Source organism: Micromonospora sp. NPDC093243 (assembly GCF_044753725.1).
Taxonomy (GTDB): domain Bacteria; phylum Actinomycetota; class Actinomycetes; order Mycobacteriales; family Micromonosporaceae; genus Micromonospora.
In genome coordinates, this window is record NZ_JBIVNT010000004.1 from 167353 (window position 1) to 225023 (window position 57671).

The 57671-nt window shown below is 72.5% G+C and carries 48 protein-coding genes and 1 pseudogene (2 of these 49 only partly in view); 14 read left to right on the forward strand and 35 right to left on the reverse strand.

What is annotated here, in order from left to right:
- A protein-coding gene (locus tag ACIP9D_RS14540) for a hypothetical protein (RefSeq protein WP_350871858.1) crosses the window boundary here: on the forward strand, positions 1-2254 show its 3' portion. It extends 23 nt beyond the left edge of the window; only the last 2254 of its 2277 coding nucleotides appear in the window; its start codon lies off the left edge, out of view; the stop codon is at positions 2252-2254.
- A 391-nt stretch (positions 2255-2645) separates the two neighbouring features.
- Positions 2646-3758, forward strand: coding sequence for an AI-2E family transporter (locus ACIP9D_RS14545; protein WP_350872152.1), 1113 nt, complete (start codon positions 2646-2648; stop codon positions 3756-3758).
- Between the two features lie 5 nt (positions 3759-3763).
- On the opposite strand, the gene ACIP9D_RS14550 is transcribed toward ACIP9D_RS14545, so the two are convergent.
- The 5 genes from ACIP9D_RS14550 to ACIP9D_RS14570 form a co-directional block, all read right to left on the reverse strand.
- A complete protein-coding gene (locus ACIP9D_RS14550; RefSeq protein WP_350871856.1) occupies positions 3764-4573 on the reverse strand; it encodes an alpha/beta hydrolase in 810 nt (269 codons plus the stop codon).
- Positions 4574-4640: 67 nt separating this feature from the next.
- Positions 4641-4967 carry a hypothetical protein gene (locus ACIP9D_RS14555; protein WP_350871854.1) on the reverse strand — a complete coding sequence of 109 codons (327 nt, stop codon included), beginning with the start codon at positions 4965-4967 and terminating at the stop codon, positions 4641-4643.
- A 91-nt stretch (positions 4968-5058) separates the two neighbouring features.
- On the reverse strand, positions 5059-6849 hold the full coding sequence (locus tag ACIP9D_RS14560) for a 3-hydroxybutyryl-CoA dehydrogenase (protein WP_350871852.1): 1791 nt from the start codon (positions 6847-6849) through the stop codon (positions 5059-5061).
- 207 nt (positions 6850-7056) lie between these two features.
- Complete coding sequence (locus ACIP9D_RS14565; RefSeq protein ID WP_400449980.1) at positions 7057-8127, reverse strand: alpha/beta fold hydrolase; 1071 nt, start codon at positions 8125-8127, stop codon at positions 7057-7059.
- 89 nt (positions 8128-8216) lie between these two features.
- Complete coding sequence (locus ACIP9D_RS14570; RefSeq protein WP_350871849.1) at positions 8217-8633, reverse strand: FHA domain-containing protein; 417 nt, start codon at positions 8631-8633, stop codon at positions 8217-8219.
- 256 nt (positions 8634-8889) lie between these two features.
- On the opposite strand from ACIP9D_RS14570, the gene ACIP9D_RS14575 reads away from it, so the two are divergent.
- Entirely contained in the window at positions 8890-10386 is a 1497-nt protein-coding gene (locus ACIP9D_RS14575; protein WP_350871847.1) for an aldehyde dehydrogenase family protein, read from the forward strand.
- Between the two features lie 15 nt (positions 10387-10401).
- Here ACIP9D_RS14575 and nucS read toward each other — a convergent pair whose 3' ends face one another.
- Positions 10402-11061, reverse strand: a complete 660-nt coding sequence (gene nucS / locus ACIP9D_RS14580) for an endonuclease NucS (protein WP_350871845.1) — start codon at positions 11059-11061, stop codon at positions 10402-10404.
- A 71-nt stretch (positions 11062-11132) separates the two neighbouring features.
- Here nucS and ACIP9D_RS14585 point away from each other — a divergent pair, with 71 nt between their 5' ends.
- Positions 11133-11750 carry a DUF4126 domain-containing protein gene (locus ACIP9D_RS14585; protein WP_350871844.1) on the forward strand — a complete coding sequence of 206 codons (618 nt, stop codon included), beginning with the start codon at positions 11133-11135 and terminating at the stop codon, positions 11748-11750.
- 106 nt (positions 11751-11856) lie between these two features.
- On the opposite strand, the gene ACIP9D_RS14590 is transcribed toward ACIP9D_RS14585, so the two are convergent.
- Complete coding sequence (locus ACIP9D_RS14590) at positions 11857-12447, reverse strand: hypothetical protein (protein WP_350871843.1); 591 nt, start codon at positions 12445-12447, stop codon at positions 11857-11859.
- A gap of 633 nt (positions 12448-13080) precedes the next feature.
- On the opposite strand from ACIP9D_RS14590, the gene ACIP9D_RS14595 reads away from it, so the two are divergent.
- Both ACIP9D_RS14595 and ACIP9D_RS14600 read left to right on the forward strand, forming a co-directional pair.
- Positions 13081-14067 (forward strand): polysaccharide deacetylase family protein, encoded by a 987-nt coding sequence (locus ACIP9D_RS14595; protein WP_350871841.1) that lies wholly within the window; start codon positions 13081-13083, stop codon positions 14065-14067.
- 91 nt (positions 14068-14158) lie between these two features.
- Positions 14159-14455, forward strand: a complete 297-nt coding sequence (locus ACIP9D_RS14600) for a DUF1540 domain-containing protein (RefSeq protein ID WP_350871840.1) — start codon at positions 14159-14161, stop codon at positions 14453-14455.
- A gap of 30 nt (positions 14456-14485) precedes the next feature.
- On the opposite strand, the gene ACIP9D_RS14605 is transcribed toward ACIP9D_RS14600, so the two are convergent.
- Positions 14486-16492, reverse strand: a complete 2007-nt coding sequence (locus tag ACIP9D_RS14605; RefSeq protein WP_350871838.1) for a protein meaA — start codon at positions 16490-16492, stop codon at positions 14486-14488.
- A gap of 150 nt (positions 16493-16642) precedes the next feature.
- On the opposite strand from ACIP9D_RS14605, the gene ACIP9D_RS14610 reads away from it, so the two are divergent.
- On the forward strand, positions 16643-17491 hold the full coding sequence (locus ACIP9D_RS14610) for an ABC transporter ATP-binding protein (RefSeq protein ID WP_350871836.1): 849 nt from the start codon (positions 16643-16645) through the stop codon (positions 17489-17491).
- Complete coding sequence (locus ACIP9D_RS14615; protein ID WP_350871834.1) at positions 17488-18333, forward strand: ABC transporter permease; 846 nt, start codon at positions 17488-17490, stop codon at positions 18331-18333. Before ACIP9D_RS14610 ends, ACIP9D_RS14615 begins: the two co-directional genes overlap by 4 nt.
- Before the next feature lie 28 nt (positions 18334-18361).
- Here the strand turns inward: ACIP9D_RS14615 and ACIP9D_RS14620 are convergent, their stop codons facing one another.
- On the reverse strand, positions 18362-19315 hold the full coding sequence (locus tag ACIP9D_RS14620; RefSeq protein WP_350871832.1) for a helix-turn-helix domain-containing protein: 954 nt from the start codon (positions 19313-19315) through the stop codon (positions 18362-18364).
- 57 nt (positions 19316-19372) lie between these two features.
- On the opposite strand from ACIP9D_RS14620, the gene ACIP9D_RS14625 reads away from it, so the two are divergent.
- Positions 19373-20569 (forward strand): MFS transporter, encoded by a 1197-nt coding sequence (locus ACIP9D_RS14625; RefSeq protein WP_350871830.1) that lies wholly within the window; start codon positions 19373-19375, stop codon positions 20567-20569.
- A gap of 74 nt (positions 20570-20643) precedes the next feature.
- On the opposite strand, the gene ACIP9D_RS14630 is transcribed toward ACIP9D_RS14625, so the two are convergent.
- A complete protein-coding gene (locus ACIP9D_RS14630; RefSeq protein ID WP_350871828.1) occupies positions 20644-21492 on the reverse strand; it encodes a 3-hydroxyacyl-CoA dehydrogenase family protein in 849 nt (282 codons plus the stop codon).
- 79 nt (positions 21493-21571) lie between these two features.
- A complete protein-coding gene (gene murA / locus ACIP9D_RS14635) occupies positions 21572-23014 on the reverse strand; it encodes a UDP-N-acetylglucosamine 1-carboxyvinyltransferase (RefSeq protein ID WP_350871826.1) in 1443 nt (480 codons plus the stop codon).
- On the opposite strand from murA, the gene ACIP9D_RS14640 reads away from it, so the two are divergent.
- Positions 23013-23585 (forward strand): cob(I)yrinic acid a,c-diamide adenosyltransferase, encoded by a 573-nt coding sequence (locus ACIP9D_RS14640; RefSeq protein ID WP_350871824.1) that lies wholly within the window; start codon positions 23013-23015, stop codon positions 23583-23585. The two genes, murA and ACIP9D_RS14640, sit on opposite strands and share 2 nt — an antisense overlap.
- On the forward strand, positions 23561-23974 hold the full coding sequence (locus ACIP9D_RS14645) for a VOC family protein (RefSeq protein WP_350871822.1): 414 nt from the start codon (positions 23561-23563) through the stop codon (positions 23972-23974). The genes ACIP9D_RS14640 and ACIP9D_RS14645 overlap by 25 nt, the downstream gene beginning before the upstream one ends.
- Before the next feature lie 102 nt (positions 23975-24076).
- On the opposite strand, the gene ACIP9D_RS14650 is transcribed toward ACIP9D_RS14645, so the two are convergent.
- The 13 genes from ACIP9D_RS14650 to glyA all read right to left on the reverse strand — a co-directional run bounded on the left by ACIP9D_RS14650 (position 24077) and on the right by glyA (position 35032).
- The gene (locus tag ACIP9D_RS14650; RefSeq protein WP_350871820.1) at positions 24077-24532 is read right to left on the reverse strand and encodes a DUF2550 domain-containing protein; all 456 of its coding nucleotides are present in this window, start codon (positions 24530-24532) and stop codon (positions 24077-24079) included.
- Positions 24533-24544: 12 nt separating this feature from the next.
- Complete coding sequence (locus tag ACIP9D_RS14655; RefSeq protein ID WP_350871818.1) at positions 24545-24829, reverse strand: F0F1 ATP synthase subunit epsilon; 285 nt, start codon at positions 24827-24829, stop codon at positions 24545-24547.
- A 90-nt stretch (positions 24830-24919) separates the two neighbouring features.
- Complete coding sequence (locus ACIP9D_RS14660) at positions 24920-26062, reverse strand: LCP family protein (protein ID WP_350871816.1); 1143 nt, start codon at positions 26060-26062, stop codon at positions 24920-24922.
- A gap of 206 nt (positions 26063-26268) precedes the next feature.
- A complete protein-coding gene (gene atpD / locus ACIP9D_RS14665) occupies positions 26269-27705 on the reverse strand; it encodes a F0F1 ATP synthase subunit beta (protein ID WP_350871814.1) in 1437 nt (478 codons plus the stop codon).
- Positions 27705-28634 (reverse strand): F0F1 ATP synthase subunit gamma, encoded by a 930-nt coding sequence (locus tag ACIP9D_RS14670; RefSeq protein WP_350871812.1) that lies wholly within the window; start codon positions 28632-28634, stop codon positions 27705-27707. Before ACIP9D_RS14670 ends, atpD begins: the two co-directional genes overlap by 1 nt.
- A 4-nt stretch (positions 28635-28638) precedes the next feature.
- Positions 28639-30291, reverse strand: a complete 1653-nt coding sequence (gene atpA, locus ACIP9D_RS14675) for a F0F1 ATP synthase subunit alpha (RefSeq protein ID WP_350871810.1) — start codon at positions 30289-30291, stop codon at positions 28639-28641.
- A gap of 93 nt (positions 30292-30384) precedes the next feature.
- On the reverse strand, positions 30385-31206 hold the full coding sequence (locus ACIP9D_RS14680; protein WP_350871808.1) for a F0F1 ATP synthase subunit delta: 822 nt from the start codon (positions 31204-31206) through the stop codon (positions 30385-30387).
- Positions 31206-31745 (reverse strand): F0F1 ATP synthase subunit B, encoded by a 540-nt coding sequence (locus ACIP9D_RS14685; protein WP_350871806.1) that lies wholly within the window; start codon positions 31743-31745, stop codon positions 31206-31208. The genes ACIP9D_RS14680 and ACIP9D_RS14685 overlap by 1 nt, the downstream gene beginning before the upstream one ends.
- 28 nt (positions 31746-31773) lie before the next feature.
- Complete coding sequence (locus ACIP9D_RS14690; protein WP_091595532.1) at positions 31774-32010, reverse strand: ATP synthase F0 subunit C; 237 nt, start codon at positions 32008-32010, stop codon at positions 31774-31776.
- 68 nt (positions 32011-32078) lie between these two features.
- Entirely contained in the window at positions 32079-32876 is a 798-nt protein-coding gene (gene atpB, locus ACIP9D_RS14695) for a F0F1 ATP synthase subunit A (protein WP_350871804.1), read from the reverse strand.
- 11 nt (positions 32877-32887) lie between these two features.
- Positions 32888-33124, reverse strand: a complete 237-nt coding sequence (locus ACIP9D_RS14700) for an AtpZ/AtpI family protein (RefSeq protein WP_350871802.1) — start codon at positions 33122-33124, stop codon at positions 32888-32890.
- 194 nt (positions 33125-33318) lie between these two features.
- Positions 33319-33750, reverse strand: a complete 432-nt coding sequence (locus tag ACIP9D_RS14705) for a hypothetical protein (protein ID WP_350871800.1) — start codon at positions 33748-33750, stop codon at positions 33319-33321.
- Positions 33743-35032, reverse strand: a complete 1290-nt coding sequence (gene glyA, locus ACIP9D_RS14710; RefSeq protein WP_350871798.1) for a serine hydroxymethyltransferase — start codon at positions 35030-35032, stop codon at positions 33743-33745. Before glyA ends, ACIP9D_RS14705 begins: the two co-directional genes overlap by 8 nt.
- Positions 35033-35067: 35 nt before the next feature.
- Here glyA and ACIP9D_RS14715 point away from each other — a divergent pair.
- A pseudogene (locus tag ACIP9D_RS14715) lies at positions 35068-36559 on the forward strand (SDR family oxidoreductase).
- On the opposite strand, the gene ACIP9D_RS14720 reads toward ACIP9D_RS14715, so the two are convergent.
- From ACIP9D_RS14720 to prmC, 4 genes are all read right to left on the reverse strand, one after another.
- A complete protein-coding gene (locus ACIP9D_RS14720; RefSeq protein ID WP_350871796.1) occupies positions 36534-38645 on the reverse strand; it encodes a transglycosylase domain-containing protein in 2112 nt (703 codons plus the stop codon). The pseudogene ACIP9D_RS14715 and the gene ACIP9D_RS14720 overlap by 26 nt on opposite strands.
- A 110-nt stretch (positions 38646-38755) precedes the next feature.
- Positions 38756-39367 carry a phosphotyrosine protein phosphatase gene (locus tag ACIP9D_RS14725; protein ID WP_350871794.1) on the reverse strand — a complete coding sequence of 204 codons (612 nt, stop codon included), beginning with the start codon at positions 39365-39367 and terminating at the stop codon, positions 38756-38758.
- Positions 39367-40008, reverse strand: a complete 642-nt coding sequence (locus tag ACIP9D_RS14730) for an L-threonylcarbamoyladenylate synthase (protein WP_350872150.1) — start codon at positions 40006-40008, stop codon at positions 39367-39369. The genes ACIP9D_RS14725 and ACIP9D_RS14730 overlap by 1 nt, the downstream gene beginning before the upstream one ends.
- On the reverse strand, positions 40008-40967 hold the full coding sequence (gene prmC / locus ACIP9D_RS14735) for a peptide chain release factor N(5)-glutamine methyltransferase (protein ID WP_350871792.1): 960 nt from the start codon (positions 40965-40967) through the stop codon (positions 40008-40010). The genes ACIP9D_RS14730 and prmC overlap by 1 nt, the downstream gene beginning before the upstream one ends.
- A gap of 73 nt (positions 40968-41040) precedes the next feature.
- Here prmC and ACIP9D_RS14740 point away from each other — a divergent pair, with 73 nt between their 5' ends.
- Positions 41041-42591 (forward strand): GGDEF domain-containing protein, encoded by a 1551-nt coding sequence (locus ACIP9D_RS14740; RefSeq protein WP_350871790.1) that lies wholly within the window; start codon positions 41041-41043, stop codon positions 42589-42591.
- A gap of 18 nt (positions 42592-42609) precedes the next feature.
- On the opposite strand, the gene prfA is transcribed toward ACIP9D_RS14740, so the two are convergent.
- Together prfA and rpmE are read right to left on the reverse strand one after the other, a co-directional pair.
- Positions 42610-43698, reverse strand: coding sequence for a peptide chain release factor 1 (gene prfA / locus ACIP9D_RS14745; protein ID WP_350871788.1), 1089 nt, complete (start codon positions 43696-43698; stop codon positions 42610-42612).
- 109 nt (positions 43699-43807) lie between these two features.
- Positions 43808-44032, reverse strand: coding sequence for a 50S ribosomal protein L31 (rpmE, locus tag ACIP9D_RS14750; protein ID WP_013288272.1), 225 nt, complete (start codon positions 44030-44032; stop codon positions 43808-43810).
- A 293-nt stretch (positions 44033-44325) separates the two neighbouring features.
- Between rpmE and ACIP9D_RS14755 the strand changes: the two genes are divergently transcribed.
- Positions 44326-45222, forward strand: a complete 897-nt coding sequence (locus ACIP9D_RS14755; protein ID WP_350871786.1) for an AAA family ATPase — start codon at positions 44326-44328, stop codon at positions 45220-45222.
- 72 nt (positions 45223-45294) lie between these two features.
- Here the strand turns inward: ACIP9D_RS14755 and ACIP9D_RS14760 are convergent, their stop codons facing one another.
- The 5 genes from ACIP9D_RS14760 to ACIP9D_RS14780 all read right to left on the reverse strand — a co-directional run.
- Positions 45295-48744, reverse strand: coding sequence for a phosphodiester glycosidase family protein (locus ACIP9D_RS14760; RefSeq protein ID WP_350871784.1), 3450 nt, complete (start codon positions 48742-48744; stop codon positions 45295-45297).
- 967 nt (positions 48745-49711) lie between these two features.
- Complete coding sequence (gene rho, locus ACIP9D_RS14765; RefSeq protein WP_350871782.1) at positions 49712-51790, reverse strand: transcription termination factor Rho; 2079 nt, start codon at positions 51788-51790, stop codon at positions 49712-49714.
- A 294-nt stretch (positions 51791-52084) separates the two neighbouring features.
- Positions 52085-53029, reverse strand: a complete 945-nt coding sequence (thrB, locus tag ACIP9D_RS14770; protein ID WP_350871780.1) for a homoserine kinase — start codon at positions 53027-53029, stop codon at positions 52085-52087.
- A 58-nt stretch (positions 53030-53087) separates the two neighbouring features.
- Positions 53088-54317 (reverse strand): MFS transporter, encoded by a 1230-nt coding sequence (locus tag ACIP9D_RS14775; protein ID WP_350871778.1) that lies wholly within the window; start codon positions 54315-54317, stop codon positions 53088-53090.
- 124 nt (positions 54318-54441) lie between these two features.
- Positions 54442-57671: the 3' portion of an efflux RND transporter permease subunit gene (locus tag ACIP9D_RS14780; RefSeq protein ID WP_350871776.1), read on the reverse strand. Its footprint extends 67 nt past the window's final position; 3230 of the gene's 3297 nt are visible here — the last part of the coding sequence; its start codon lies beyond the right edge, outside the window; the stop codon is at positions 54442-54444.

Sequence of the window (57671 nt, forward strand, 5' to 3'; positions counted from 1 at the left end):
CGCACTCGGCGGGGACGTGGCAACGGAGCCCAGCTTCGAGTCCGCTCTGCGGGGATACGAGAAGAAGCAGGTCGACCGCTACGTCGCCCGCGCGGAGCACGAGATCACGACCCTCGCGGCGGAACGGGAACAGGCGTACACACAGATCCACAAGCTGGCCGGCCAGGTCGAGGTGCTCCAGCGGGATCTCGCCCAGGTGCGCAAGCAGATCGGGGTGGTGGACCGCGCTTCGTTCCGGCACCTCGGCCCCCGGGTCGAGCAGATCCTCACGATGGCCGAGGAGCAGGCCGACGAGATCGTCAGCGCCGCCAACCAGGAGATCGAGTCTCGCCGGGCCGCCGCCGAGCACATCATCGAGGATGCTCGCGAGCAGGCCGCGAAGGCGCTGAAGGACTTCGAGATCGCCCTCGCCGCCCGACGCGCGGAGGAGGAGCGGCAGAGCGCCGCCCGCCGGGCCGAGTCGGAGGCCACGCTGCGGTCGGCCAAGGAGGAGGCCGCGAAGCTGCGCCGGACCGCGCAGGACGAGTTGGCCCGGGCCCAGCAGGAGGCCACCCAGCTGCGGGAGACCGCCAAGGAGATCCACACCCGGGCGCAGCAGGAGTCCACGAAGCTGCGCGAGGCCGCCCGGGAGGCGCTGGCCAAGGCGCAGCAGGAGGCGACCCAGCTGCGCGACGCCGCCAAGGAGGTGCACGCCAACGCCCAGCAGGAAGCCAAGCGACTCGTCGACCAGGCGACCGAGGCTGGGCGGGCCACCCACGCCAAGGCGCAGCGGGAGGCCAAGCAGATCATCGACGACGCGTCGATGGCCGGCCGGGCCACCCGGGCCAAGGCTCAGCAGGAAGCGGAGCGGCTCACCACTCAGGCGGCCGAGTCGGCCAAGCGCAACCGCACCGAGACCGAGGCGTACGTCCAGCGGATGCGCACCGAGACCGAGGCGTACGTGCAGCAGGCGCGGGCGCAGACCCAGCAGGAGCTGGGTGCCTGGCGGGCCGGGGTGGAGCAGGAGGTGAACTCCCGCCGGGAGGCCGCCGACCGCGAGCTGGCTCAGCGCCGCGCCGCCGCCGAGCAGGAGTTCGCCAAGCGCCGCGACGAGTTGGAGAAGAAGTACACCGCCCGTCAGCAGGAGCTGGAGACCGGCTTCACCGGCCGGCAGAAGGAGCTGGAAACGGGTTACGCCAGCCGGAAGCAGGAGCTGGAGTCCAGCTTCACCTCCCGGCGGGACCAGCTGGAGGCCGAGTACACGGCCCGCAAGAACGAGATCGAGCAGGGCGCGGACCAGATCCGGCAGACCGCCGAGCGGGATGCCGCCACCCTGCGGCAGCAGGCCGAGGAGCAGTCCACCGAGCTGCTGCGCCAGGCCGAGACGGAGTCGGCCGAGAAGCGCCGCACGGCCGACGAGCACGTCGCCACGTCCCGGCGGCAGTTCGAGGAGTACGCGGCGACGACCCAGCAGCACCTGGCCACCACCCAGCAGCACCTCGCCGCGACCCAGCAGGAGGCCGCGGCCGGGCGGCAGCAGCTCGCCCAGGTGATGCTGGAGATCGCCCAGGCCCAGCAGCAGCTCGCCGACCTGCGGCAGGAGACCTGGAAGTCCCGGCAGGAGTTCGACGACGTCCAGCGGCAGCTCACCGAGGTGCGGATGCAGGCTGCCAGCGGGCGGGGCGGCACCGACGGACCGACCTCACCGGCCCCGGCGGGGACCGTCGGCCCCGCGTCGGCCGCCGGACCGGCCGTGGCGGCCCGGCCGGTCGAACCCGCGCGGGGTAAGAGCGCCGACCCGACGGCCAAGCCGGCCGGCACCCGACCGGGCGACCCGAAGGCGGAGCCGAGCGCCGGCCAGCCGGTCGGAGCGACGGCGAAGTCCCCCGACAGCAAGGCCCAGCCGGTCGGGGCGACGGCTCAGTCCACCGACGGCACGGCCCAGCCGGGCGCCACGACGGCGCAGCCCGGCGGCGGCGCCAGCACCGCTGGCGTGACGGCAGAGCCGGCCACCGCCGAGGGCGAACCGGCACCGGAGGGGTCCGGCGAGTCGAAGGCCCGGCCGGTGGCGGAGCCGGTGACCACGGTGGACGACGGCGCCGCCGGCGCGGCCGTGGACGGCGAGCCGACGGTGGCCGCGGTGCCCGGCGAGGGCGGTCGGGGCGCCACCCCCACGAAGATCACCAGTACCGGCGAGAACGGCAAGCGGCCCAGCAAGCCGACCACCGACGAGCGCGCCGCCAAGCCCAGCACCGTCACCGTCGAGAAGGACTGACCGCGGGCGCCCCGCTCCGGCAAGGGAAGCTTCGTTGTCTCCGAGCGTGATACCGCTGAGTCATATTGATGCCTCAGCGGTATCACGCCCAAGGTGACATCCGGGTGCCCCCGAACTCCAGGTTCGACGTGCTGCGAGGCGGAAGCGGGTCGGCCGGCTGGGCGGGCGGCCAGTAGTCTCCCGGGCAGGGCCGGAAGGCCGGCGTGGGCCGGCTGGACGGGATGGGGCGGCCAGGCCGCCGGACTCGCCGGAGGACGTGGTGACGCAGGACGGGCCGACGACCGACGGACCGGGCCCGGAGCACCCTGGCTCGCCGGACCCCGCTGACGCGGAGCCGGCCGGGACGCGTCGGCACACCCCCGACCCCCGCACCCAGGGCCCACCGCACCCGGTGGCGACGGCCCCCGCCGGCGCGTCGGCGGACGATCCGCTCGACCCGCCACCGGCCACCGGTTCGGGCCGGTTCGGGCCACCCGGGCGGCCCCTGCGCCGCAGCAGCTTCCTGGTCGGCTTCACCGGGGCGCTCGGCGTGCTGCTGGCGTACACCCTCTATCTCGGCGTGCGCAACGCCGCCGGCATCCTGGTCCTGGTGGTGATCGCGCTCTTCCTCGCGGTCGGCCTCTACCCGGCGGTGGCCCGGCTGCGCTCCTGGGGCCTGCCGCACGGGCTGGCCGTCGCGCTGGTCACCACCGCCGTGGTGCTGCTGCTCTGCGGCGGGGTGGTGGCGCTGGTGCCGCCGATCGTCACCCAGTCCGGTCAGTTCGTCGAGCAACTCCCGAGCTACGTCGAGGACCTGCGCCGCAGCGAGACGGTCAACGACCTGGTCGAGCGGTACGACCTGGTGCAGCGGGTGCAGGGGGCGGTGAACGCGGACACCCTGAGCCGGGCCCTCGGTGGGGTGCTCGGCGGGGCGCAACTGATCTTCGGCACCATCTTCCGGATCCTGACCGTGCTGGTGCTGACCATCTACTTCCTGGCCTACTTCAACCGGCTGCGGTCCCTGGGCTACGCCCTGGTGCCGCAGTCCCGGCGGGAGCGGGTGCAGCTGATCGGTGACGAGATCCTGGCCAAGGTCGGCGCCTACATGGTCGGCGCGCTGAGCATCGCGGTGCTGGCCGGCGTGAGCACGTTCATCTTCGCGTTGATCGTCGGGTTGGCGTACCCGATCGCGCTGGCCGTGGTGGTCGCGGTGACCGACCTGATCCCGCAGATCGGTGCCACCCTCGGCGCGGTGATCGTGAGCCTGGTCGGCTTCGCCACCGACCTCCCGGCCGGCATCGCCTGCGTGGTCTTCTTCCTGATCTACCAGCAGGTGGAGAACTACCTCATCTACCCGAAGGTGATGCGCCGCTCGGTCGAGGTCAACGAGGTGGCCGCTCTGCTCGCGGCGCTGCTCGGGGTGGCGCTGATCGGCGTGGTGGGCGCGCTCATCGCCATTCCCACGGTGGCCGCCATCCAGCTCATCCTGCGCGAGGTGGTGCTGCCCCGGCAGCAGTCGCGGTGACGCGGTCAGCCGGCCTGCGCCTGCGGCGGGCCGGGCACCGGCCGGTCCGCGAACGACGCGACCGTCCGGTCCGCGTACGCGCTGACGTCGCCGGTCTCCATCGGGCCGTCCCAGGTGGTGGGCAGGGGCACCGAGGCGGCCGGGTTCACCCGGCGGACCACCTCGTCGAGCACCCGCTCGGCGTCACCGACCCAGAGGTGCTTCGCCCCCGGCACGCCCACCACCTCGGCCTGCGGCACCGCCGCGAACCGCTTCCGGGCCTCGTCCGGGCGCAGGTAGTCGTCGAACTCGGGCACCAGCGCCACCAGCGGCCGACCGGAGTTCGCCCAGCTCGTCAGGTCCTCGGGAGCGGAGTAGCGCAGCGGCGGCGAGAGCAGGATCGCGCCGGAGATGGCCGGGTCACAGCCGTACTTCAGGGCCAGATCGGTGCCGAACGACCAGCCGAGCAGCCAGATGTTCGGCAGCTCGTGGAACTCGGCGTACTCGATCGCGGCGGCAACGTCGTAGCGCTCGCCGACCGCGTTGTCGAAGGCGCCCTCGCTGGTCCCACGCATGCTGCTGGTGCCCCGGGTGTTCAACCGGAGCACCGCGAGGTCGGCCAGCGCGGGCAGCCGCCAGGCCGCCTTGCGGAAGACGTGGCTGTCCATCATCCCGCCGTGGGTGGGCAGCGGGTGCAGGCAGACCAGGGTGGCCACCGGCGCCCGGTCGACCGGGCGGGCCAGCTCGCCGACGAGCCGGAGCCCGTCTGCGGTGTGCAGCTCGATGTCCTCCCGGTGCCCGGGCAGGATGGACGACGCGCGGATCGGTGTGCTCACCGCTCAAGTCTGTCGCGAAGTCGCCGCTGCCGCCCGTCCGGGGACCGAACAGGGTGATCCAGATCGCTCAGCCGTAGCGCGGGGCGCTACGGCCGCGCTGGATCGCCGGGCCGCGCCGGTCGCGGGCCCGCCAGCAGCCGCTGTGCCAGTGCCGGCGGTCGGTCAGGTCACCCCGACCGTCCGCCGGCCAGGCGACCAGGTGGGCCACCCCGGGACGGATCTCCTGCTCACAGCCGGGGCAGCGGTACGTCTTGATCGACGCACCGCCGCTGATCCCGCGTACCTGCCACTCGCCGTCGCGCCACTGCTGGACCGACTCGACGCCCTGGCGGGCCCGGTCGGCGTCCAGGTGGGCGGCGTCGTCCCGGCGGGGACGGTTGCGACGAGGACTCACGTAGCCAAGGTTACGGTCACTGCCAGGTGGCCGGCTCGCCAAGGTCGTCGGCCACCCGGAGCCCCCGATCGGTGCCGGCGGTTGACACCGGTCAGCGGTGGGTGTGGTCCCGGAAGCCCCGGCCGGTCTTGCGGCCCAGGTAACCGGCGGTGACCAGGTGCTCCAGCAGCGGCGCGGGGGCGAAGCCGGGCTCGCGCAGCTCCAGGTAGAGCTCCCGCTGGATGGCCAGCGAGACGTCCAGGCCGACCACGTCCAGCAGCTCGAACGGGCCCATCGGGTAGCCGCAGCCGAGCTTCATCGCGTGGTCGATGTCGTCCGCGGTCGAGTAGCTCGCCTCCAGCATCTTCACCGCGTCGTTCAGGTAGGGGAAGAGCAGCGCGTTGACGATGAACCCGGAGCGGTCCCCGCAGACCACCGCGGTCTTGCCGAGCGCGGCGCAGACCGCGCGGGCGGTGGCGGTGGCCTCCGGCGAGGTACGGATGGTCCGCACCACCTCGACCAGCGGCATGATCGGGGCCGGGTTGAAGAAGTGCAGCCCGACCACGTCGGCCGGCCGCTGGGTGGCCATCGCCACGTCGATCACCGGCAGCGAGGAGGTGGTGGTGGCGAGCACGACACCCGGCTTGCAGATCTCGTCCAGGCTGACGAAGAGCGCCTTCTTCACGCTCAACTCCTCGACCACCGCCTCGACCACCAGGTCGACGTCGGCGAGGTGGTCGAGCGTCGCCGACCAGGTGATCCGGCCGAGCGCGGCGTCCCGGTCGTCCTCGCTGAGCTTGCCGCGCACCACACCCTTGTTGAGGGAGGTCTTCACCGCCTCACAGACCCGCCCGGACTTCTCCGCGCCCCGGGTCACCGAGACCACCTCGTAGCCGGCCTTGGCGAAGACCTCGATGATGCCGGTGGCCATCGTTCCGGAGCCGACCACACCCACCTTCCCGATGGCGCGGGCGCCGTCGGCGAGCGCGGCCCCGGTGGCGACCGGCGTCGCCTCGTCCGGCACGACCACCGGGGAGCCGGGCCGCTCGTAGGTGTAGAAGCCCCGGCCGGACTTACGGCCGAGCAGCCCGGCGGTGACCATCTGCTTGATCAGCGGCACCGGTGCGTGCCGGCGGTCCCGCCCGCCGCGCCGGTACATGGTGTCCAGGATCTCGTAGGCGGTGTCCAGGCCGATCAGGTCCATCAGCGCCAGCGGGCCCATCGGCAGGCCGCAGCCGAGCTTCATCGCGGCGTCGATGTCCTCCCGGCTGGCGTAGTGCGACTCGAACATGCCGACCGCGTGGTTGAGATAGCCGAAGAGCAGCGCGTTGGCGATGAAGCCGGCGCGGTCGTTGATGGTGACGTCGACCTTGCCGAGCCGGGCGCAGAGCGCCTCCACGTCGGCGACCACCTCGGCCGAGGTGACCACGGTCCGGACCACCTCGACCAGCTTCATCACCGGCGCCGGGTTGAAGAAGTGGATGCCGATGACCTGGTTGGGCCGGTGCGTGGCGACGGAGATCTCGGTGACGCTCAACGAGGAGGTGTTGGTGGCCAGGATCGCCTCGGGCTTGCAGACCCGGTCCAGCTCGGCGAAGACCCGCTGCTTCAGGTCGAGGTGCTCGGGCACCGCCTCGATCACCAGGTCGACCGAGTGCAGGGCGTCCAGCCCGACCGCGAAGTGCACCCGGCTGAGCAGCGCGTCGCGGTCCGCCGGGTCGAGTTTGCCCTTGGCGACCGCCCGGTCGGTGGAGCCGGTCAGGGTGACCCGGCCGCGCTCCACGGCCGGCTCGGAGATCTCCACGGCGACGACGTCGATGCCGTTGCGGGCGAAGACCTCGACGATGCCGGCACCCATGGTGCCCAGTCCCACCACACCGACGGTGTTGAACTCGCGCGCCACGACCGGCCTCCCCAAAGGCTCCGCACGGCCACATGAACGGCCGCTAAGGTTATGCGCGCGAGTCTGCCACGTGACGCTCGGTTGTCGAGACGCCGTGGCATATTTCACCCACTGCGCCCGCGCCCGACCACGCCACCCGGCCACGGCCGCTCCGGGGTCGGGCCGCCCGGCTTCGGGTGCGCTCGGGCGGCCCGGGTCCGGGGGCGGTCAGACGGCCGGGACGGCGGTCAGCGCCAGCAGCTCGGCCACGAACTCGGCGGGCCGCTCCAGGTGCGGGCTGTGCCCACAGCCCGGGAGCACCACCTCGCGGTACGCGCCACCGGCGGCCGCGTACCGGTCGAGCACCGCCCGGGTCTGGCCGATCATCGGCTGTGGCGGGCACTGGGCCTCGCCGGGCCAAGCGGGCAGCACGCCCAGCGAGCCGAGGTAGGCCAGGTCGAAGAGCGAGGTGTCCGAGACGATCACGTCAGAGTCGCCGCGTACCCAGGTGACCGGCGGCTTCCCGGCGACCTCGACCAGCTCGTCGGCGACCCGGAAGTACGTCGGCGCGAGAGCGTTGAGCACCCCGCGCTCACCGGGCGCGGTGCCCGGCCAGTTCGCCGAGGCGACCGCGGTGCCGGGGTAGTTGTCGTCCCCGGTCGCCGTGGACAGCACGGTGTCCAGCAGCAACTCCTCGTCCGCACCGAGCGAGGCCGGGTCCGCGACGTAGGTGGCCCGCAGCACGTTGCGGGGGCTGGCCTGGGCGTCGTCGCCGCGGTCCTGGGCGGCCAGCCGGGCGACGAAGTCGGGGTTCGCGGTGCCCGCCCCGGTACCGGCGAAGTCCGGCGTGGTCGGGGTGCCGGCCACGTCGCGGGTGCCGCCGAAACCGTACGGGGAGACCGGAGCGGCGAGCAGCAGCCCGGCCACCCGGTGCGGGTGGTCGACGAGCAGCTGCATCGCCACCCCACCGCCGAGTGAGTGCCCGACCACCACCGGGCGGGCGCCGGCGGCGAAGAGGCCCGGTTCGTCGAGCAGGGCGGCGACGTCGTCGGCGAAGTCGCGCAGGCCCCGGGTGGCGTCCACCGGGGCGGTCTGCGTGTCGCCGTAGCCGCGCAGGTCGGGAGCGACCACCCGGAGCGTGTGCGGCAGCCGCCGTACCAGCGGCTCCCAGAAGGCGGCCGACGAGCAGTTGCCGTGCACCAGCAGCACCGGCACGCCGTCCGGCGGCCCGGCCACCCGTACCGCCTGGGTGATGCCGTTCGCCGTGACGATCCGCTGCTCGGTCTCCATCGGGCGCATGCTGCCAGCTCGCCGCAGGCCGGTCCATGTGGCTCGTCCCCACCTTGCGGCGGCCCCTGGTGTGGCGGCCGGCCGGGTCGGTGCCCAGCTCAGCGCAGCCTGGTCGGCGGCGTCGCCAGCGGCAGCGGCAACGTGGGCCGGTGGTCCCGGCGGGGCGGGCCGAAGCTGATCCCGACCGGGTCGGTACGCGCCACACCCGGGTCGAAGAAGCGCAGCTCGGTGCGGCCGAGGCGGATCACGTCGCCGTCGGCGAGCCGGGTTACCTCGTTGATCCGCTGGTCGTTCAGCCAGGTGCCGTTGGTCGAGTCGAGGTCGCGCAGTGAGGCGCCGTCGGGCGCCAGCCAGACCTCGGCGTGCCGCCGGCTCAGATGCGGGTCGTGGACGACCACGTCGACCGTCGGGGCCCGGCCGATCACCTGTGGATGGAGGCCCAGCCGGAAGCTCGCCCCGCGCATCGGGCCGCCGGCGACCGTCAGCAACGGCAACAGTTCGGAACGCTCCTCCATGGACCCCTCAGCCCTCCACCCGGCACCGTCACTCCGCGCGTCAGCCTGCCATCAGACGGTAGTCGCCATCCACCGCCGCGCGGCCACCTCCGCGTCGCCGGCCGGACACCTTCCGTTCCCCGATTCGGGCGGCCGGGCTGGTCACCTCCATCCTGTCGCCGCGGTGGCCCAGCGCCTGTCGGACGCGCCGCGGGATGCCACATTTCGGCCGTTCGTCTCCCTACCAGCGAGTAATCTTCGGGTCTAGACTTCCGCCATGACGGCTGTGCATGTCCCGGGCGCCCCGGTCATCTCCGACGGCACGCTGGTCTCCACCAGCCCGGCCACCGGCGCCGAGGCCGGGCGGTTCCCGGTCGCCACCGCCGCGGAGGTGGCGGCGACGGTCGAGCGGGCCCGCGTCGCCGGCCAGTGGTGGGCCGGGCTCGGCTTCGCCGGCCGCCGGACGCGGCTGCTGCGCTGGCGGGCCCTGCTCGCCCAGCGGATCGAGCAGCTCGCCGAGCTGGTGCACGTCGAGGGTGGCAAGCCGGTCGCCGACGCCATCGTCGAGATAGTCACCGCGATCGAGCACATCGACTGGGCCGCCCGCAACGCCCGCCGGGTGCTCGGCCCGCGTCGGGTCCGCTCCCGGCTGATCCTCGCCGAGTTCTCCGGCCACCTGGAATACCAGCCGCACGGTGTGGTCGGAGTGATCGGCCCGTGGAACTATCCGGTCTTCACCCCGATCGGCTCCACCGCCTACGCGCTGGCGGCCGGCAACGCGGTGGTCTTCAAACCCAGCGAGTACACGCCCGCCGTCGGCCAGTGGCTGGTGGACAGCTTTGCCGAGGTGGTGCCGGAGCAGCCGGTCCTCGTCGCGGTGCACGGTCTCGGCGACGTCGGGGCGGCGCTCTGTCGCTCCGGGGTCGGCAAGGTGGCCTTCACCGGCTCCACGGCCACCGCGAAGAAGGTGATGGCCGCCTGCGCCGAGTCGCTGACGCCGGTGCTGCTCGAGGCGGGCGGCAAGGACGCCATGATCGTCGACGCGGACGCCGACCTGGACGCCGCCGCCGAGGCCTGCGTCTGGGGCGGGTTGACCAACGCCGGGCAGACCTGCATCGGCATCGAGCGGGTCTACGCGGTCGAGCCGGTCTTCGACGCCTTCGTCGAGAAGGTGGTCGCCCGCGCCGGCCGGCTGACCGTCGGCCCGGACGGCGCCGACCTCGGCCCGATCACGATGCCCGACCAGCTCGCCGTGATCCGCCGGCACATCGACGACGCGCTGGCCCGGGGCGGGCGGGCGGTGCTGGGCGGCGCGGACGCGGTGCAGCCGCCCTACGTACGGCCGACGGTGCTCGTCGACGTTCCGGAGGATTCGGCTGCGGTCCGGGAGGAGACGTTCGGCCCGACGCTGACCATCAACCGGGTCCGCGACGCCGACGAGGCCGTCGCCAAGGCCAACGCCCTGCCGTACGGCCTGGGCGGCTCGGTCTTCGGCCGGCGGCAGGCGGTGGCGATCGCCCGGCGGCTGCGCTCGGGGATGGCCTCGGTCAACTCGACCCTCACCTTCGCCGGAATGTCCACGCTGCCGTTCGGCGGGGTGGGCGACTCGGGCTTCGGCCGGATCCACGGCGAGGACGGGCTGCGCGAGTTCGGCCGGGCCAAGGCGATCACCCGGCGGCGGGCCCGTTCGCTGCTGCCCTCGATGACCTTCGAACGCACCCCGGCCGACGTGGCCCGACTCGTCAAGGCAATCAAGGTGATGTACGGCAGGTGAGCGCCGGACCGCCGATCAGAACAGCGTCAGCTCGTCGCGCTCGATGCCGCGCAGCTTGTCGTAGTCGACGACCACGCAGCGGATCCCCCGGTCGGTGGCGAGCACCCGCGCCTGGGGCTTGATCTCCTGCGCGGCGAAGACCCCGGTGACCGGGGCCAGCAGCGGATCACGGTTCATCAGTTCGAGGTAGCGGGTGAGCTGCTCCACCCCGTCGATCTCGCCGCGCCGCTTCACCTCGACGGCGACCGCCCGGGAGTCGGCGTCCCGGCAGAGCAGGTCCACCGGGCCGATCGCGGTCATGTACTCCCGACGGACCAGCGTGAACCCCTCGCCCAGCGTGCCCGGGTTGGCGGCCAGCAACTCCTGGAGGTGCGCCTCCACGCCGTCCTTGCGCAGCCCCGGGTCGATGCCCAGCTCGTACGAGGTGTCCTGGAAGATCTCCTCAAGGGTGATCCGCAGCTCCTCGCCGGCCTTGTTGACCACCCGCCACACTCCCGGCGCCTCTTCCAGCCGGCAGGGCGGACTCATCCAGTTGAGCGGCTTGTACGCACGGTCGTCGGCGTGAATGGAGACCGACCCGTCGGCCTTCACCATGAGCAACCGGGTCGCCGGCGGCAGGTGCGCCGAGAGTCGTCCGACATAGTCCACCGAGCACTTCGCAATGACCAACCGCACCCGACGAGGGTAGCGGAGGGGCCGGCGATCGCCACCGAGCGGCACTGGCGCGCCGATGGGATGCTGAGACCGTGCTCGAACTCCTCACCGGAACCGGCCTCGCCGCCTCGGCGGGACTGAACGCCTACATCCCGCTGCTCATCATGGGTCTGCTCGCCCGGTACACCGATCTGGTCGACCTGCCGGGCGGCTGGTCCTGGCTCGGGAACGGCTGGGTCATCGCCATCCTGGCGGTGCTGCTCGCCGTCGAGGTGGTCGCCGACAAGGTGCCGGTGGTCGACCACGTCAACGACGTGGTGCAGACCGTGGTCCGGCCGACCGCGGGAGGCCTGGCCTTCGGCGCGGGCTCGACCGCGGAGACGGTCACGGTGAGCGACCCGGGCAGCTTCTTCTCCTCGCACCAGTGGGTGCCGGTGGCGACCGGCGTGCTCATCGCCTTCGGCGTGCACCTGCTCAAGTCGGCAGCCCGGCCGGTCATCAACGCGACCACCGCCGGGGTCGGCGCCCCGGTGGCCAGCACCGCCGAGGACGCGACCAGCGCGCTGATGTCGGTCGTCGCGATCCTGCTGCCGGTGCTGGTGCTGCTCTTCCTGGCCGGACTGGTGGTCTTCGTCTTCTGGTTCCGGCGCCGCCGCGCCGACCGTCGCCGGGAACGGCAGGCGGCCCGGGCTGCCGGCTTCCGCGTCTGACTCTGACGGCCGCCGCGACTCCGGCGCTCGGTCGGCCGCGACACGCGGAGACGCCGCTGGCCGGCACCCGTCTCCGGGTGCCGGCCAGCGGTCAGATCGTGCTGTGTCAGCTGTTCCAGTACTGGGCGACCAGGTCAGCGGCCTGCTGCTCCCACTGGGCGTAGGCGTCCGGGTAAGCCGACACCTGCACCGTCTGCGCGGCCTCGGTCAGCGGCATGTCCTGCCACCCGTCGACCTGCTTCAGACCCTTCTGGAACGCCATCGTCGAGTAGACGGGATCCGTGATCTGCTCCGGCGTACCCCAACCACTGGACGGGCGCTGCTGGAACAGACCCAGCGAGTCATGGTCGTTCATGTCGCCGAGGTGGCCCAGGTTCTCCAGCTTCGACTCCTGCAGGCTCGTGGCGATCGAGATGACCGCGGCCCGCTCGTCCAGACCCGACTTCTTCGTCGCCGCGATGATCGCCTTGACATTCGCGACCTGCTCGTCGTTCAGGTCGATACGCGACTGCTCGCCCTGCACGCCGTGCGGGATCAGCTTGCCGGTGTCCACACCCGGCTTGTCGACCTGCAACACCGCAACAGGCTTGCCGTCGACCGGCTGCGCGTTGTGCGCCGCGATCGGACCACCGATCACACCACCGGCGAACGCCAGACCAGCAAGACCGATAACACTCTTACGCATGATCGTGTTCATCAGGAAAGCTCCAATTCGGGGGTAGACACCCACAGCCGATAGGGGTCGGCGACGTGCGCGCGGGTGTAAAGCACCTCGACAGGGCGCTCTTGAATCAGGGGGGAAAGTCTTCAAGGCCGGGCCACACGTCAGGGGCTCATCAGCCAGGGGGGCTCCGGCGCCTCGCGGTGCCGGGTCCAGATGTAACGACCGGCGGCCCGCCATCATTCCGGGGGGGCCGGGCCCGCCGGCCGGGACCAGATGTAACGACCCCGCGCCCGCCATCATTCCGGGGGCCACGCCCTCGCCGCCGACCGGCTGACGGGGCTGCTACCTCGGCCGTCGCGGATATTCAACGACGCCCGGCCACCCATCATTCCGGCCCCCGGATGCCCCCGGTCACACCGCAGACGGGCGCAATCCGCCCAGGCCACACCGGAGCGCACCGCAACCCGCCGTGCGGAACCGGACAGCCACCCCACATGTCGCCTGCGGATCTCGGCCAGAGCAGGCTTCCTCGATCGGCTCTGGTTCACGGAGGCCGGCGTATCCCGGCGGACCGGACACCCCGACATTCATCGAACCCGGGGCGGATCGGGGCCGGAGCGGACATCGGGGGCACCACGGGACGGGCGGCGCTGCGATCATCTCCCGGTGCCCGTGAAGAACATCCGCGTTCCGCTCACCGCGACGCTGGCCGCCCTGGCCGGCGTGGCGGCCCTGCTGACCGGCCCACTCCCCCGCCACGAGCCGGTGAACGCCAGCCTGGCCCGACTGCCCGGCGCCGACCGGGCCGAACACGGCGCACCCGGCCCGGGTGATCCGGCGGACATCCCGGACGCGACCGGTACAGCGGAGGCCGACGGCCGGGGTACGCCGGCGTCACCCGAGCCGGGCACCGCCTCGCCGCCGGCGGCCGGGGCGAGCTCCGTAGCGCCGCCCGGCGCGACCCGGCCCGGCACCCGGCCACCCGTGGTCGACCACGGGCCGCGTACCGGCAACAAGGTGGCACTCACCTTCGACGCGGACATGACCGACGCGATGCGGCGGCAACTGCGCAACGGCGCGGTGCGGTCGTACGCGAACCTGGCGATCATCGACCGGCTGGAGCGGGAGCAGGTGCCCGCGACGTTCTTTCTCACCGGCAAATGGGTCGAGCAGTACCCGCAGGTGACCCGGCGGCTGGCCGGCAACCCGCGCTTCGAGCTGGCCAACCACACCTACGGACACCTGGCCTTCACCCCGGACTGCTACCAACTGCCCCGGATCCGGGAGCGGGAGATGACCGCCGACGTGGCCCGGACGTTCGACGTGATCGCGCCGTACGGAGGCCGGCAGACCCGGTACTTCCGCTTCCCCGGCCTCTGCCACGACCGCGTCGCACTGACCGCCCTGGCACCGCTCGGCGTCACCGTGGTGGACGGCGATGTGGTGAGCGGCGACCCGTTCGCGACCTCGTGGCGGCCACTCGTCCGGGCGGTCCTGTCGCAGGCGCGTCCCGGTTCGGTGATCATCATGCACGTCACCGAGGCGAACGCGCCGATGACCGACGAGGCGCTGCCGCACATCCTGGCCGGCCTGGCCGAACGCGGGCTGCAACCGGCGCCGCTCTCCGAGGTGCTCGCCGACCCGCTGCGGTGACGGCGATCGGCTGGCCCCGCGGGGCGGGCGATCCGCAACCAGCCGGCCTGGCAAAAGCCTAAAATCTAGGCAAAAGCCCGAGGAGGCCGGCATGACCACAGCGATGCAGATGCCCCGCGTCGAGGAGTGTGTCGTCGCGGCGTGCGCGTACAACCAGACCGGCGACTGCCACGCCTTCGCCATCACCATCGGCAGCGCCGACCACGCGCACTGCCACACCTTCGTGGAGCTGCCGGTGCGCGCGGGTGTGGCCGACCTGATCGCTCAGGTCGGGGCCTGCCAGCGGGCCGACTGCCGGCACAACGCGCAGTTGGAGTGCCAGGCTCCGGCGATCCGGGTCGGCCCGGACAACGACCTCGCCGACTGCATGACCTACGACGAGCGCTGACCCCGGCCGCCGCAGACGGTCCCGGTCGGTTCAGGCCAGGCCGTTGGCCTCCCGGATCACCGTGACCAGCTCGTCGATGATGCCGGTGAGGGCGAAGTCCTTCGGGGTGAAGACCCGGGCCACGCCGGCGGCGCGGAGCTGGTCGGCGTCCCCGGCCGGGATGATGCCGCCGACCACCACCGGCAGGTCGCTCCGGCCGGCGGCGCGCAGCCCGTCCAGCACCGCCGGCACCGCCGCCAGGTGCGAACCGGAGAGCACGGAGAGCCCGACCAGGTCGACGTCCTCCTCGACGGCGGCCGCGACGATCTGCCCGGCGGTCAGCCGGATGCCCTGATAGACCACCTCGAAGCCGGCGTCCCGAGCCCGCACCGCGATCTGCTCGGCGCCGTTGGAGTGCCCGTCCAGGCCGGGCTTGCCGACCAGCAACCGCAGCCGGCCGCTGCCCAGCTCCCGGGCGGTGGCGGTGACCCGGTCCCGCACGTCGGCGAGCCCCGCGTCGGCGCCGGCGCCGGCACCCCCGGTCAGCCCGGTCGGCGCCCGGTACTCACCGAAGACCTGGCGGAGCGCACCCGCCCACTCGCCGGTGGTCACCCCGGCCCGTACACATTCCAGCGTCGCCGACATCAGGTTCGCGCTGGTCGCCGCGTCGGCGCGGAGCCGCGCCAGCGCCGCGTCGACCGCGGCGCCGTCCCGCTCGGCCCGCCACCGGCGTACGCCGGCCGAGGCGGCGGCCTCCACCGCCGGGTCCACCTGCTCGACCGCCTCCGCGCCGGCCGCGGTCAGCGGTGACTCCTCGGTCTCGGTGAACCGGTTGACCCCGACCACCACGTCCGAGCCGGCCTCCATCCGGCGCCGCCGGTCGGCCAGCGAGGCGACCAACGCGCTCTTCAGGTAGCCGGTCTCCACCGCGGCGACCACGCCACCCATCTCCAGCACCGCGTCCAGCTCGGTCCGGGCCCCGGTGACGATCTCGTCCACCAGGGCGGTCATCACGTGTGAGCCGGCGAAGAGGTCGGGGTATTCGAGCAGGTCCGACTCGTACGCGAGCACCTGCTGCATCCGCAGCGACCACTGCTGGTCCCAGGGCCGGGGCAGGCCGAGCGCCTCGTTCCAGGCGGGCAGCTGCACCGCGCGGGCCCGGGCGTCACGGGAGAGGGTGACCCCGAGCATCTCCAGCACGATGCGCTGGATGTTGTTCTCCGGCTGGGCCTCGGTCAGCCCCAGCGAGTTGACCTGCACCCCGTAGCGGAACCGGCGCTGCTTGGACTCGGTCACGCCGTACCGGTCCCGGGTGATCTCGTCCCAGAGCGCGCCGAAGGCGCGCATCTTGGCGATCTCCTCGACGAAGCGCACCCCGGCGTTGACGAAGAACGAGATCCGCTGCACCACCTCGCCCATCCGCTCGGCGGGCACCTGGCCGGAGTCGCGGACCGTGTCGAGCACGGCGACCGCGGTGGCCAGCGCGAAGCCGACCTCCTGCACCGGGGTCGCGCCCGCCTCCTGCAGGTGGTACGAGCAGATGTTGACCGGGTTCCACCGCGGCATCTCGCGCAGCGTGTACGCGATGACGTCGGCGGTCAGCCGCAGCGACGCCGCCGGCGGGAAGATGTGTGTCCCCCGGGACAGGTACTCCTTGATGATGTCGTTCTGGGTCGTCCCGGCGAAGCGGGTCGGCTCGGCGCCCTGTTCCTGGCCGACCGTGGCATAGAGGGCGAGCAGCCACATCGCCGGCGCGTTGATGGTCATCGAGGTGTTCATCTCGCCGAGCGGGATGCCGTCGAAGAGGGCCCGCATGTCGCCGAGGTGGGCGACCGGCACACCGACCCGGCCCACCTCGCCGGCGGCCAGCTCGTGGTCCGGGTCGTACCCGGTCTGGGTGGGCAGATCGAAGGCGACCGACAGCCCGGTCTGCCCCTTGGCGAGATTGCGACGGAAGAGGGCGTTGGTCGCGGCGGCCGAGCTGTGCCCGGCGTAGGTGCGCATCACCCAGGGGCGGTCGCGCTCCGGCAGCCGCCCAGGGAGGGCCTTCTCGTCCATGGCCGGAGTCTAAGTTACCGTTCAGTCACCTGGGCTGTGGAAAACCACACAGGTCCATGGAGGGGACGTCCGGGCGCGAAGGGCGCGACATGGCGGCGACCACCACACCCCGCCCAGCCCACCGCCGTCGCCAGGCCGCACACTTGACCCATGGATGACGAGCTCGCGATCTCGGTGCGAGGGCTGCGCAAGGCGTACGGCGACAACGTCGCGGTGGCCGGCCTGGACCTCGACGTCCGTCGCGGTGAGGTGTTCGCCCTGCTCGGCCCGAACGGCGCGGGCAAGACCACCACGGTGGAGATCCTGGAGGGCTATCGCCGCCGGGACACCGGCGAGGTCACCGTGCTGGGCAGCGATCCGGCGGCGCCGGCTGCCGACTGGCGGTCCCGGGTGGGCATCGTGCTCCAGGGCACCGGCGAGTTCGACGAGCTGACCGTCGCCGAGGTGGTCCGGCACTTCGCCGGCTTCTATCCCGACGCCGACGACCCGGACAAGGTGATCGAACGCGTCGGGCTGGCGGCCAAGGCCCGGGCCCGTACGCACACCCTCTCCGGCGGGCAGAAGCGCCGCCTCGACGTGGCGCTGGGCATCGTCGGCCGACCCGAGCTGCTCTTCCTGGACGAGCCGACCACCGGCTTCGACCCGGAGGCGCGCCGGGAGTTCTGGGAGCTGATCCGCGATCTGGCCGCCGCCGGCACCACCATCGTGCTCACCACCCACTACCTGGACGAGGCGGAGGCGCTGGCCGACCGGGTCGGCGTGATCGCCGGTGGCCGGCTGGTCGAGGTGGCCGCGCCGGACCAGCTCGGCAACCGCCAGGAGGCGCTGGCGACCGTCTCCTGGCGTACCCCGGAGGGCGCGGTGCAGAGCGCGCAGAGCGCGACGCCGACGGCGCTGGTGGCGGAGCTGGCCGCGCGCCACGGCGGCGAGGTGCCCGGGCTGACCGTGACCCGGCCGACCCTGGAAGACATCTATCTCACGATGATCGGACACCGATGACCACCACCACGAAGCCGGCGGCTCCGGTCGCCGCCAGCCCGGGCCGGCGGCCCGGTCCGGTCGCTCTCGGGCTGCGGCAGGGCCGGCTGGAGATCACCCAGTTCCTGCGCAGCCGGGAGTCCGTCGTGTTCACGATGGGCTTCCCGGTCATCATGATCCTGATCTTCGCGGCGATCTTCAGCGACGAGATCGCCTCCGGGGTCAGCTACACGCAGTACTTCATCACCGGCATGATCGCCACCGGCCTGATGACGGTGAGCTTCCAGAACCTCGGCATCTGGATCCCGATCGAGCGGGACCGCGGGGTGTTGAAGCGCTACCGGGGCACGCCGATGCCGAAGTGGGTCTACTTCGCCGGCAAGGTGCTCATGGTGGTGGCGATCGGCGTCGCGGAGACGCTGCTGCTGCTCGCCGTCTCGGTGGCGTTCTTCGACCTGGACCTGCCGGGCAGCTCCGGGCGGTGGCTCACCTTCGGCTGGGTCTCCCTGCTCGGGGTGACGGCCTGCACGCTGTGCGGCATCGCCATCTCCTCGCTGGCCCGCACCGCGCGCAGCGGCTCCGCCGTGGTCACCCCGGTCGCGCTGGTGCTCCAGTTCATCTCCGGGGTGTTCTTCGTCTTCACCGAGCTGCCGAGCTGGATGCAGCAGGTGGCCGCGCTCTTCCCGCTCAAGTGGATGTGCCAGGGGCTGCGCTCGGTCTTCCTGCCGGAGAGCTTCGGCGGCCAGGAGCCCGGCGGCTCGTTCGAGCTGGGCCGCGTCGCCCTGGTCCTCGGCGCCTGGTGCGTGATCGGCCTGGTGCTCTGCCTGACCACCTTCCGCTGGACCACCAAGCGGGACGGCTGAACCACCCCAGCGGGCCGGGCGACCCCGTTCACCCGCCGGCGGCGAGCGCGGCACCGAGCGGCGTACGCCAGTAGAGCACCTCGCGCCCGGACCGCCGTTTGCTGACGGCGCCCGCGTCGAGCAGCACCCGCAGGTGGTCACTCACCGTCCCGAGGGACAGCCCGGTCACCACCACCAGCTGCGAGGTGCTCAGCGGCGCGTCCAGCCGGGCCAGGATGTTGGCCCGGTTCGCGCCGATCAGCCGGGCGAGGCCGTCGGGCGCCGGTGAGGTGGGATCCACCAGGATTCCGCGCACCGGATAGACCATCCCGAACCGGGTGGGCAGGTCCCACACCACCCAGCCGCGGCGGCAGTGCGCCGGCAGAAAGACCAGCTGCTCGGCCTCGTCCAGCGACAGCGGCGGCTCCGGGTAGTCGTTGATCTGGAGCCGGCCGTCGCCCAGCCAGCGCATGTTGCGATTGAGATCGGCGATCACCCCCGCCCAGCCGCCCGTGCTCAACGCGCTGGTGCGGGCGACGATGTCCGCCCGCAACCGGCGTTCCCGCTCCGGCCACTCCGGCTCGACGGTGTGCGTCCAGACCCAGTCGAGCAGTGCCACCACCTGACCGGTGAGGCCGTCCGCCAGCAACTCGGCGGCGAGCGGCTCCGGGCGGGTGGCCCGCAGGTCGGCCCGGATCTGCTCGTCGGGCAACCGGCCGACGGTCGCCAGCTCGGCCGGGAACGTCGGTTCCGACTGGGCGGGCGCGATGGTGAGGAAGTCGGCGACCCATCGTGAATTGAACGACGCGGACAGCAGCGCCCGGACCACCGGCCGGGCGGCCAGCAGCCGCTGGAACGCCTCGGCGTGCGGCCTTCCCCAGGCCCGCTGCCAGGGCGTACGCGGGTTGTACAGGGCGCGCAGCGCGGCGACCGTCTCGACCATCGGCGAGACCGTGAAGCGGCTGCGCGCGAGCAGATCCGACGGCACCTGCCAGACGCCCATGTTTCGCCTCCAGACGTAACTCTAGGAGACGCACCCGGCGCCCGGGACGATCGTCCCGTGAGGACGTACGCAGACCTGTTCGCCGCCCGCGAGTTCCGCAACCTGTTCCTGGCCAACTGCGCGGGGATCGCCGCGCACACCACATCGGCGCTGGCGCTCGGCGCGTTGACCTACGCGTCGACCGGCTCGGCGCTGCTCACCGCCCTGAGCATGTTCGGCGCGCCGCTGGCCGGCGTGCTCGGCAGCCTGACGTTGCTGTCGGCCGCGGACAGCCTGCCACCCCGCCGGGCACTGACCCTCACCGCGCTGCTGGTCGCCGCCGGGGCGGCGGTGCAGGCGATACCCGGGCTGCCGCTGTGGGCCCGCTTCGCGATCATCTTCGTCAGCGCGTACGTCGGCTCGATCACCGGTGGGGCCCGGTGGGCCCTGCTCACCGACATCGTCCCCGCCAACGCCTACGTACTGGCCCGGGCCACCATGAACACGAGCGTCGGGGTGATGCAGATCGCCGGGTTCGGGCTGGCCGGCGCCCTGCTCGTCTGGCTGAGCCCGTACCAGGTGTTCCTGCTCGCCGCGGCGCTACGGGCGGTGGCCGCCGCGGTGGGCTGGTTCGGGCTGGCCGAACGCCCGGTCCGGGTCACCGAGCGGACGACGATCAGGCGCACGCTCCGGGTGAACCGGGAACTGTGGGCACACCCGGGCCGCCGGTCGCTGCTGTTGAACCTCTGGGTGCCCAACGGTCTGATCGTCGGGTGCGAGGCGCTCTTCGTCCCGTACGCCGGCGACCGCGCCGGCTTCCTCTTCGCCGCCGCCGCCCTCGGCATGCTGACCGGGGACGTGGTGGTCGGGCGGTTCCTGACCGCGGCCCGCCGGGAGCGGTGGGTTCCCGCCCTGCGGTTGCTGCTCGCCGTCCCCTACCTGGTGTTCCTGCTGTCGCCGCCGCTACCGGTGGCCATGCTCGTCGCGCTGGTCGCCTCGGTCGGCTTCGCCGCCGGGCTGCCGCTGCAGGAGCGGCTGATCGCCCACTCGCCACCCGAGGCCCGAGGCCAGGTGCTCGGCCTGCACCAGAACGGCATGATGGCCGGGCAGGCGGTGTGCGCCGCGCTCGCCGGCACGGTCGCGGACCTGGTCCCGGTGTACTGGGCCGTCGCGCTGCTGGCCGGGGCGTCGCTGGCCGCCACCGTCGCGCTCACCTCCGGGCTGCGGCGGACCACCCCCGAACCGGTCCCGGCGGTACCGGCGCCGTCGGCCTGAGCACGGCGCCGGGCGCCGGCGACCACCCGCCCCCTGCGGGGCGAGCGCCGCCGGTGCCCGGCGTCGAGGTCGGCTCAGTACGTGTAGAAGCCCTTGCCGGTCTTGCGGCCGAGGTCGCCCGCGGTCGCCATCCGCTGGAGCAGCTCCGGCGGGAAGAACTTCTCGTCTGCCGTGTCGGTGTAGATGTTCTTCGCCGCGTGCAGCAGCACGTCGACCCCGGTCAGGTCGGTGGTGGCCAGCGGGCCCATGGCGTGGCCGAAGCCGAGCCGGCAGGCGGTGTCCAGGTCCTCGGCCGACACCACGCCGGACTCGACCAGCTTGACCGCCTCGACCACCAGCGCGGCGATCAGCCGGGTGGTGACGAACCCGGCGATGTCCCGGTTGACCACCACCACCGTCTTGCCGATCTCCTCGGCGAACGCCTTGGCGGTGGCCAGCGTGGCGTCGCTGGTCTTGTAGCCCCGAACCAGCTCGCAGAGCTGCATCATCGGCACCGGCGAGAAGAAGTGGGTGCCGACCACGGACTCGGGGCGCTCGGTCACCGCGGCGATCTGGGTCACCGGGATGGCCGACGTGTTGGTCGCGAGGATCGCGTCGGACTTGCAGATCTTGTCCAGCGCCCGGAACACCTCGTGCTTGATCTCCAACCGTTCGAAGACCGCCTCCACCACGATGTCCGCGTCGGCGGCGGCCTCCAGATCGGTGGTCGGGGTGATCCGGCCCAGCACCGCCTCGACCTCGGAAGCCTCGATCTTGCCCTTCTCGGCGAACTTCTCCAGCGACTTCCGGATGCCGGCGACGCCCCGGCCGGTGGCCGTGTCGTCCAGGTCCCGCAGCGTCACCTGCCAGCCCGCCTGCGCCGCCACCTGGGCGATCCCGGAGCCCATCAGCCCCGCCCCGACGACTGCGAGTCGACCCGCCATCTGCTTCTCCCTCGCCTGATTGAGTGTCTGCCAGCACCCTAGTCGGCGAGCCTGAACGACCGCTAAGCCGTCTCCGGGGTCAGATGGTCAGCTCGGGCTCCTCCGGGGCCGTGCCGCGCTCGACCTCCACGCCCAGTGCCCGCAGATCCGCGACGAAGTCCGGGTAGCCGCGGTCGACGTGGTGCACGTGCGAGACCTCGGTGACCCCGTCCGCGCAGAGGCCCGCGATGATCAGCCCCGCTCCGGCCCGGATGTCGGTGGCCCGCACCGGCGCCCCGGAGAGGCTGTCCCGGCCCCTTACCACCGCGTGGTGCCCGTCGGTCTTGATGTCGGCGCCGAGGCGCATCATCTCGTTGGCGAACATGAACCGGCCGTCGAAGATGTTCTCCGTGATCAGCGACGCGCCGTCGCTCACCGCGGCCAGCCCGATCGCCATCGGCAGCAGGTCGGTGGCGAAGCCGGGGAACGGCAGGGTCACCACGTCCACCGCGACCGGCCGCTCGTCCATCCGGATCCGGAACGCGTCCCCCCGGGTCTCCACCAGCCCCCCGGCGGCGACCAGCTTGTCCAGCGCGACCTCCAGGAAGGCCGGGTCGGCCCCGGTCACCGTCACATCGCCCCGGGTCATCGCCGCGCCGAACGCCCAGGTGCCGGCGACGATCCGGTCCCCCACCGTGGCGTGCCGCACCGGCCGCAGCGCGGGCACCCCCTCGATGTGCAGGGTGGACGTGCCGGCGCCGGAGATCTGCGCGCCCATCTGCTGGAGCATCGTGCAGATGTCCACGATCTCCGGTTCCCGGGCCGCGTTGTCGATCACCGTGGCACCGCGCGCCAGCACCGCCGCCATCACCAGGTTCTCGGTGGCACCCACGCTCGGAAAGTCCAGCATGATCTCGGCGCCGTGCAGGCCGTGCGGCGCGGAGGCGATGACGAAGCCGTGCTCGCCGGAGATCTCGGCGCCCATCCGGGTCAGACCGGAGATGTGCATGTCCAGGCCGCGCGAGCCGATGGCGTCGCCGCCCGGGTGGGCCACTCGCACGTACCCCCGACGGGCCAGCAGCGGGCCGAGCACGCAGATCGAGGCCCGCAGCCGGCGGACCAGGTCGTAGTCGGCGTCCGCGCCCGGCTGCTCGGGCACGTCGATGGAGACCGACCGGGACCGGGCCACCCCACCCCGGGCCACCATCGGATCCACCGGATCGTCCGCGTCGAACCGGACGTCACAGCCGAGCCGGCGCAGTACCTCGCCCATGATCGCGATGTCGGTGATCCGCGGGACGTTGGTGATCACGCTGCGCCCGGGTGCGAGCAGCGCGGCCGCCATCAGCTTCAATGCCGAGTTCTTGGCCCCCACGACGTGCACCGTGCCGGCCAGCCGGGCGCCACCGGCGACCCGGATGACGTCGATGTCGTTGACCGCGGTATCACCGGCGTCACCGGGCCCGACCGTTGCCGGCCAGCCGGCGACGGCATCCGGCCGCGCCGGGATCGTCAGGTCCGGTATCCGTAGGCTGTGCGTCATGGCCGTCCACCTCACGCGCATCTACACGAAGGCCGGCGATGCCGGCATGACAAGGCTGAGCAACAACGAGCAGGTGCCGAAGACCGATCCACGGATCGCCGCGTACGCCGACGTCGACGAGTGCAACGCGGCGATCGGCGTCGCGCTCGCCCTGGGGCAGCTCGACGACGAGCTGCGGGTGGTGCTCGGGTCGATCCAGAACGACATGTTCGACGTGGGCGCCGACCTGTCCACCCCCGTCGAACCGGAGCCGAAGTATCCGCCGCTGCGCGTCACCGAGGAGTACGTCGAGCGCCTCGAGGGCTGGTGCGACGAGTACAACGCGCGCCTGAGCAAGCTCGACTCCTTCATCCTCCCCGGCGGCACCGCGGGTGCGGCACTGCTGCACGTGGCGCGGACCACCGCCCGGCGTGCCGAGCGTGCGGCATGGGCGCTGGTCAGCCACGACCCGGAGCGGACCAGCACTCTCCCGGCAAAGTATCTCAACCGACTCTCTGATCTGCTCTTTATCCTGGCAAGAACGGCAAATCCGGCCGGAGATGTGCTATGGGTTCCGGGCGGGACGCGCTGACGGTCGGCGCGCTGCACCACGTCGAGCTCTGGATCCCCGACCTGGCCGCCGCCACACACAGTTGGGGCTGGCTCCTCGGCGAGCTGGGCTGGACGCCCTTCCAGCAGTGGCCGGCCGGGCGCTCCTGGCGGCTCGGCCCGACGTACCTGGTGCTGGAGGAGTCGCCGGCGATGCGCGACGGGCGGCACGACCGGCACGCGCCCGGGCTCAACCACCTCGCCTTCCACGCCGGCCCGCCGGCCGCGGTGGACCGTCTGGTCGCGGAGGCGCCGGGGTACGGCTGGACGCTGCTCTTCCCGGACCGGCACCCGCACGCCGGCGGCCCGCAGACCTATGCCGGCTACCTCAGCGACGGTCAGGGCTACGAGGTGGAGCTGGTCGCCGGATGATCCCGGCACCAGCGTCCCCTCGGTGCGCAGTGCTCGTTGCCGTCAGGCGCACCCCGCCGGCTGCGCGCCGGACGGGCGGGCGGTTCGGCGGGGCCGGGCGACTCAGGCCGCCGGCCAGTCCTGGGAGGCCAGACGCGGCGAGACCGCCCCGGGTGGGGCGGCCTCGAGCCAGGAGAGGAAGCCGGTGACCGTGGATCGCGCCATGGCGATCTCCACCGGTGCGTGGTGACTGGTACAGCGGAGGATGACCCAGTCGGCCGGCATGGACAGCCGTTCCTGCCCCTCGGGCAACCGCCGTCGCTCGACCGCCAACCCCTTGCGGGAGAGCACCCGCTTGGGCCGCAGCGCGAAGCTGAACATCCGGTACCAGCGAAGCTCGTCGCCGGCGAACCGGCCGAAGCCGGGCGACCAGCCTCGGCCGTCGAGCATCGTGGAGACCCGGACGCTGAGCCGGATGATGCCACCGCTACGGGTGACCAGGGCTCGCCGGACGAAGAGGAACAGGATCGCGCCGAGAAGGACAGCGAAGCCGATTCCGATCCCTTCGACGATCTCCATCGACGGTGGGGCTCAGCGACTCTGCGCGGAGTCGACCGGGGTGGCGCTCTCGGCGAGGACGGTGACACCCTCGGCGCTCACCGAGAGGAAGCCACCGGCCACCTCGTAGGAGACCTGCTGACCGCCGGCGAGCTTGATCCGGACCTGGCCGGGCTCGGCGAGCTGGCCGAGCAGAGGCGCGTGCCCGGGCAGCACACCCAGCTCACCCTCGGTCGTCCGGGCAACCACCATCTCGGCGTCGCCGGACCAGACCTTCTCCTCGACGGCTACCAGCTCGACGTGAAGCTGCTGTGCCACGCTGTCTCCTTGCTGCGGCGGCGGATTGGGCAAAGTCTAGTCCGGCCGCCGCGGCGTCCCCAAGGCGGGTGGCGAGAGCTGGGCCACGACTCACTTGGTCTTGTTCTGGAACTCCGGGTGCTCCAGCAGGAACGGGTCGAGCTGCTCGTTGTGCAGGGCGGTGAAGAAGTCGTCCACGCCGGGCTGGAACTGCTCGCCCTTGTACTTCTTGCCCTCGAAGACCCCACCGCCGGGCAGCTTGATCATCTGGATGGTGTTGGGGCGGATGTTCTTCAGCGCGATGGCGAAGTCGACCACGCTGCTCCCCCGGCCGTTGAAGATCAGCGACTGGCCGGCGGCGCGCAGCACCCGGTCCAGCTTGATCGGGTTGGTCACCACGTCCGCGCTGAACGCCTGGCCGACCATCGCCTTGACGAACTGCTGCTGGTGGCGCTGCCGCCCGTAGTCGGCGTCCGGGACGCCGTTCTTCGGATAGCGCTGCCGGACGTAGTCCAGCGCCTGCCAGCCGGACAGGTGGCGGTTGCCCTTCTTGTACACCGCCTGCGGCCCGATGTAGCCCTCACCGTTCGGGTTGCCCTGGCGGTGCACGCCGCTCGGCTCGCGGTGCTCGGACTTCACGTCGCGCTCGATGTACATGTTGACGCCGCCCATCGCGTCGACGATCTTCTGGAAGCCGGTGAAGTTGATGATCGCGCCGGCGTCGAAGCGCTTGATGCCGGTGACCTCCTGCACCGTCATGGCCAGCAGCTCGAAGCCGCGGGCGGCGTCCGGGTTCTCCCCGGGCACCCGGCTGCCGTACGACATCGCGGCGTTCAGCTTGTCGGTGCCGCCGTTGAAGTCGGCCTTGCCGAACTTCGGGATCTCGACGCGGAGGTCCCGGGGCAGCGAGAAGAGGTAGGCCCGGTCCATCTCGGCGGGCACGTGCAGCACCATGATCGAGTCGGCCAGCGGCGGGGTCTCCGGATTGCGCGGGTCGATGCCGACCAGCAGGATGTTGAGCGGGCCCTTGATGTCGCTCTTGCGCTCCTGGGCGCCGGCGGCCTGGTCGCCGAAGAGGTCCGCCTTGCCGACCGCGCCCTCGTAGCGGGCCATCAGCACCTCGGTGCCGACCAGCACCGCGCCGCTGAGCACCATCAGCACGGTGCCGAAGACGGTGCAGATCCGGGCCCACCGCGGCACACCCCGCCAGATGGACTTCCTGCGGCCGCTCTTGCCGGCCTTACCCACGAGCATCTCCGATCGTCACGCCTATAAAGACGGCGCGCGTAGCCGAAACAGTTGCACGAATCAGCGCCCGATCCCGGCGAGCGCGCGTTGAACCGTACCGTGACGGCCACGCCGCTGCCGACCGCGACGAGTCGGGCAGCGGCGATGATAGGTCCCGAAGATGAACAAAAGGCCGCCCCGGCATTGCCGGGGCGGCCTTTTTCGGGGCTTGGTCAGCCCTTCATCAGCTCCTGCGCCTTGCGCTCCAGGTCCTCGAGACCGCCGCACATGAAGAACGCCTGCTCGGGGAAGTGGTCGTACTCACCCTCGCTGATCTTCCGGAACGCCTCGATGGTCTCCTTGATCGGGACCGTCGAACCCGGCACGCCGGTGAACTGCTCCGCCGCGTAGGTGTTCTGGGACAGGAAGCGCTCGATCCGGCGGGCCCGGCCGACCGTGACCTTGTCCTCCTCGGAGAGCTCCTCGATGCCGAGGATGGCGATGATGTCCTGCAGGTCCTTGTAGCGCTGCAGGATCCGCTTCACCTCGGTGGCCACCTGGAAGTGCTCGGCGCCGACGAACTCCGGGGCGAGGATCCGGGACGAGGACGCCAGCGGGTCCACGGCCGGGTAGATGCCCTTGTCGGAGATCGACCGCTCCAGGTTGGTGGTCGCGTCCAGGTGGGCGAACGTGGTGGCCGGGGCGGGGTCGGTGTAGTCGTCCGCCGGCACGTAGATCGCCTGCATCGAGGTGATGGCCTGGCCCCGGACGGAGGTGATCCGCTCCTGGAGCTCGCCCATCTCGTCGGCCAGGGTCGGCTGGTAACCCACCGCGCTCGGCATCCGGCCGAGCAGGGTGGAGACCTCCGAACCGGCCTGGGTGAAGCGGAAGATGTTGTCGATGAAGAGCAGCACCTCCTGCTTCTTCACGTCGCGGAAGTACTCGGCCATGGTCAGCGCCGAGAGCGCCACCCGCAGCCGGGTGCCCGGCGGCTCGTCCATCTGGCCGTAGACCAGCGCGGTCTTGTCGATGACGCCGGACTCGGTCATCTCGGCGATGAGGTCGTTGCCCTCGCGGGTGCGCTCACCCACGCCGGCGAAGACCGAGGTACCACCGAAGTTGCGGGCCACTCGGGTGATCATCTCCTGGATGAGCACCGTCTTGCCCACGCCCGCGCCGCCGAACAGGCCGATCTTGCCGCCCTTGACGTACGGGGCGAGCAGGTCGATCACCTTGATGCCGGTCTCCAGCATCTCGGTCTTCGGCTCCAGGTCCGCGAAGGCCGGGGCCTTGCGGTGGATACCCCAGTGGTCGTCCGGGGTGAGGGTCTCGCCCTCGGTGAGGTTGAGGACCTCGCCGATCGCGTTGAACACGTGACCCTTGACGGCGTCGCCCACCGGCACGGTGATCGGCGAGCCGGAGTCGCGCACCTCCGCGCCGCGGACCAGGCCGTCGGTCGGCTGCATCGAGATGGCGCGGACCATGTTGTCACCCAGGTGCTGGGCGACCTCCAGGGTCAGCGTCTTCTCACCGCCGGACAGGTTCACGTCGACGTTCAGGGCGTTGAACAGGGCCGGCATGGCGTCGCGCGGGAACTCGGCGTCGACGACCGGGCCGATGACCCGGACCACGCGACCCGTGGCCGTCTTGGTCTCTACTGGGGCAGTCATCACACTTCACTTCCCGACGCGGCAAGCGCGTTCGCGCCGCCGACGATCTCGCTGATCTCCTGGGTGATCCCGGCCTGGCGGGCCGTGTTCATCTCACGCGTGTACTTCTCGATCATCTCTTCGGCGTTGTCGGTGGCGCTCTTCATCGCCCGCCGCCGGGCCGCCGACTCGCTCGCCGCCGACTCGATCAACGCCGCGTAGATCCGCGTGTTGATGTACTTCGGCAGCAGCGCGTCGAGCAGCGCCTCCGCCTCCGGCTCGAACTCGTACGCCGGCAGCAGCCCCTCGGAGCGCGGCCGGTCCTCGACCTGCATCGGCCCGATGATCTTGGCAACCGGAGTCTGGGTCATCAGCGAGTGGAACTCGGTGTAGACGATGTGCAGCTCGTCGATCCCGAGCACCCCGTCCACCCCGCCGCCGCCGTCGACGTCGTCCGCACCGGCCGTGAACGCCTTGATCAGCGTCTCGCCCACGGTGCGGGCGTCGGCGAACGCCGGCTGCTCGCTGAACCCGGTCCAGCTCTCCTCGATCGGCCGCTCGCGGAACCGGTAGAACCCGACACCCTTGCGCCCGACGACGTAGAGCACCGGCTCCTTGCCGTCGGCCCGGAGCCGGGCGATCAGCGACTCGGCCGTCTTGATCGCGTTGGAGCTGTAGCCGCCGGCCAGCCCACGGTCGCTGGTGACCAGCAGGACGCCCGCCCGCCGCACCCGCTCGCGCGGGGTGAGCAGCGGGTGGTCGATCCGTGCGTTGGACGCCAGCGCCGTGAGCACACCGGTGATGGCCTGGGCGTACGGCAGGGACGCCTCCACCCGGGCCTGGGCCTTGGCGATCCGGCTCGTCGCCACGAGCTCCATCGCCTTGGTGATCTTCTTCATCGACTTCGCCGAGCGGATTCGTTGACGAAGAACGCGTACCTGGGCCGCCATGGGATCAGCTCTCGGCCGGGCGGTCGGTCGCGCCGTCGCGGAAGCGGGTCACCGTCTCGCGGGTCTCGTCACCCTCCAGCGGCGCGGCCGGCGCGTCGTTGACCCGACGCTCGTCCTCCTTGCCGAGGAAGACCTGCTTGAACTCGGTGATCGCCGCGTCCAGGGAGCCGATGATGTCGTCGCCCCACTGGTTGTCGGCGATCCCGGCCAGCACACCCTCGTGCTTGTGCCGCAGGTACTGGAGGAACTCCGACTCGAAGCGCCGGACCTCACCCACCGGGATGTCGTCCAGCTTGCCCTCGGTGCCGGCCCAGACCGAGACGACCTGCTCCTGCACCGGGTACGGCGAGTAGTTCGACTGCTTGAGCAGCTCGACCAGGCGGGAACCGCGGTCCAGCTGGGCCCGGGAGGCCTTGTCCAGGTCGGAGGCGAAGGCGGCGAACGCCTCCAGCTCGCGGTACTGGGCCAGGTTGAGCCGCAGCGAGCCGGCGACCTTCTTCATCGGCTTCACCTGCGCGGCGCCACCGACCCGGGAGACCGAGGTGCCGACGTTGATGGCCGGCCGGACGCCCTGGTTGAACAGGTCGGTCTCGAGGAAGATCTGGCCGTCGGTGATCGAGATGACGTTGGTCGGGATGAAGGCCGAGATGTCGCTGGCCTTCGTCTCGATGATCGGCAGACCGGTCATCGAGCCGCCACCCAGCTCGTCGGAGAGCTTCGCGCAGCGCTCCAGCAGGCGGGAGTGCAGGTAGAAGACGTCACCCGGGTACGCCTCACGGCCCGGCGGGCGACGCAGCAGCAGCGACACGGCGCGGTACGCCTCGGCCTGCTTGCTCAGGTCGTCGAAGACGATCAGGACGTGCTTGCCGCCGTACATCCAGTGCTGCCCGATGGACGAGCCGGTGTAGGGGGCGATGTACTTGAAGCCGGCCGGGTCCGACGCCGGGGAGGCCACGATGGTGGTGTACTCCATCGCGCCCGCCTCTTCCAGCTGGCCCTTGATCGAGGCGATCGTGGAGGCCTTCTGGCCGATGGCGACGTAGATGCAGCGGACCTGCTTCTTCGGGTCGCCGGAGCGCCAGTTCTCGCGCTGGTTGAGGATGGCGTCCAGGGCGACCGTGGTCTTGCCGGTCTTCCGGTCACCGATGATCAGCTGCCGCTGGCCCCGGCCGATCGGCGTCATCGCGTCGATCGCCTTGATGCCGGTCTGCAGCGGCTCGAACACCGACTGCCGGGCCATCACGTTCGGAGCCTGCAGCTCCAGCTCGCGGTAGCCCTCGTCGGCGATGTCGCCGAGGCCGTCGATCGGCTGGCCGAGCGCGTTGACCACGCGGCCGAGGAAGGCGTCGCCGACCGGCACGGAGAGCACCCGGTCGGTGCGCTTGACCCGCTGCCCCTCCTCCAGCTTGGCGGAGTCACCGAGAACGACGACACCGATCTCCCGGACGTCGAGGTTCAGCGCCACGCCGAGCGTGCCGTCCTCGAACTCCAGCAGCTCGTTGGTCTTGGTCGAAGGCAGGCCCTCGACGTGGGCGATGCCGTCGCCGGTGTCGGAGACGGTGCCGACCTCCTCGCGGGAGACGTCGGTCGAGTAGGACGAGACGTAGCGCTCCAGGGCGCTGCGGATCTCGTCCGTCGAGATGGTCAGCTCGGCCATCCTCTGCTTCCTTAAGTATCAGGGGCCCGGGATACCTAGTACCGACCGGTCCGAATGGCGTGTGTCATTCCGGGCGCTGCGCGGCGGAGCCGGTCAGCGCTTCGCGAGCGCGTTGCGGGTCTCGTTGAGGCGGCGCAGGATGGTGCCGTCGTACAGGTCGGAGCCGACCCGCACGCTCACGCCACCCAGGACGTCGGGGTTCACCGTCTGTCGAACGGATACCTCCCGACCGTATATTGCGGAGAGCCGAGCGCCCAGCCGCTGCTCCTCCTCGTCACTCAACGGGGCCGCCACGGTGACGTACGCCACCTGCCGGTCCCGCCGCTCGGCGGCGAGTTCGACCAGCCGGGTGAGCGCGCCCGCGAAGGAGCGCCCGCCGAAGCCGGTCAACGCGAACCCGACGAGATAGCTCGTGACGGGCCGGGCCTTGTCCGCGAGCAGCTGGTCGACGAGGGTCGCCCGCTGCTCGGCGGGGGCCATCGGGTCGGAGAGCACGCTGGACAGCTGCGGGGAGCTGGCGACGACCTGCCCGAAGCGGAACAGCTCGTCCTCGACCTCGCCGAGGTCGCCGGCGGAGTCGGCGCTGGCCAGCAGCGCCGCCACGCCCAGCCGCTCGGTGGCGTCGAGCAGCTCCGACGGCGTCGACCACCGGCCGGAGACCAGCGCGCCGAGCAGGTCGAGCGCGTCCGCGCCGACCTTGCCGCGGAGCATCCCGTCGAGCAGGCCGGACCGGTCCTCGCCGGAGCGGGCCGAGTCGGCGAGCGCCCGGCGCAGCCGCGGCTCCCGCCGCAGCAGGGCGGCGACGGAGAGGATGTCGTCGGCGGTGGTGGCCACCGCCGACGGCTCCGCGCCGCGGACGTACGCGTCGAGGCGCTCGGCCGCGATCTTGTACGACTCCCGGCTGGCGGCCTGCATCAGCGGGCCCCCGCGCTCTCGAGACCGCTCAGGAACCGGTCGACGGTGCCCTTGCGCCGCGCCTCGTCGGCGAGCGACTCACCGACGATCTTGCTGGCCAGGTCCACCGCGATGGTGCCGACCTCGGTGCGCAGCTCACGCACGATGGTGGCCCGCTCGGCGGCGAGCTGGTCCTTGCCCGCCGCGATGATCCGGTCGGACTCCTCCCGCGCCTTGGCGAGGATGTCCTGGCGGATGCCCTCGGCGTCGGCACGCGCGTCGTCCCGGATCTTGGCGGCGTCGGTACGCGCCTCAGCGAGCTGTGCGCGGTACTGCTCAAGCAGCTGGTTGGCCTCGGCCTGGGCGGCCTCGGCCCGCTTGATGCCACCCTCGATCGCGTCGACCCGCGCCTGGAACGTCTGCTCCATCCGGGGGAAGACGAACTTCATCAGCACGAAGCAGAGCACGATGAAGGCGATGCCACCGACCACGATCTCCTGCCAGAGCGGGATGATCGGGTTGTGGCTGGTCTCACCGCCTTCTGCGGCGATCAGGAACATGGAGACCTCCCGGTCTACTCAGACGGGATCAGGCGCCAGACCAGACGAAGCCGAACGCGACGCCCAGCAGGGCCAGCGCCTCGATGACGGCGAAGCCGATCCAGACGTACGGCAGGGTCATCCGGGACGACTCGGGCTGGCGGGCGGTCGACTGGATGTAGGCGGCGAAGACCAGGCCGACGCCGATGCCCGGGCCGATGGCCGCGAGGCCGTAGCCGATGGCGGCGGTGCTGCCCTCTACCGCGGCGAGAACGCTAGCGTCCATTGGTGTGGTTCCTCCTGGTTATCACGCGTGACTCTCACGCGGGACGACAACGGTTGGTGCGAGGTGGATCAGTGTTCGTCGGCGAGCGCGCCCTGCACGTAGCTGGCGGTCAGCACCGTGAAGACGTAGGCCTGCAGGACGATCACCAGGAACTCGAGGAAGGTGAGCGCCACGGTCATCACCCAGGAGAGCACCGAGATCGGCGCCAGCAGGGCGTTGGCGTTGAGCATCGCGAAGCCGCCGAGGGTGAACACCAGCAGGAGCATGTGGCCGGCGAACATGTTCGCGAAGAGACGGACGGCGAGCGAGAACGGCCGGACGAGGAACGTCGAGAACGCCTCGATCGGGACCAGGATCGGCAGGATGTACCACGGCGCCGGCGGGATCAGCGAGTTCTTGAAGAACTTGCCCGCACCGTGGTGCTTGATGCCGGCGTAGATGAAGAGCACGTAGCTGATCGCCGCGAGGAACGCCGGGAAGGCGATGTGCGAGTTCGGCGAGATCTGGAACAGCGGCACGATCGCGAAGAAGTTGGTCACCAGGATGAAGCAGAAGAGCGTGGTGAAGTACGGCGCGAATCGCACACCCGCGTGCCCGATCATGTCGACCGCGATGTTGTTCCGCACGAAGCCGTAGATCGACTCGGCGAACCACTGCTTCTTGGTCGGCACCAGCTGCGGCTTGCGGTAGCTGACCAGGAAGAACAGGATCAGGAGCCCGACCGCCAGCCACACCATGAACGTGATCTTGGTGAACCAGTAAGAGTTGTGCGCACCCCAGGGCAGGATGCTGGGCAGGTAGAAGTCCTCCACGCTGGGTGGGAATGTGACCTCGCCCTGTGCCAGGACGTTCGCCTGTCCGAACACCGCGTCCCTTCCTATTGAGGCGTGCCGAGCTTACGGATGACCAGGACGATTCCCCCGGCCATACCGAGCACGATGCCGATTCCGGTGGCGACACCACCGGTGTCGAGCCACCGGTCGACCAGCCAGCCAATGAAGCCCCAGACGAGCATCCCCGCGATCAGGTAGCTGAGCGCGGTCCAACCCTGGCCGGCACCGGACGGAACGTCGCCCGAGCCGCCAGTGTTGGGGGGTTTCTGGTCACCGGCCATGACGGGGCGAACGATATCAGTCGGGTGGACGAGGCTGTGCCTCACCCCCCGCACAACCTGGTTGTGTGGGACACGGGTGGGCGAAGTCTTCTCCGGGGCACGCTACTCCCCTTCCGGCAGCGAGAGAATGACCGATCGGGGACACATCGGAGGCGTGCCCGAAAGGTGGGACGGGCGGTGTCCGTCCAGCTGGCTCAGCCGCGGACCCGTCGAGCGTGGACCGTGGTCAGCCACCAGATGTGCACCCCGGTCCAGACCACCACGCCGGCGGCGATGCCCAGGCAGAGCGGGATCAGGCCGGGCCAGCCGGTCGCGGCCACCGCGACCATCACGGCGCCGAGCAGGGTGAACTTGGCGACGTAGAGGCCCAGGCCGAACGGCAGCACCAGCTGCGTGTCGCGGGCGTCGGCCCAGGCCAGCACCACGGTGGTGAGCGTGTAGCTGAGCGCGGTGACGGCCACCCCGACGGCGGCGCCGAGCGCCGCGTCGGCGGAGCCGACGACCCCACCGACCACCGCCGCGACCGCCGCCATGACCGCCGAGGCGATCAGCAGCACCGGCAGGTGACGCAGGCGCCAACCCCGGTCCTCGGCCGCCTCCGCCGCGCGGGCCCCCGGCTCAGCCACGGGGGTACGCCGGGAACGTCGCGACCAGGTCGGCCACCTCGGCGCCGACCCGGGCCAGCTCGTCGGCGCCACCGGGCGCCGCGGGGTCGGCCCGGACCGCTCGGGCGATCAGCGAGGCGATCTGGCGCATCTCCCCCTCGCGCATGCCCTGGGTGGTGACGCTCGGCGTGCCCACCCGGATGCCGGAGGCGACCATCGGTTTCTGCGGGTCGTACGGGATCGCGTTCTTGTTCAGGGTGATCGCGGCGGCGTCGCAGCGCGCCTCGGCGTCCGCCCCGGTCACCCCGGTCCCGGTCAGGTCGATCAGGGCCAGGTGGGTGTCGGTGCCGCCGGAGACCGGCCGCATCCCCTCGGCCGCCAGCCCGGCGGCGAGCGCCTGCGCGTTGCCGATCACCTGGGCGGCGTAGGACCGGAACTCGGGCTGGGCGACCTCGCGCAGGGCCACCGCCTTGGCCGCCACCGCGTGCATCAACGGCCCGCCCTGGGTGAACGGGAAGACCGCCTTGTCGATCCGCTGGGCCAGCGACTCGCGGCAGAGGATCATGCCGCCGCGCGGCCCGCGGAGCACCTTGTGGGTGGTGAAGCAGACCACGTCGGCGTACGGCACCGGCGACGGGATGGCCCCACCGGCGACCAGCCCGATGAAGTGCGCCGCGTCCACCATGAGGTACGCGTCGACCTCGTCGGCGATCTCCCGGAACCGGGCGAAGTCGATCAGTCGCGGATAGGCGGTCGCGCCACAGATGATCATCTTGGGCCGGTGCGCGCGGGCCAGGTCCCGGACCTCGTCGTAGTCGATCAGCTCGGTGTCCCGCCGGACCGTGTAGCCCACCGTGTCGAACCACTTGCCGGAGAAGTTCACCCGGCTGCCGTGGGTGAGGTGGCCGCCGTGCGGCAGCTCCATCGCCAGCACCGTGTCACCTGGCTGCACCAGGGCGGCGTACGCGGCCAGGTTGGCGCTCGCGCCGGAGTGCGGCTGGAGGTTGGCGTGCTCGGCGCCGAAGAGGTCCCGGGCCCGGGCGATGCCGATCTCCTCGGCCCGGTCCACCTCGGCGCACCCGCCGTAGTAGCGCCGGCCCGGATAGCCCTCGGCGTACTTGTTGGTCAGCGTCGAGCCGAGCGCGGCCAGCACCGCGGGCGAGGTGAGGTTCTCGCTGGCGATCAGCTGCAACCCGCCGCGCAGCCGGTCCAGCTCGCCGAGCACCACCCCGGCGATCTCCGGATCGGTCGCCCGGAGCTGGTCGAAATCCGGCCCCCAGAAGGTGCTCGTCACGGTGTCCACGACGAAGGAGTCTATGGGGCCGCAGACTGGGAACCATGAGATGCCTCGTCACCGGCGCGACGGGTTACATCGGCGGGCGGCTGACGCCCCGGCTGCTGGCCGACGGTCACCAGGTGCGCTGCCTGGCCCGACACGCCGGCCGGCTGCGGGATGTGCCCTGGGCCGCGGCGGTCGACATCGTCGAGGGTGACCTGCGTCGGCCGGAGACCCTGCCGGCCGCGTTCGCCGACGTCGGCGTGGCGTACTACCTGGTGCACTCGCTCGGCCAGGCCGGGTTCGAGTCGGCCGACCGGGAGGCGGCGGAGTCCTTCGCGGCCGCGGCCCGGGCCGCCGGCGTACGCCGGATCGTCTACCTCGGCGGACCGCAGCCGGCGGCGGACGACGAGCCTTCGGCGCACCTGCGCTCCCGGGCCGAGGTGGCGCGGATCCTGCTGGCGAGCGGGGTGCCGACCGCGGTGCTCCGGGCGGCGGTGATCATCGGGTCCGGCTCGGCCTTCGTTCGAGATGCTGCGCTACCTGACCGAGCGGCTGCCGGTCATGGTGACCCCGCGCTGGGTGAGCAACCGGATCCAACCGATCGCGGTACGCGACGTGCTGCGCTACCTGGTCGGCTGTGCCGGCCTGCCGCCCGAGGTCAACCGGGGGTTCGACATCGGCGGGCCGGACGTGCTCACCTTCCGCGACATGATGCAGCGCTACGCCCGGGTGGCCGGGCTGCCCCGACGGATCATCGTGCCGGTACGGCCGCTGACCCCGTCGCTCTCCTCGCACTGGGTCGGGCTGGTCACCCCGGTGCCGAACGCGATCGCCCGGCCGCTGGTGGAGAGCCTGATCCACGAGGCGGTCGCCACCGAGCACGACATCGCCGGCTACATCCCCGACCCGCCGGGCGGGCTGACCGGCTTCGACCAGGCGGTCGAGCTGGCCCTGACCATGGTGCGCGACGCCCAGGTGGAGACCCGCTGGTCGAACGCGAGCGGACCGGACGCGCCGGCCGAACCGCTGCCGAGCGACCCGGCGTGGTCGGGTGGCACCGCCTACACCGACCATCGGGAACGGGCGGTGGACGCGTCGCCGGAGGCGCTCTGGCGGGTCATCGAGGGGGTCGGCGGCGAGCACGGCTGGTACTCCTTCCCGCTGGCCTGGTCCGTCCGGGGCTGGCTGGACCGGCTGATCGGCGGGGTGGGGCTGCGCCGGGGCCGGCGCGACCCGCACCGGCTCCAGGTCGGCGAGGCCCTGGACTTCTGGCGGGTGGAGGAGATCGTCCCGGGCGAGCTGCTGCGGCTGCGCGCGGAGATGCGGCTGCCCGGCCGAGCCTGGCTGGAGATGCGGGCGCTGCCCGCCGACGGCGGGCGCAGCCGGTACCAGCAGCGCGCGGTGTTCCTGCCGCGCGGGCTGGCCGGGCACGCCTACTGGGGCGCGGTGGCCCCGTTCCACGCGGCGGTCTTCGGCGGCATGGCCCGCAACATCGCGCGCGGCGCGGAGCAGGAGTCGGGGGTCGTCAGTTCCCCGTCCGGGCGCCGGTGACCTGCAGGGCGGTCCGCTCGCTGGGCGGCACGAAGTCGCGTACCGGCTGATCCCGCAGTGCGAACGAGAGCACCTCGCCGACCGCCTGCACCAGCTGGTCCTGCACCGCCCGACCGACCGCGTCCCGCGGGTCGTCCGGGTTCGCGGCCAGCGAGGCGACCGCCAGCTGCGGGGTGAAGGCGACCACGGTCTCCGTCTCGTACCGCTCGGAGCTGCCCGTCTTGCCGGCCACCGGCCGGCCGAGCCGCTTGCGCAGCCCCTCCGCGGTGCCGCCCTCGCACCGGTGGTACATCGACTGGTCGCCGACCGGGCAGCGGGCCGCGTCGGCCGCCGCCCGGGCCACATCGGTGTCGAGCACCTGACGGCAGTCCGGCTGGGCGGCGTCCACCGGCCGGCCCGCCGCGTCGTTGATCGACACGACCGGGGACGGCGCGCACCAGGTCCCCTCCGCCGCCACCGTGGCGTACGCGGTGGCCAGGTCGAGCGGGGTGGTGGCGGAGACGCCGAGGGTGAACGGACCCCAGTTCTTCGCGCCGTACCGGGCCAGGCGGGCGTCGGCGTCGGACCGGAACACGATGCCGAGCCGCTCGGCCATCTCCACCACCCGGTCCGCGCCGACCCGCTCCGTGAGCCAGGCGAAGTAGGTGTTCACCGAGCGGCCGAAGGCGCTCCACATGCTCTGCCGCCCGTCCATCGACGCGGAGGAGTTCTCCGGGCACCAGCGGCCGTCGCAGCTCGCCGGCCCGGTCACCGGGTATTCGGTGAGCAGCCGGCCCGGCGCGTCGTACTCGGTCTGCAACGGCAGGCCGGATTCCAGCGCGGCCAGCATGGTGAAGAGCTTGAACGTCGACCCGCCCTGGTAGCCCTCGATCGTGCCGCCACCGGCGACCAGCTGGTTGACCGTGTTCGGGTGGTTCTTCTGCCCGGCCGGGTTGTCGGCCACGCTGTAGTTGCGGTTCACCGCCATGGCGAGCACCCGGCCGGTGCCGGGCTGGACCACCGCGGTCGGCGCCGCCCGCCGGTCGGTCACCGGGTAGACCCGCAGCACCTGCTCGACGGTGGCCCGCTGCACCGCCGGGTCCAGCGACGAGACGATCGTGAAGCCGCCGCGGCGCAGGGTGCGCTGCCGCTCGTCCGCCGTCGCGCCGAAGGCCGGCTGGGCCGCCCACCACCGGGTGAACCAGTCGCAGAAGTAGCCCCAGTCGTTGCGCTCCTCGGGCACGGCGGTGCAGTCGTTCGGGGTGGCGCTCGGGCGCAGGTTCAGCGGCTCGGTCTTGGCCACCGCCGCTTCCTCGGCCGGGACCTGGCCGGACTCCACCAGCCGGTCCAGCACGTACGCCCGCCGGCTCAGCGCCGCGTCGGCGTCGCCGTTGATCGGGTCGTCGGTGTGCGGCGAGCGCACCAGCCCGGCCAGCAGCGCCGCGTCGGCGAGGGTCAGCTCCTTGGGCGTCTTCGAGAGGTACCGCTTGCTCGCCGCCGCGATCCCGTACGCCCCGGCGCCGAAGTAGGCGATGTTCAGATACCGGGTGAGGATCTCCTCCTTGTCCAGCTCCCGCTCCAGGGCGAGCGCGTAGCGCATCTCCTGGACCTTGCGGGCGGTGGTCACCTCGGTGGCCGCCTCGCGCTGCTGCTCGGTGAGCCGGGGGTCGCTGCGCAGCACGTTGCGGACGTACTGCATGGTCAGCGTCGAGGCGCCCTGCCGGGTCTCGCCGTCGCGCTGGTTGACGGTGAACGCGCGCGCCACGCCGCGCAGGTCGACGCCGCTGTGCTCGTAGAAGCGGACGTCCTCGGCGGCCACGATCGCCTGGCGCATCACCGGCGCGACGTCGTGCAGCGGCACGTCCACCCGGTCCTCCTGGTAGAAGGAGGTGATCAGGGTGGTGCCGTCGTTGGCGTAGAGGTTGGAGCGCTGGGCGGTGGGCGGCGTCCGCAGCGTGTTCGGCAGCTCCGAGTAGGGCGTGGAGAGTGCGCTGAAGCCAATCCCGAACACCAGGGCGACCGGCAGGGCGGCCGCCGCCAGCACCACTCCTGCCAGTACGCCGGCGATCAGTACGGTCAGCACTTTGTCGAGATGGGCCCGGGTCATCAGCTCTCCCCGCAGGAGCCGGTCACGCTAGGACCCGTTCAGAATGACCCCGAACGCCCTGTTAGCCGCCGGTTTTCCGCAAACCCGGAGGAAATTCGCGAGGCGGACACTCAGGGCAGAAGGGCAGCCGCGAGCGGCTGCACCGTCTCCTCGATCTCGTCCGCCACCCGGCTGAAACACTGGTCGCCGCGACCCCACGGGTCGTCCAGATCGTCGGTGGACAGCACCGCCGAGCCCCGGCGGCCCGCGTGCGCCGCCGCCACCAGCGCCACGCCCCGGGTGTACACCGCCTCCGGGGTCGCCTCCCCCGGCGGCAGCCCGGCGGTGTCCACCGACCCCAGCAACCGGCCGAACTCGCCCAGCACGAAGGTGCGCTCAGCGGCGTCGGGACGCAGCGCCAGCACGTAGTCCTGCTGGTCGGCGGTGGCGGTGAGGACGAGGTCCGCAGCGTCGATGTGCTCCGAGCGGAGCTTGCGGGCGGCGAACCCGGCGACCTCACCGCCACGGGTGGTGACCTGCCGGGCCGCCGGCGGGTTCATCTCCTCGCCCGCGTGCCAGCCGCCGGTGCCGGCGCTGTGGCTGTGCAGCAGGTGGTCACCGTCGGCCGGGTCCAGGCCGCGCCGGGCCATCCGCTCGCGCACCGCGAGGGCGAGCAGCCGCTCGGCCATCGGCGACCGGCAGATGTTGCCCATGCAGACGTGCAGGACGGTGAACGGCGGCACTACGCCCCCTCGACGATGTCCGGCACCACGTCGCGAAGCTTCTCCAGGGGGATCGCGCCCTGACGCAGCAGCCGCGGCACCTCGCCGGTGAGGTCCACGATCGTGCTCGGCACCGGGTCCGGGCAGGGGCCCGCCTCCAGGTAGGCACGGACCGAGTAGCCGAGCTGGTCCCGCGCCTCCTCGGCGGTGACCGCGGCCGGCTGGCCGGTCTTGTTGGCCGAGGAGACGGCCATCGGGCCGGTCTCCCGCAGCACCTCCAGCGCCACCGGGTGCAGCGGCATCCGTACCGCCACCGTGCCGGTCTTGTCGCCGAGGTCCCACTGCAGGGTCGGCGAGTGCTCGACAACGATGGTCAGCGCGCCCGGCCAGAACGCCTCGACCAGGTCGCGGGCCGACCGGGGCAGCGAGAAGACCAGACCGTCGAGGGTGTGCCGGGAGCCGATCAGCACCGGTGGCGGCATCTGCCGGTCCCGGCCCTTCGCGTCGAGCAGCGCCTTGACGGCGTACGGGGTGAAAGCGTCCGCGCCGATGCCGTAGACCGTGTCAGTCGGCAGGACGACCAGTTCGCCGTTCTTGACCGCCTCGATGGCCGCGGCGATGCCGCGGTCGCGATCTGCGGGTGACCGGCAGTCGTAGAGCATCACGAGGAGCCAGTCTGCCACGCCGGGCCGAGGTCGGGGCGGCGGCCGTCCGACCGGCGGGACGCGGTGGTGAACCGGGGCCGTCCAGCCAGGTCCCGATGCGCGGTGACGGCGGTCAACCGGCCGTCCGCGACGAGCAGCGCCGGCACGTCCGCGCCGTGCGTGTCGTCGTGCTCGATGCCGAGCCACCCGCCGGGGCGCAGCAGCACCGCGGCACGGGCGGCCACCGGGCGGATCACCGCCAGCCCGTCCACGCCGCCGAAGACCGCCTCCCCCGGGTCGTGCCCGGCCACCTCGGGCGGGACGACCGTGTCGGCCGGCACGTACGGCGGGTTGCAGAGCAGCACGTCCACCCGGCCGACCAGGTCGTCCAGCAGGTCCGGCGCGGTGACGTCCGCCTCGACCACCTCGATCGCCCGGTCCCCCGCCGTGGCCCGGTCCGCCGCGTTGCGGCGCAGCCAGCGCAGCGCCGCCGGGGAGCGTTCCACCGCCACGACCCGCGCCCCGGGCAGCTCCTGGGCCACCGCGAGCGCGATCGCGCCGGAACCGCTGCACAGGTCGACCACCAGCGGCGCGTTCCCACCCGACCCGGCCCGCCGGGCCTGTTCGATCCCCCAACCGGCGAGCAGCTCGGTCTCCGGCCGGGGCACGAAGACGCCCGGCCCGACGGCCAGCTCCAGGTGCCGGAAGGCGGCCTCGCCGGTCAGGTGCTGCAACGGCTCCCGGTCGGCCCGCCGGGCGATCAGCGCGTCGAACGTGGCGAGCTGGTCGTCGTCGAACCCCTCGGCCAGCGCCAGCCGCCCGCGGGACACCCCCAGCACGTGCCCGGCCAGCAACTCGGCCTCGGCCCGGGCCGTCTCCACCCCGGCCGTGGCGAGGATCCGGGCCGCCCGGGCGACCGCGACCGAGGGCCGGACCCGTTTGGTCCCTTCGGGGGGGTGTTGCGGCAAGGTGGTCACGACATAATCATGAAGCGTCGCGGGTCGCGTCACGCGCGGGTGCGTCCAGGCGCACATCGACAGGAGGTCGCTGGTGGGTTGGCTCGACCGGGTCGATGACCAGGTTGACGCGCTGAGGCAGGCGCGGGCGTTGCAGGAGGCCAGCCGGTCCGCCGAGGCGTACGCGGTGCTGGAGAGGGTGCTCCGCGGCACCACCGACCCGCGCACCCGGGCCGACGCCCTCGTCCAGCGTCTCTCCGCTCTGATCAATCTCGGACGCACGGCGGAGTTCACCCGGGCCATCGAGGAAGCCTCGACGGCCGTGCGTGACCTCGCCGAGCCCTACCTGCACGGGCACCTCAACGCGCTGGCCGCGCTCGCCGCACACCACCAGGGCGCGCTCGACCGCTGCGTCACCCACCTGGTCAAGGCCGCCCGGGCGCTGGGCGCGGTGGAGGACCCGGACCGGGACACCGCCTGGGGTTGGCACGACCTGGCGATGGCCTACTCCTACCTCAGCTTCCACGGCTACGCGCTGGGCGCGATCGAACGCGCCCGCCAGCTCGGCCTGACCGCCGGGATCCCCGAGGAGACCTTCGCCGCGCCGGGCATCCGGCTGCGCAACGCCGTCGCGCTGGACCACAACGGCGACAGCGACGGCTGCCTGCGGGTGCTGCGCGACGTGGCGAGCGACCTCGGCCGGTTCCTCCGCGCCGGTCGGGCCGGCCAACTGCGCCCGAGCAGCCTCGCCGCGTACGGCTACGCCGCCGCCCGCCGCGCCGCCCTCGGCGACCGGATCGACTCCGGCACCGACGCCGACCCGGCCCGGCTGATCTCGCACGGCGGGGACAGCGCCCGGGCGCGGGACATGCGCGACCTCGGGCAGGTCTGCCTCGCCATCGCCGCCGGCCGGCCGATCGAGGCGGTCGCCCGGCTGGACACCGTCCACGTCGCCAACGAGACGCTGGGCGGGGCCGAGCCGGCCCGGCTGCGCAGCATCGCGCTGGCCCGGGCCGGCGATCACGCTGCGGCGCACCGCGCCGACCGGCTGGCCTTCCGGCTCGCCGCGCAACGCAACGACCGGCTGCGCGACGTCTACATCGACGGCATCGCGGCGCGGATCGACCACGAGGAGATGCGCCGGGAGGCCGCCCGCTACGAGGGTGAGGCGCTGACCGATCCGCTGACCGGGCTGCCCAACCGGCGCCGGCTGGAGCGCTACATCGCCGCGGTGGTGGCCCGGGGCGAACGCGTCGTGATCGGGGTCTGCGACCTGGACGGCTTCAAGGCGGTCAACACCCGGCACGGGCACCACTCCGGCGACCTGGTGCTCCAGCGCATCGCCGGCGTGATCAACAGGGTGATGCGCCGGGGCGACTTCGTGGCCCGCTACGGCGGCGACGAGTTCGTGGTGGTGCTGCCCGAGGCCGGAATGGCCGAGGCGGCCGAGGTAGCCAGGCGGATCGGCGCGGCGGTGGCCGGCGAGGACTGGGAGTCACTGGTCCCCGGCACCCCGGTCGGGGTCAGCGTCGGCTTCGCCGAGGTCGCCGGTGGCGGGCCGACGCTGCGCGACGCGCTGAGCACCGCCTTCGAGGTCGCCGATCGGGAGATGCTGAAGGCCAAGTCCCGCGCGAAGGCGTCCTGACGCCCCCGGCGGGCGAGGTCAGCGCCGGGCGAGTTCGCTGTCGCCGGCCAGGCGGGCGGCGCGGTCGGCCTCGCCGAGGGCGTCCAGCACCCCGTCCAGGTCACCGGCGAGCGCCAGATCGAGGTTGTACGCGGTGTAGCCGATCCGGTGGTCGGTGATCCGGTTCTGCGGGAAGTTGTAGGTGCGGATCCGCTCCGAGCGGTCCACCGTGCGCACCTGCGCCTTGCGCGCGTCCGAGGCGGCCGCGTCGGCCTGCTCCTGGGCCGCGGCCAGCAGCCGGGCCCGCAGGATCCGCATCGCCTGCTCGCGGTTCTGCAGCTGGGACTTCTCGTTCTGGCAGGAGACCACGATGCCGGTCGGCAGGTGGGTGATCCGCACCGCCGAGTCGGTGGTGTTCACCGACTGCCCACCGGGCCCGGACGAGCGGAACACGTCGATCCGCAGCTCGTTCGGGTCGATGGTGACGTCGACGTCCTCGGCCTCGGGCAGCACCAGGACACCGGCCGCGCTGGTGTGGATCCGGCCCTGCGACTCGGTGACCGGGACGCGCTGCACCCGGTGCACGCCGCCCTCCCACTTGAGCCGGGACCAGACCCCGTTGCCACCCTCCGGCACGCCCTTGGTCTTGATCGCCAGCGAGACGTCCTTGACCCCGCCGAGGTCGGAGTCCTGGGCGTCGATCACCTCGGTGAGCCAGCCCCGCCGCTCGGCGTAGCGGGTGTACATCCGCAGCAGGTCGCCGGCGAAGAGCGCCGACTCCTCGCCGCCCTCGCCCGCCTTGATCTCGACGATCACGTCCTTGGCGTCGTGCGGGTCACGCGGGATCAGCAGCTCGGCCAGGCGCTCCTCGAGCGCCGGCAGGGACGCCGCGATCGACTCGGCCTCGGCGGCGAAGGAGGGGTCCTCGGCGGCCAGTTCCCGGGCCGCGGCCAGGTCGGAGCGCGCCTGGGCCAGCTCACCGGCCGCCTTGTGCAGCGGGACCAGCTCGGCGTACCGGCGGCCGACCCGGCGCGCGGTGCCCTGGTCGGCGTGGATGGCCGGATCGGCCAGCCGCTTCTCCAGGTCCGCGTACTCGTCGAGGAGCTTGGCCAGACGCTCGCTGCTCATGCTGCGGATGCTCCTTCGACGGCGGGGACACCGGTGGACGCCCGACGGGCGGGTATACGGACGACGCCCGCGCCCGGCACAAGACCGGACGCGGGCGCCGAACGAGCAGTTACTTGGCCTTCTTGGCCTGAACCTTGGCGTACTTCTGCTGGAACTTCGCGACCCGACCGGCGGTGTCCAGCACGCGCTGCTTACCGGTGTAGAACGGGTGGCAGGCGCTGCAGGTCTCGACGCTGATCGCGCCGCCCTTGGCGGTGCTGCGGGTCGTGAAGGTGTTGCCGCAGGAGCAGCGGACCTCGGTGGTCACGTACTCCGGGTGGATGTTGGGCTTCATGTCGCCTCGGTCCTCTCGTTGGTGGTCGCCGGGTCGCCGCTGATCTCCCCGCCGCAACTACGCGACGGACTCGGGCGTGAACCGGAACCGGTGGCCGATTGACCAGTGTGCCATGGGCGTCAGCCGGACCCGTAATCGGGCGGCACAGCAGGTCCAGCTCCGACAACGCCCGGCACCCGTCTTGCATTCCCGCCGCCCGACGGGGCATTCACCGCCCGTGGCGTGACCCCGCCGTACCCCGTACGGGGCACGCCTGCCGCCCGAGCCGGGCACGGTGCGTCGGAGGTGAGCGGATGCCACGCCTGATCGCGACCCGAGGCCTGCCCGCCTCGGGAAAGACCACCTTCGCCCGGACGCTCCAACCCTCCGTGGTCCGGGTCAACCGGGACGACCTGCGCCGGATGTTGCACGGCGAGCGGCTCTTCACCCAGTGGGCCGAGGCGCAGGTGACGACCGTCCAGCGAGCCCAGGTCGAGGCACTGCTACGGGCCCGGGCCGACGTCTGCGTCGACGACACCAACCTGCGCTCCCGGACGCTGCGGGACTGGGCCGACCTGGCCGCCCGCCACGGCGCCGAGTTCGAGGTGCACGACTTCACCGACGTGCCGCTGGAGGAGTGCCTGCGCCGCGACGCCGAGCGGCCGGCGGTCGACCGGGTCGGCGAGGCCGTCATCCGCCGGCTGCACGAGCGCTACCTGGCCGGACGGATCCTGCCGCTGCCCGTGCCGGAGGCCCGCCCCGGCCGGCCTGCCCAGGTGCACGAGCCGTCGGCCGGGGCGCCGGAGATCGTCCTGGTGGACATCGACGGCACCGTCGCGCTGAACGTCTCGCGCAGCCCGTACGACATGACCCGGGTCGGCGAGGACCAGCCGAACGAGGCGGTGATCGCCGCGGTCCGGGCGATGCACGCCGCCGGGTACGCGGTGGTCTTCTGCTCCGGCCGGGACGCGTCGGCCCGGGCCGACACCGAGGCCTGGCTGCGGCGGCACGTCCGGGTGCCGTATCTCGCGCTGCACCTGCGGGCGGTCGGCGACCGGCGCAAGGACTCGGTGGTCAAGCGGGAGATCTACGAGCGGGAGGTCCGCGGCCGCTACCGGGTGGTCGGGGTCTTCGACGACCGGATGCAGGTGGTGCGCATGTGGCGGGCGCTCGGACTCACCGTCTTCCAGGTCGCCGACGGCGACTTCTGACGGCGGCCGAGCCGGCGCCCACCGGCCGGCCGGTGGGAGGGGCCTCGGCCGAGGCCGGGGCCCCTCCCGGGCTCAGGCGGCCGGGGCGGCCGCCCGGGCGGCGGTGGTGACGGTGGCTTCGGCGCGGACGCCGTTCACGGTCACCGCCAGCACCAGCGACGCGCCGGGACGCAGCGCGGTCAGCGTCCCGGTGGCCGGGTCGAACCGGGCCACGTGCCACGGACGCAACCCGCTCGCCGACCCGATGTGCACCCCCGGCGAGGCCGACCAGTCGGCGCTCACCGGCGCGGCCACCGGGACGGTCCGCCCGCCCGGCTGGGTGATCGTGGCGGTGACCGAGGCCGGGGCGCCGACCCGTACAGCGGCCGGGGCCTCGATGGCGAGCTCGTCGGTGTGCGCGTGCATCTCGGCGTCCACCCAGCGCGGCCCCTCGGCCAGCGGGTCCCGCCGGGCCCGGTCGGCCTCGGCGGGGCTCACCGGGTCGACGCCGAACTCGGTCCAGCCGGTGAAGCCACCGCGGTCCGCCGGGGTGGACGGCGTCTTGCCGGAGTTCCCGTTGATCACGTAGGGCACCCCGTCGACCCGCTCGGCGTGGAAGGTGCCGACGTGCCCGCCGACGAAGAGCGCACCCTTGCCGGTGCGGTGCTGGAAGTCGGCCAGCCACTGCTCCAGCAACGCCGCCTCCTTGCGGTCGCCGAGCTGGCTGGCCTCGGCCGGGCTCGGGTCGCGCGGCGGGTGGTGGTGCAGCACGACGATCGAGCCGACCGCCGGGTCGTTGGCCGCCGCGTCCAGCGCCTGGCGCAGCATCCGCACCTGGTCGAACCCGCCGCCGCGCAGCGATCCGGTGGACGAGTTCAGCGTGACGAACCGGGTGCCCTTGTGGTCGAAGACCCGCGAGGTGTCCCCGAAGACGGCCTGGAAGTTGCTGATCGGCGCGCCCATGATCTCGTGGTTGCCCGGCACGTAGTACCAGGGCAGTTCGTCACCCAACTCCTCGTCCAGGATCCGTCGGGCCAGCGCGAAGTCCGCCGGGTACGCGGTGTCCACGAAGTCGCCGTTGATCACCAGGAAGTCCGGCTTCGCCGCCCTGACCTCACGCAACGTCCGGCGGGCCTGGGCGACCAGGTCGCTGTCCGGGTCGGCCGCCACGAACTGGGCGTCGGATAGCACCGCGAAGCGCCAGGGCGCACGGTCGACCGTACCGTCGCGGACCACCACCCGGTCGGTGGCCGACGGCTCGGCCGGCACGTCCACCGAGGGCGGCACCTTGGCCACCAGGTCGTCGATGACGATCTCGCTGGTGTACTGGGCGGCGGCGTTGGTCTCCGCGACGTAGAAGCGCCGGACCCGCACCGGGTACTGCACCCCGGCCGGGACGGCGAACTCGACGTACTTCCAGCCGGTCCAGGTTATGTAGGGCCCTCGCAGCACGTGCTGGGTGTCCTGCGCGTCGTGCAGGTGCAGGCTGGGCCACTCCCCCTTGCCGTTGCCGTGGATCCACATGCCGAACGCCTGTGGCTGCCCGGGCACCTCGATCCAGGCCGGCGGGTCGGCGTACGCGGCCCGGGTGCCGGTGGACTGGCTGAAGTCGTACGTCAGCTTCAGGCCGGTGCCGGTGTGCCCCGGCGCCGGCGCGACCGATCCGCTCGCCCGGGCCTGGCTGAACTTCCAGGCCGCCGCGTCGTCGAAGCTGGCCACCGGCTGGTCGGTCAGTCCGACGGTCACCGGCACCACCGTGCTGCGCCCGCCGGCCTCGACGGTGACCAGGCCGGCGCCGGAGTCCTTCAGCGCGGTCACGCTGAGCGCGCCGTCAGCGTTCGGGGCGATCCGCAGCAGGTCGTGGTCGTAGGTCAGGCGCAGGTCCGCGGGCTCGATCGGGGCGGTGTTCCCCTCGGCGTCGGCGCCGACCACGCCGAGGAGCCCGCTGCCGTCCCGCCCGGTGAGGCCGACGCGTTCCACTGTGGAGTCAATCCGGGCGAGCGGCCCGAGCACGGTGAGGTCGAGGTGTCCGGTGGCCTGGCCACGGCCGGCGGTGACCCGGGTCGACCCGGGCCGCAGGGCGCGGAACACGCCGTCGGCGCTCACCCGACCACCCGCCGCCGGTTCGGCTCGCCAGCTCGGCTTGCCGGCCGCCGGGCCGTACGTCTCGTCGTGACCGGCCGCGGTGAGCCGCCGGGTCAGCCCGGGGAAGACCCGGTCCGGCCGGCCACCACGGACCGGGGAGATCCCCGGCGCGGCGCTCGGATCGCTGGCCGTCTCCACCCAGTACCCCCTGAGCCGGCCGCTGCCCTGCGGCGCGTAGAGGGCGAGCCCGTTGGGCACGGCGCGTTCAGCGCCGTCCGAGGGGCTGTTCTCCACCTGGACCGCCGCGGCGCCCGGCTCCCGGGCGAGCAGCGTCGACGAGCCGCCGCCGTCGAGGTTCAGCGCATGGTGCGCGCCCAACTCGACCATCATCCGGCCCATCTCGGTCTGGGTCACGCCGCGGCTGTCGACCTGCCGGCCGTCCACCGTCAACATGATCATTTTTCGTCCGTCGGCGGTGAAGCCGACCGCCGTACGCGGGGCCAGCGACGCGTCCGCGATGCTCTGCACCACGCCGTCGCGGACCAGCACGTTGCCGCCGCCGATCGCGGCGTGCAGGTCGCTGCCGTCGGACGGCTTCGGCCGCCAGGTCACATCGACCGGATCACCGGGCCGCAGCCCGGCCAGCGCGTCGGCGCCGGCGTCCCGGCCGAGCAGGATGGTGGTGCCGGCGGCGATGGGTCCGCTACCGGCCGCCGGGTTCACACCGGCCACCCGGCCGCCGACCAGGGCGACCTCGGTGACCCGGGCCGCGCCGGCCACCGCGCGCTCCCGGGGGTACGTCCCCCAGAGCGCGGTGAACGCGCCGATGCCGTCGGTCTGGACCATGTTGTTGAACTGGGTGAGCGGGACCGGGCCGGTGGGCAGGGTGGCGGTGCCGTCGAAGTTGACCTCGATCACCCGGCCGACGCCCTCGGTGGTGACCGCGACCGCGTTGTGGTGACCGCTGACCGGCGACTGGATCAGTTCGCCGTCGCGGATACCGACGCCCTGCGCCGCGCCGGAGTTGTTGATGTCGAAGAAGTCGCCGTTGACCGCGGCGACCGCGCGGGTCCGGTCCACCGCGCCGCGCAGCGGCTCGGCCCGGCTCACCGCGCCCGAGTTGACGTAGTCGACGGTGACTCCGCCGGTGAGGTCGGCGGTCAGGGCGTCGGCGCGCAGCCACCCGTCCGCGTCGTACCGGTCGAACGAGGTGAGCCGGACGCCAGGGGCGACCGGCCGGCTGGTCTTCGCGGTCTCCAGGCCGTCGGCCGGCTCGACACCGACGGGAGCCGCGGTGCCCGGAGTCGGGACGAAGCTCGCGGTGGTGGGGCTCGCGGTGGTGGGGCTGGCGGCAGCGGGGCTCGCGGCGGCCGGGCCCGACGCCGGGGCGACCACGGTGAGCAGCGGCGTCAACAGCAGGACGCCGGCGAGGTGGGCGGATCGTCTGCGGGTACGCATGGACGACAGTCAACCGGAGGTTGAATAGAACTTTCAATACTTGCCGATCAACGCGAAGGAAAACTTCAGCCTCTCGGTCTGGCTCGCGTCTGCGGGCCGCCCTTGTCCCGCTGCCGGTCTCCGGTCCGACGCTGTCGAACTGCTCCAAATATGGACCACCGGCCCGGCGGCGACGGACGGCCGGCGGGGCGACGGCCAGGCGGCCCTAGCGCTGCGCGGCAACTCAAGGCCACGCGGGCGCCACTGCCGAAGCCATGGCGCCACCTGCACGTCACCTAGGGCCACGATGCCACGCGAGCCAAACCCGGCAGCCGCGGGCCGCGCGGCGCGGCCAGCGCGGCACGGCCAGACCAGCGCGGCACCGCCAGAGCACCGCGGCACGGCCAGATCAGCGCGGCACCGCCGGACCACCGCGGCGCAGCCAGAGCACCGCGGCACGGCCAGATCAGCCCGGCACGGCCAGACCAGCGCGGCACGGCCAGATCAGCCCGGCACGGCCAGACCAGCGCGGCACAGCCAGACCAGCCCGGCACAACCAGACCAGGCCACGGCCGGGCACGGCCGGACCAGCCCGACACAGCCGGGCACGGCCCGACCAGCCCGGCACCGCCTGGACACCGCGGCCGGCCGTGGTTCATATCTGGAGCAGGTCGACAGGCTCCCTAGCCCGGTGCGTCCAGGTCGGGGTCGAAGTGGACAACGAGCGGCCCGCTCAGGAACATCTCCGATCCACACACGGCCACAACCCGGCAGCCGAAGGCGCGCCCTCAGCCGCCGGGCGGCGCCGGGCGGCGGGCGCAGCGCGGCCGTCGTTGCGGTACGGCCGTTGTTCATATCTGGAGCAGGTCGACAGCGTGCCAGGAGCAACCGCGGCCACATGGCAGGTGCCGGGTCGGAGGTGGGGAGAACGACACGAGGGGCACGGCCGGACGGCCGTGCCCCTCGTCGGATCCTCAACCGGGGAGGGTTACTCCCCCGGCGTCGACTTCGCGATCTGCATCAGGAACTCGATGTTGGTGCGGGACTGCTTGAGCCGGTCGAGCAGCAGGTCCAGCGCCGCCTGCGAGTCCAGCGAGTGCAGGACCTTGCGGAGCTTGTGGATGATGGCCAGCTCCTCCGGCGCGAGCAGGACCTCTTCCTTACGCGTACCGGACGGATTGATGTCGATGGCCGGGAAGGTCCGCTTGTCGGCGATCTTCCGGTCCAGCTTCAGCTCCGCGTTGCCGGTGCCCTTGAACTCCTCGAAGATGACCGTGTCCGCCATGGACCCGGTCTCCACCAGCGCGGTGGCGAGGATGGTCAGCGACCCGCCGTTCTCGATGTTGCGGGCCGCGCCGAGGAAGCGCTTCGGCGGGTACAGCGCGGTGGAGTCGATACCACCCGACATGATCCGGCCGCTGGCCGGCGCCGCCAGGTTGTACGACCGACCGAGCCGGGTCACCGAGTCGAGCAGCACGACCACGTCGTGCCCCAGCTCGACCAGGCGCTTCGCCCGCTCGATCGCCAGCTCCGCCACCGTGGTGTGGTCCTGCGGCGGCCGGTCGAACGTGGCCGCGATGACCTCGCCCTTCACCGAACGCTGCATGTCGGTGACCTCTTCGGGCCGCTCGTCCACCAGCACCACCATCAGGTGGCACTCCGGGTTGTTGCGGGTGATCGCGTTCGCGATCGCCTGCAGCACCATCGTCTTACCGGCCTTCGGCGGCGACACGATGAGCGCCCGCTGGCCCTTGCCGATCGGCATGACCAGGTCGATCACCCGGGTGGTCAGGATGTGCGGCTCGGTCTCGAGCCGCAGCCGCTCCTGCGGGTAGAGCGGAGTGAGCTTGTAGAACTCGGGACGACGCTTCGCCTCGTCCGGCTCCATGCCGTTGATGGTGTCCAGGCGGACCAGCGGGTTGTACTTGTCCCGCCGCTGCTCGCTGCCACTGTCGCGGGCCGCCCGCACCGCACCGGTGATCGCGTCACCGCGGCGCAGGCCGTACTTCTTGATCTGGGACATCGACACGTAGACGTCGTTCGGGCCGGCCAGGTAGCCGGTGGTCCGGACGAAGGCGTAGTTGTCGAGCACGTCGATGATGCCGGCCACCGGGACGAGCACGTCGTCCTCGCCGACCTGCGGCTCACGGCCGCCACCCTCGCCGCCCTCGGGGCGCTCGCCCCGGCCACGGCGACGGTCCCGGAAGCGGCTGCGCCGGCCCCGCCGGCCGCCGCCCTCGCCGTCGTCGTCACCGTCGTTGTCCCGCTCCGCGCGCTGGCCCCGGTCACCCCGGTCGCCACGCTCGTTGCGGTCACCGCGATCGTTGCGGTCGTTGCGGTCGCCCCGGTCGTTGCGCTCGGCACGCTCGTTGCGGTCGCCACGCTCGGCACGCTCGTTGCGGTCGCCACGCTCGGCACGCTCGTTGCGGTCGCCACGCTCAGCACGGTCGCCACGCTCGGCACGGTCGCCACGCTCAGCACGGTCGCCACGCTCGGCACGATCGCCGCGCTCAGCACGCTCACCGCGCTCGGCAGCACGCTCACCGCGCTCGGCACGCTCACCGCGCTGCTCGGCACGTTCGTTGCGGTCGCGACCGCCGCGACCCTCGGTGCGCTCGCCGGTCTCGGCCTCTTCGGTGCGCGCCTCGGCGCTCCGCGCCTCAGCACCCCGACGCCGGCTCCGGCTGCGACCCTCGGTCTCGACCGCGGCCGGCTCGGCCGGCGCCTGGTCTGCGGTACGCCGCTCGGCCTCCGGCCGCTCGGCGGTCTCCCGGACCTCGGCGTGCACCTCTTCACGGGCGGGAGCGGCCGCAGCCGCGACTTCGGCCCGCGGACGAGGGGTCCCGGCGGCGGCGCCGCCCTGCCGCTCGGAGATGGCGCTGATCAGCTCGCCCTTGCGCATGCGAGCCGTGCCGGAGATGCCGAGCGACGCGGCCAGGCTCTGCAGCTCTGGCAGCAGCATCGCCGACAGACCGGTGCCGCTACGCCGACGACGGGCGGGAGCGGCGGTGGTGGCATCGCCAGCGACGTTGGAAACATCCGACGTCACGTCGGTGGTGTCGCTCAATGGATTCCTTCCCTCGATAGGCCGGGACTGCCCGGAGTCGACAAGCAGGTGGCCGGGCGGCCTCGGTGCACCCGCCTCGCATGAATGCGTCGCGGGAGTCTGTGACACAGCAGCCGGTGGTTTCCCGACTCACCACCATCGGTGAGCAGGTCTCGCCGTCTGCGGCGACCTGTGGAAACTGCGGTGCGGCGTGGGCCTTGGCAGGGGTGACGGGCTGACCGCCGAGAGCTTCGGGGGTGCGCCGACCCGCAGGAAGATCGCGTGCTTCGCGGCTGTGCTAAGTCTAGAGCGTAATCAACTCTTCCGACCTGCGGCAACAGGGTCCCGCTCGGCGTGTCCAAGTCTACCCCGGGCAACCCGGGCGCCGCTGACATCTATCGGTAACTGCCAGACCTGCCAGTCTGTTCCCGGGTCGAAGCCCTCGGGCAGGTCGTTGAGCGCCAGGACGGTCGGGCCAGCCCCGCTGACCACAGCGGCCACATCCGCCGCACGCAGCGCGCTGACCAGCGCAGCCGTCCCGGGCATCCCCGGTGCGCGATAGTCCTGGTGCAGCCGGTCGACGGTCGCCGGCAGCAGCAGCGTCGGGTCGGCGGTCAGCGCGTGCACGAGCAGCGCGGCCCGCCCCGCGGTCAACGCGGCGTCGCCGTGCGGCACGGTGGCCGGCAGCGCCGTCCGGGCGGCCGCGGTCAGCCCCCGCTCCGCGGGCACGAAGACGGTCGGGCGGACGCCCTCGGCGACCGGCCGGGAGACGGCCCGGGCACCGGTCGGCTCCGTCCACGCGAGCGTGAAGCCACCGAGCAGGCAGGGCGCCACGTTGTCGGGGTGGCCCTCCAACTCGCCGGCCAGCCGGAGCACGGCGGCGGTGTCCAGGCGGCGTTCGCCGTCGGTCACCAGCGCCCGGGCCAGCAGCACGCCGGCCACGATCGCCGCGGACGAGGAGCCCAGCCCACGGGCCTGCGGGATGCGGTTGACGCACTCCACGACCAGCCCCGCCGGCTCCGCGCCGAGCCGCGCGAAGGCGGCCCGCATGGCCCGGACCACCAGATGCCGATCGTCCGCGGGCAGCTCGCCCGCGCCCTGGCCGGTCACCGTCACCCGGACACCCGCCGGCGCCACTTCGGCGGCCACGTCGTCGTAGAGCCCGAGGGCGAGCCCCAGCGCGTCGAAACCCGGACCCAGGTTGGCGCTGGTGGCGGGAACGCGGACCCGGACCGGCCCGGCGGTGAAGTTCGTCGGCACGGGCTCATGCTAGGGCGCGGGACCGACGATCCGGGCCGCCGCCCGCACGCTGGGACCGCTACCGCGCCGCGCCCGGGGCCGGCTCGAGGACCGGGTCGGTGAGGGAGAGCCGGCGGGTGGCGATCCGCCAGCCGATCGCGTACACCAGGGTGACCAGGCCGCAGCCCGCCAGCACCACCCGCGCGTCCACCACGTCGACCACGGCCGCCACCGCGAGCTGACTGATCGAGATGGCCAGCGTCGCCAGCATCATGTCGGTGGCGAAGACCCGCCCGCGCAGCCGGTCCGGGACCTCGCCCTGCAGGGCGAAGTTCGACATCACCCAGTTGCTGCCGCCGGCGAAATGGGCGACGAAGACCAGCAGCAGCACGAGGGGGAACCAGGACACCACCGCGGTGCCGACATAGGCCAGCCCGTAGAGCGACATCGAGACGGCCAGCCCGGGCAGCAGCCAGCGCCGGTTGGTCAGCACCCGGCGGCTGAGGATCGGCCCGACCAGGGCGCCCGCACCGCGCACCGCGAAGAGCAGCCCGGTGCCGGCCGGCCCGGCCAGCAGCGGGAAGACCGTCAGCACGCCGTTGCCCAGCCCCACCGCCGACTTCACGGTGACCAGCGCCAGCACCCGCGGCCGGTGCCCGATGTAGCGCAGCGCCTCGACGATCGCCGGCCAGGCCCGCTGCGGCGGCAGGTCCTGATCCCGGGGCGCCTGCAGCGGCCGGCGGATGATCGCGGCCAGGCCCGCGGCGCAGGCCAGGCCCACCGCGGCGATCCAGAAGCAGGCGTACGGCCCGACCTGCTGGCTGAGCACGCCACCGAGCGAGGCGCCGACGACCGTCATGGTGCCCCAGGCGGAGCCGGCGATCGCGTTGCCGGCGGCCAGCTGGTCCGGCTCGAGCACGTTGGGCAGCGCGGCCTGGGCGGCGGGCGAGTACAGGCCCTTGGCCACCGCGACCACGCCGATCGCGGCGAGCGCCAGCCAGGCGGTGCCCGCGCTGCGTACGCCGAGCAGCAGCAGCACCCCGAGCAGGGCCCCGACGTTCGCCACCATCATGATCTTCCGCCGGTCGAACCGGTCGGCGATGGTGCCGGTGAACGGCAGCAGCAGCGCCACGATCCCGGTGTCGACGGCCAGCACCAGCGCGCCCCACACCCCGCTGCCGGTCAACTCCGGCAGCAGCACCAGCAGCGGCACCATGACGAACCAGTCGGCACCGAAGACCACCAGCTCGGCCAGGAAGAGGTTGCGAAAATCCCGGTTGCGGGTGAGGACCGACAGGGTGGACGCCACGGAGCAGGACCCTACCCGGCGGCCGGCGTCCCGCCGCGTGCCGTCGGTGATCCGACCGGTGGGCCGACCGGACATGGAACGCCCCCGGCGGGTCGGAACCCGCCGGGGGCGTACGCGATGGCCGCTACTCGGTCGGCGGCAGCGGCGAGGTGCGGCTCTTCGGCAGCCGGAGCACCTCGAACTGGTCCGTGCCGTCGACCAGCGCGGCGGACGGCGCGGGCCGCGCCGGCGTCGCCGGCTTCCCCGCCTCGTCGGCCGCCCGAGCGGGCGTCCCGGCGGCCACGGTGGCCGGCTCGGGCTCGCCCGTCGCGTCCGCCGGGCCTGCCGGCTCCGTCGACGCCGGCGCGGCGCCCGAGCGCCGCCGGCGCCGCTCGCGCAGCGACTCCTTGGTGTTCTCGACCATGGTGTAGAGCGTCGGCACCAGGATCAGGGTCAGCAGCGTGGAGCTGAGCAGACCACCGATCACCACGACCGCCAGCGGCTGCGAGATGAAGCCGCCCTCGCCGGTGAGCCCGAACGCCATCGGCAGCAGCGCGAAGATCGTCGCGACCGCGGTCATCAGGATCGGCCGCAGCCGGTGCCGGCCACCCTCGACCACCGCCTCCCGGACGCTCCGGCCCTGCGCGCGGTACTGGTTGATCAAATCCAGCAGCACGATCGCGTTTGTCACCACGATGCCGACCAGCATCAGCACGCCGATCAGCGCCGGAACGCCGAGCGGGGTGCCGGTGACCAGCAGCAGGCCGATCGCGCCGGTCGCCGCGAACGGGATGGAGATCAGCAGGATCAGCGCCTGGGTCAGGCTGCGGAAGGTGGCCACCATGATCAGGAAGACGATCGCGATCGCGACCAGCACCGCGAGGCCGAGGTCGGCGAAGGCGTCCTCCTGGTCGGCGCTGACCCCGCCGATGGTGAACGTCGCCCCGGGCACGTCGAGCGCGTCGAGCCGGGTACGCAGCTCCTGGGTGGTGGCGCCGAGGTTCGAGCCGGTGGCCGTACCGGTCACCGAGACGCTGCGCTCGCCGTCGATCCGGGTCACCTGCTGCGGGCCCTCGGCCCGGGTGACCGTGGCGATGTCGCCCAGCTTCACCGGCCCGACCGGCAGCGCCTTCAGCTGCTCGATGCTGGCCGGGGGCTGGGCGGCCAGTCGCAGCACCACGTCCTGCTGCGTGCCGTCGAGGGTGACCTGACCGAGCGGGGAGCCCCGGAACGTCTGCGCGACCAGCTGACCGACGGCGGCCTCGGTGAGCCCGGCCCGGCCGGCCTTCACCCGGTCGACCGTGACGTCGACCCGCGGCACCCGGTCGGCCAGGCTGGTGGTGACGTCCGCGACGTCCGGTGTACCGGCCAGGGCCTCCTTCGCCGCGTCCGCGGCCCGGCTCAGCACGGCCGGGTCGGCGGCCTGGACGACCACCTCCAGCTGGCTGGCCGCGGCGTCCTGCCCGCCGCCGAAGGTGAACTCGCCGGCGTCCAGGTCGTCGAGCTGATCGCGCAGCACCTCGCGCATCTGCTTGGCGTCGGTGTCGCCGCCCAGCGCCAGCGACCAGGAGGCGATGTTGTTCCCGCCGCCACCCACCCACGGCGAGTCGCCGCCGCCGGCCGTCACCTGGTACGTCTCGACACCGTCGGTGCGCTCCAGCAGCGCCTCGACCTTGCGGGCCGCCTCGTCGGTGGCCGCCAGGCTGGTGCCCGCCGGCAGCTCCTGGCTGATGTTCAGGGTGTCCTGGCCGGAGTCGTCCAGGAAGTTGGTGTCGAGCTGCCGGGAGAGGCCGAACGTGCCGAAGAGAAGCAGGATGCCGAGCCCGAGGGTCACCCAGCGGGTGCGCCGGCTCCCGGTGGCGAACCCGATCACCGGCAGGTACGCCCGCTGCAACGGGCTGCGCAGCTCCTTCTCCTCCGCCGCCCGGCGCACCGCCTCGTCGTCCGGCGTGCCGGACGGCTTGAGGAACCAGTAGGCCAGCACCGGGATGACGGTGAGCGAGACCAGCAGCGAGGCGAGCAGCGCCACCGTGACGGTGATCGCGAACGGCGCGAAGAGCTGCCCGACGAAGCCGCCGACCAGGGCGATCGGCGCGAACACGGCGACCGTGGTGAGGGTGGACGCGGTGACCGCGCCGGCCACCTCACGGACCGCGGTGAGGATCGCGTCCCGCTTGCCCTCGCCGTACTCCAGGTGTCGTTTGATGTTTTCCAGCACGACGATCGAGTCGTCGACCACCCGGCCCACCGCGATGGTCAGCGCGCCGAGGGTGAGCAGGTTGAGCGAGTAGTCACCGATCCACAGCGCGATCAACGCGACCAGCACGGAGAGCGGGATGGAGACCGCGGTGACGACGGTCGAGCGGATCGACAGCAGGAAGACCAGGATGACGATGACCGCCATGACCAGGCCCAGCAGGCCTTCGGTGGTCAGGCTCTCGATGGACTTCTCGACGAACGGGGCCTGGTCGAAGACGACGGTCAGCTGGGCGCCGGAGGCGTCCTTCAGCGCGTCGAGCCGGTCCCGGATCTCGTGCGAGATCTGCACCGCGTTGCCGTCCGGGGAGGCGGTGACCGCGATGCCCAGGCTGTTCTGGCCGTTGGTGCGGGTGATCGCGGTGGCCGGGGAGAGCTTCTCCTCGACGGTGGCGACGTCTCCGAGCCGGACCGGGACCGGTCCGGGAGCGAGGACGATGCCGCGCAGCTCGTCGAGGGTGGCGACCGGGGTGCCGACCTGGACCGGGAGCGCCTGGGTGCCGTCGGCCACCGCGCCGGCCGGAACCGCCACGCCGTTGGTCTTCAGCGCCGCGCCGATAGCGGTCGGCGGGAGCTTCGCGGCGGCGAGCTTCGTCAGGTCCGGGGTGACCACCACGGTGTCGTCCCGGGTGCCGGTGAGCTCGACCGAGCGGACGCCCTCGATCCCTTCCAGCTCGGGCAGCACGGCGGAGCGCAACTTCTCCGCCAGCGCGCGCTCGGCGTCGGCCGAGCCGAGCTGCGCCCCGCCGTCGCCGGCCGCGGCCAGGACCACCGCGGGTAGATCGTCGGTGCTACCCGCGATGACCTGCGGGTCCACGCTCTCCGGCAGCTGCGCGCCGATCCGGTTCAGCGCGGTCTGCATCTTGTTGACCATGTCGTCCAGGTCGATGCCGAACTCGTACTGCACCTGGACGGTGGCCAGGCCCTCCCGGGAGGTCGAGGTGACCTTGTCCAGCCCCGGGATGCCCTGGAGGCTGTTCTCGATCGGCTCGGCGACCTGCGATTCGACGATCTCCGGCGCGGCACCGGGGTACGCGGCCACGATGAACGCGGCCGGGAACTCCAGCGAGGGCAGCAGTTGCTGCTTCAGCGACGGCACGGCGAACGCTCCGAACGCCG

What these genes read in the sequence shown, in the direction of transcription:
- ACIP9D_RS14660 (WP_350871816.1), bottom strand. Translation starts at nt 26,062, where the DNA reads ATGCTCGTGGGTAAGGCCGGCAAGAGCGGCCGCAGGAAGTCCATCTGG.
- ACIP9D_RS14575 (WP_350871847.1), top strand. Translation starts at nt 8,890, where the DNA reads ATGACGGCTGTGCATGTCCCGGGCGCCCCGGTCATCTCCGACGGCACG.
- ACIP9D_RS14760 (WP_350871784.1), bottom strand. Translation starts at nt 48,744, where the DNA reads ATGCGTACCCGCAGACGATCCGCCCACCTCGCCGGCGTCCTGCTGTTG.
- atpA (WP_350871810.1), bottom strand. Translation starts at nt 30,291, where the DNA reads ATGGCCGAGCTGACCATCTCGACGGACGAGATCCGCAGCGCCCTGGAG.
- ACIP9D_RS14685 (WP_350871806.1), bottom strand. Translation starts at nt 31,745, where the DNA reads ATGTTCCTGATCGCCGCAGAAGGCGGTGAGACCAGCCACAACCCGATC.
- ACIP9D_RS14690 (WP_091595532.1), bottom strand. Translation starts at nt 32,010, where the DNA reads ATGGACGCTAGCGTTCTCGCCGCGGTAGAGGGCAGCACCGCCGCCATC.
- ACIP9D_RS14630 (WP_350871828.1), bottom strand. Translation starts at nt 21,492, where the DNA reads ATGGCGGGTCGACTCGCAGTCGTCGGGGCGGGGCTGATGGGCTCCGGG.
- atpD (WP_350871814.1), bottom strand. Translation starts at nt 27,705, where the DNA reads ATGACTGCCCCAGTAGAGACCAAGACGGCCACGGGTCGCGTGGTCCGG.
- ACIP9D_RS14570 (WP_350871849.1), bottom strand. Translation starts at nt 8,633, where the DNA reads ATGGAGGAGCGTTCCGAACTGTTGCCGTTGCTGACGGTCGCCGGCGGC.
- rpmE (WP_013288272.1), bottom strand. Translation starts at nt 44,032, where the DNA reads ATGAAGCCCAACATCCACCCGGAGTACGTGACCACCGAGGTCCGCTGC.
- murA (WP_350871826.1), bottom strand. Translation starts at nt 23,014, where the DNA reads ATGACGCACAGCCTACGGATACCGGACCTGACGATCCCGGCGCGGCCG.
- ACIP9D_RS14610 (WP_350871836.1), top strand. Translation starts at nt 16,643, where the DNA reads ATGGATGACGAGCTCGCGATCTCGGTGCGAGGGCTGCGCAAGGCGTAC.
- ACIP9D_RS14680 (WP_350871808.1), bottom strand. Translation starts at nt 31,206, where the DNA reads ATGCAGGCCGCCAGCCGGGAGTCGTACAAGATCGCGGCCGAGCGCCTC.
- ACIP9D_RS14620 (WP_350871832.1), bottom strand. Translation starts at nt 19,315, where the DNA reads ATGGGCGTCTGGCAGGTGCCGTCGGATCTGCTCGCGCGCAGCCGCTTC.
- ACIP9D_RS14670 (WP_350871812.1), bottom strand. Translation starts at nt 28,634, where the DNA reads ATGGCGGCCCAGGTACGCGTTCTTCGTCAACGAATCCGCTCGGCGAAG.
- ACIP9D_RS14640 (WP_350871824.1), top strand. Translation starts at nt 23,013, where the DNA reads ATGGCCGTCCACCTCACGCGCATCTACACGAAGGCCGGCGATGCCGGC.
- ACIP9D_RS14730 (WP_350872150.1), bottom strand. Translation starts at nt 40,008, where the DNA reads ATGCTCTACGACTGCCGGTCACCCGCAGATCGCGACCGCGGCATCGCC.
- ACIP9D_RS14615 (WP_350871834.1), top strand. Translation starts at nt 17,488, where the DNA reads ATGACCACCACCACGAAGCCGGCGGCTCCGGTCGCCGCCAGCCCGGGC.
- ACIP9D_RS14700 (WP_350871802.1), bottom strand. Translation starts at nt 33,124, where the DNA reads ATGGCCGGTGACCAGAAACCCCCCAACACTGGCGGCTCGGGCGACGTT.
- ACIP9D_RS14755 (WP_350871786.1), top strand. Translation starts at nt 44,326, where the DNA reads ATGCCACGCCTGATCGCGACCCGAGGCCTGCCCGCCTCGGGAAAGACC.
- ACIP9D_RS14605 (WP_350871838.1), bottom strand. Translation starts at nt 16,492, where the DNA reads ATGGACGAGAAGGCCCTCCCTGGGCGGCTGCCGGAGCGCGACCGCCCC.
- prfA (WP_350871788.1), bottom strand. Translation starts at nt 43,698, where the DNA reads ATGAGCAGCGAGCGTCTGGCCAAGCTCCTCGACGAGTACGCGGACCTG.
- ACIP9D_RS14590 (WP_350871843.1), bottom strand. Translation starts at nt 12,447, where the DNA reads ATGAACACGATCATGCGTAAGAGTGTTATCGGTCTTGCTGGTCTGGCG.
- ACIP9D_RS14600 (WP_350871840.1), top strand. Translation starts at nt 14,159, where the DNA reads ATGACCACAGCGATGCAGATGCCCCGCGTCGAGGAGTGTGTCGTCGCG.
- ACIP9D_RS14650 (WP_350871820.1), bottom strand. Translation starts at nt 24,532, where the DNA reads ATGGAGATCGTCGAAGGGATCGGAATCGGCTTCGCTGTCCTTCTCGGC.
- ACIP9D_RS14565 (WP_400449980.1), bottom strand. Translation starts at nt 8,127, where the DNA reads ATGCGCCCGATGGAGACCGAGCAGCGGATCGTCACGGCGAACGGCATC.
- ACIP9D_RS14645 (WP_350871822.1), top strand. Translation starts at nt 23,561, where the DNA reads ATGGGTTCCGGGCGGGACGCGCTGACGGTCGGCGCGCTGCACCACGTC.
- ACIP9D_RS14720 (WP_350871796.1), bottom strand. Translation starts at nt 38,645, where the DNA reads ATGACCCGGGCCCATCTCGACAAAGTGCTGACCGTACTGATCGCCGGC.